This is a genomic window from Paenibacillus sp. FSL R5-192 (assembly GCF_000517845.1).
GTDB classification, from domain to species: Bacteria; Bacillota; Bacilli; order Paenibacillales; family Paenibacillaceae; genus Paenibacillus; species Paenibacillus amylolyticus.
Window position 1 is genome coordinate 288356 of record NZ_ASPR01000012.1, and the last position, 57671, is coordinate 346026.

At 47.9% G+C, this 57671-nt stretch carries 55 protein-coding genes and 1 riboswitch (1 of these 56 cut by a window edge); of the genes, 45 read left to right on the forward strand and 10 right to left on the reverse strand.

Annotated elements, in window-relative coordinates:
* Window positions 1–124 precede the first annotated feature (124 nt).
* Genes C161_RS07275 through C161_RS07320 form a run of 10 tightly spaced genes read left to right on the forward strand, consistent with a single transcriptional unit; the run spans window position 125 to window position 10786 of the window.
* A complete protein-coding gene (locus tag C161_RS07275; RefSeq protein WP_051449623.1) occupies window positions 125–1342 on the forward strand; it encodes a nucleotide-binding protein in 1218 nt (405 codons plus the stop codon).
* On the forward strand, window positions 1339–2643 hold the full coding sequence (locus tag C161_RS07280; protein WP_036669082.1) for a CpaF family protein: 1305 nt from the start codon (window positions 1339–1341) through the stop codon (window positions 2641–2643). Before C161_RS07275 ends, C161_RS07280 begins: the two co-directional genes overlap by 4 nt.
* Before the next feature lie 40 nt (window positions 2644–2683).
* Window positions 2684–3427 (forward strand): type II secretion system F family protein, encoded by a 744-nt coding sequence (locus C161_RS07285; protein WP_051449637.1) that lies wholly within the window; start codon window positions 2684–2686, stop codon window positions 3425–3427.
* Between the two features lie 12 nt (window positions 3428–3439).
* The gene (locus C161_RS07290; protein WP_051449624.1) at window positions 3440–4309 is read left to right on the forward strand and encodes a type II secretion system F family protein; all 870 of its coding nucleotides are present in this window, start codon (window positions 3440–3442) and stop codon (window positions 4307–4309) included.
* 11 nt (window positions 4310–4320) lie between these two features.
* Window positions 4321–4509, forward strand: coding sequence for a Flp1 family type IVb pilin (locus C161_RS07295; protein ID WP_036669085.1), 189 nt, complete (start codon window positions 4321–4323; stop codon window positions 4507–4509).
* Complete coding sequence (locus C161_RS07300) at window positions 4493–5167, forward strand: TadE/TadG family type IV pilus assembly protein (protein ID WP_036669088.1); 675 nt, start codon at window positions 4493–4495, stop codon at window positions 5165–5167. The genes C161_RS07295 and C161_RS07300 overlap by 17 nt, the downstream gene beginning before the upstream one ends.
* Entirely contained in the window at window positions 5148–7376 is a 2229-nt protein-coding gene (locus tag C161_RS07305; protein WP_235193756.1) for a hypothetical protein, read from the forward strand. Before C161_RS07300 ends, C161_RS07305 begins: the two co-directional genes overlap by 20 nt.
* A gap of 29 nt (window positions 7377–7405) precedes the next feature.
* Window positions 7406–8437 carry a hypothetical protein gene (locus tag C161_RS07310; RefSeq protein WP_051449638.1) on the forward strand — a complete coding sequence of 344 codons (1032 nt, stop codon included), beginning with the start codon at window positions 7406–7408 and terminating at the stop codon, window positions 8435–8437.
* A gap of 11 nt (window positions 8438–8448) precedes the next feature.
* A complete protein-coding gene (locus C161_RS07315) occupies window positions 8449–8964 on the forward strand; it encodes an A24 family peptidase (RefSeq protein ID WP_036669090.1) in 516 nt (171 codons plus the stop codon).
* 49 nt (window positions 8965–9013) lie between these two features.
* Window positions 9014–10786 (forward strand): DUF6382 domain-containing protein, encoded by a 1773-nt coding sequence (locus tag C161_RS07320; RefSeq protein ID WP_036669091.1) that lies wholly within the window; start codon window positions 9014–9016, stop codon window positions 10784–10786.
* Between the two features lie 12 nt (window positions 10787–10798).
* Here C161_RS07320 and C161_RS07325 read toward each other — a convergent pair whose 3' ends face one another.
* On the reverse strand, window positions 10799–11710 hold the full coding sequence (locus C161_RS07325) for a TIGR01777 family oxidoreductase (protein ID WP_036610794.1): 912 nt from the start codon (window positions 11708–11710) through the stop codon (window positions 10799–10801).
* Window positions 11711–11869: 159 nt separating this feature from the next.
* Window positions 11870–12337, reverse strand: coding sequence for a DUF2621 domain-containing protein (locus C161_RS07330; RefSeq protein ID WP_036669093.1), 468 nt, complete (start codon window positions 12335–12337; stop codon window positions 11870–11872).
* A gap of 170 nt (window positions 12338–12507) precedes the next feature.
* Here C161_RS07330 and C161_RS07335 point away from each other — a divergent pair, with 170 nt between their 5' ends.
* Complete coding sequence (locus C161_RS07335; RefSeq protein WP_036669096.1) at window positions 12508–13614, forward strand: deoxyribonuclease IV; 1107 nt, start codon at window positions 12508–12510, stop codon at window positions 13612–13614.
* 42 nt (window positions 13615–13656) lie between these two features.
* Window positions 13657–14550 carry a formyltetrahydrofolate deformylase gene (purU, locus tag C161_RS07340; protein WP_017689986.1) on the forward strand — a complete coding sequence of 298 codons (894 nt, stop codon included), beginning with the start codon at window positions 13657–13659 and terminating at the stop codon, window positions 14548–14550.
* Between the two features lie 74 nt (window positions 14551–14624).
* On the opposite strand, the gene C161_RS07345 is transcribed toward purU, so the two are convergent.
* Window positions 14625–15104, reverse strand: coding sequence for a hypothetical protein (locus C161_RS07345; protein ID WP_051449626.1), 480 nt, complete (start codon window positions 15102–15104; stop codon window positions 14625–14627).
* 437 nt (window positions 15105–15541) lie between these two features.
* On the opposite strand from C161_RS07345, the gene tkt reads away from it, so the two are divergent.
* The 5 genes from tkt (at window position 15542) to C161_RS07370 (ending at window position 21060) form a co-directional block, all read left to right on the forward strand.
* A complete protein-coding gene (tkt, locus tag C161_RS07350; RefSeq protein WP_036610788.1) occupies window positions 15542–17584 on the forward strand; it encodes a transketolase in 2043 nt (680 codons plus the stop codon).
* A gap of 149 nt (window positions 17585–17733) precedes the next feature.
* The gene (ppnP, locus tag C161_RS07355; protein ID WP_017689983.1) at window positions 17734–18051 is read left to right on the forward strand and encodes a pyrimidine/purine nucleoside phosphorylase; all 318 of its coding nucleotides are present in this window, start codon (window positions 17734–17736) and stop codon (window positions 18049–18051) included.
* Window positions 18052–18287: 236 nt separating this feature from the next.
* Window positions 18288–19643 carry a glucose-6-phosphate isomerase gene (locus C161_RS07360; protein ID WP_017689982.1) on the forward strand — a complete coding sequence of 452 codons (1356 nt, stop codon included), beginning with the start codon at window positions 18288–18290 and terminating at the stop codon, window positions 19641–19643.
* Window positions 19644–19819: 176 nt separating this feature from the next.
* Window positions 19820–20452, forward strand: coding sequence for a YigZ family protein (locus C161_RS07365; protein ID WP_036669098.1), 633 nt, complete (start codon window positions 19820–19822; stop codon window positions 20450–20452).
* Window positions 20453–20457: 5 nt separating this feature from the next.
* Window positions 20458–21060 (forward strand): TetR/AcrR family transcriptional regulator, encoded by a 603-nt coding sequence (locus C161_RS07370; RefSeq protein ID WP_036669101.1) that lies wholly within the window; start codon window positions 20458–20460, stop codon window positions 21058–21060.
* Between the two features lie 190 nt (window positions 21061–21250).
* On the opposite strand, the gene C161_RS07375 is transcribed toward C161_RS07370, so the two are convergent.
* Complete coding sequence (locus C161_RS07375) at window positions 21251–21652, reverse strand: secondary thiamine-phosphate synthase enzyme YjbQ (RefSeq protein WP_036669103.1); 402 nt, start codon at window positions 21650–21652, stop codon at window positions 21251–21253.
* Between the two features lie 494 nt (window positions 21653–22146).
* Here C161_RS07375 and cysT point away from each other — a divergent pair, with 494 nt between their 5' ends.
* The 11 genes from cysT (at window position 22147) to C161_RS07430 (ending at window position 31292) form a co-directional block, all read left to right on the forward strand.
* A complete protein-coding gene (cysT, locus tag C161_RS07380) occupies window positions 22147–22962 on the forward strand; it encodes a sulfate ABC transporter permease subunit CysT (protein WP_017689978.1) in 816 nt (271 codons plus the stop codon).
* A complete protein-coding gene (locus C161_RS07385) occupies window positions 22959–23756 on the forward strand; it encodes a sulfate ABC transporter permease subunit (protein WP_036669105.1) in 798 nt (265 codons plus the stop codon). The genes cysT and C161_RS07385 overlap by 4 nt, the downstream gene beginning before the upstream one ends.
* A gap of 1 nt (window position 23757) precedes the next feature.
* The gene (locus tag C161_RS07390; RefSeq protein WP_036610770.1) at window positions 23758–24822 is read left to right on the forward strand and encodes a sulfate/molybdate ABC transporter ATP-binding protein; all 1065 of its coding nucleotides are present in this window, start codon (window positions 23758–23760) and stop codon (window positions 24820–24822) included.
* A gap of 25 nt (window positions 24823–24847) precedes the next feature.
* Window positions 24848–25912 (forward strand): sulfate ABC transporter substrate-binding protein, encoded by a 1065-nt coding sequence (locus tag C161_RS07395; protein ID WP_036669106.1) that lies wholly within the window; start codon window positions 24848–24850, stop codon window positions 25910–25912.
* Between the two features lie 157 nt (window positions 25913–26069).
* Entirely contained in the window at window positions 26070–26516 is a 447-nt protein-coding gene (locus C161_RS07400) for a hypothetical protein (RefSeq protein ID WP_036669108.1), read from the forward strand.
* 285 nt (window positions 26517–26801) lie between these two features.
* Entirely contained in the window at window positions 26802–27608 is an 807-nt protein-coding gene (locus C161_RS07405) for an MBL fold metallo-hydrolase (protein ID WP_036669245.1), read from the forward strand.
* Window positions 27609–27726: 118 nt separating this feature from the next.
* Window positions 27727–28599: an RNA polymerase sigma factor gene (locus tag C161_RS07410; RefSeq protein WP_036669110.1), complete on the forward strand. Its 873-nt coding sequence runs from the start codon at window positions 27727–27729 to the stop codon at window positions 28597–28599.
* Window positions 28600–28617: 18 nt separating this feature from the next.
* A complete protein-coding gene (gene clpP / locus C161_RS07415) occupies window positions 28618–29199 on the forward strand; it encodes an ATP-dependent Clp endopeptidase proteolytic subunit ClpP (RefSeq protein ID WP_017689971.1) in 582 nt (193 codons plus the stop codon).
* 227 nt (window positions 29200–29426) lie between these two features.
* Window positions 29427–29801, forward strand: coding sequence for a GntR family transcriptional regulator (locus tag C161_RS07420; protein ID WP_036610760.1), 375 nt, complete (start codon window positions 29427–29429; stop codon window positions 29799–29801).
* A 5-nt stretch (window positions 29802–29806) separates the two neighbouring features.
* Entirely contained in the window at window positions 29807–30673 is an 867-nt protein-coding gene (locus C161_RS07425) for an ABC transporter ATP-binding protein (RefSeq protein WP_036669112.1), read from the forward strand.
* Window positions 30666–31292 carry an ABC-2 transporter permease gene (locus C161_RS07430; RefSeq protein ID WP_036669114.1) on the forward strand — a complete coding sequence of 209 codons (627 nt, stop codon included), beginning with the start codon at window positions 30666–30668 and terminating at the stop codon, window positions 31290–31292. Before C161_RS07425 ends, C161_RS07430 begins: the two co-directional genes overlap by 8 nt.
* A 141-nt stretch (window positions 31293–31433) precedes the next feature.
* Here the strand turns inward: C161_RS07430 and C161_RS07435 are convergent, their stop codons facing one another.
* A complete protein-coding gene (locus tag C161_RS07435) occupies window positions 31434–32855 on the reverse strand; it encodes an aminotransferase-like domain-containing protein (RefSeq protein WP_235193757.1) in 1422 nt (473 codons plus the stop codon).
* Between the two features lie 120 nt (window positions 32856–32975).
* On the opposite strand from C161_RS07435, the gene C161_RS07440 reads away from it, so the two are divergent.
* Window positions 32976–33914, forward strand: a complete 939-nt coding sequence (locus C161_RS07440) for a DMT family transporter (protein WP_036669117.1) — start codon at window positions 32976–32978, stop codon at window positions 33912–33914.
* 64 nt (window positions 33915–33978) lie between these two features.
* Here C161_RS07440 and C161_RS07445 read toward each other — a convergent pair whose 3' ends face one another.
* On the reverse strand, window positions 33979–34548 hold the full coding sequence (locus C161_RS07445; protein WP_036669119.1) for a TetR/AcrR family transcriptional regulator: 570 nt from the start codon (window positions 34546–34548) through the stop codon (window positions 33979–33981).
* Between the two features lie 156 nt (window positions 34549–34704).
* Here C161_RS07445 and C161_RS07450 point away from each other — a divergent pair, with 156 nt between their 5' ends.
* A complete protein-coding gene (locus C161_RS07450; RefSeq protein WP_036669121.1) occupies window positions 34705–36231 on the forward strand; it encodes an NAD(P)/FAD-dependent oxidoreductase in 1527 nt (508 codons plus the stop codon).
* Window positions 36232–36403: 172 nt separating this feature from the next.
* On the opposite strand, the gene C161_RS07455 is transcribed toward C161_RS07450, so the two are convergent.
* Together C161_RS07455 and C161_RS07460 are read right to left on the reverse strand one after the other, a co-directional pair.
* Entirely contained in the window at window positions 36404–37207 is an 804-nt protein-coding gene (locus C161_RS07455) for a Cof-type HAD-IIB family hydrolase (RefSeq protein WP_036610742.1), read from the reverse strand.
* Between the two features lie 288 nt (window positions 37208–37495).
* Complete coding sequence (locus C161_RS07460; protein ID WP_036610740.1) at window positions 37496–38500, reverse strand: lipoate--protein ligase; 1005 nt, start codon at window positions 38498–38500, stop codon at window positions 37496–37498.
* Window positions 38501–38689: 189 nt separating this feature from the next.
* On the opposite strand from C161_RS07460, the gene cobD reads away from it, so the two are divergent.
* From cobD to C161_RS07515, 11 genes are all read left to right on the forward strand, one after another.
* Window positions 38690–39841, forward strand: a complete 1152-nt coding sequence (gene cobD / locus C161_RS07465) for a threonine-phosphate decarboxylase CobD (RefSeq protein WP_051449627.1) — start codon at window positions 38690–38692, stop codon at window positions 39839–39841.
* Window positions 39838–40674 (forward strand): adenosylcobinamide amidohydrolase, encoded by an 837-nt coding sequence (locus C161_RS07470; RefSeq protein WP_036669123.1) that lies wholly within the window; start codon window positions 39838–39840, stop codon window positions 40672–40674. Before cobD ends, C161_RS07470 begins: the two co-directional genes overlap by 4 nt.
* Before the next feature lie 37 nt (window positions 40675–40711).
* The gene (cbiB, locus tag C161_RS07475; RefSeq protein WP_036669250.1) at window positions 40712–41692 is read left to right on the forward strand and encodes an adenosylcobinamide-phosphate synthase CbiB; all 981 of its coding nucleotides are present in this window, start codon (window positions 40712–40714) and stop codon (window positions 41690–41692) included.
* Window positions 41683–42360 (forward strand): histidine phosphatase family protein, encoded by a 678-nt coding sequence (locus C161_RS07480; RefSeq protein WP_051449628.1) that lies wholly within the window; start codon window positions 41683–41685, stop codon window positions 42358–42360. The genes cbiB and C161_RS07480 overlap by 10 nt, the downstream gene beginning before the upstream one ends.
* A 146-nt stretch (window positions 42361–42506) precedes the next feature.
* A riboswitch (cobalamin riboswitch) is annotated at window positions 42507–42655 on the forward strand.
* Between the two features lie 412 nt (window positions 42656–43067).
* A complete protein-coding gene (locus C161_RS07485) occupies window positions 43068–44066 on the forward strand; it encodes an ABC transporter substrate-binding protein (RefSeq protein ID WP_036669126.1) in 999 nt (332 codons plus the stop codon).
* Entirely contained in the window at window positions 44063–45109 is a 1047-nt protein-coding gene (locus tag C161_RS07490; RefSeq protein WP_036610733.1) for a FecCD family ABC transporter permease, read from the forward strand. The genes C161_RS07485 and C161_RS07490 overlap by 4 nt, the downstream gene beginning before the upstream one ends.
* A complete protein-coding gene (locus C161_RS07495) occupies window positions 45106–45918 on the forward strand; it encodes an ABC transporter ATP-binding protein (RefSeq protein WP_036669128.1) in 813 nt (270 codons plus the stop codon). Before C161_RS07490 ends, C161_RS07495 begins: the two co-directional genes overlap by 4 nt.
* A 45-nt stretch (window positions 45919–45963) precedes the next feature.
* Window positions 45964–47085, forward strand: coding sequence for a nicotinate-nucleotide--dimethylbenzimidazole phosphoribosyltransferase (gene cobT, locus C161_RS07500; RefSeq protein ID WP_051449629.1), 1122 nt, complete (start codon window positions 45964–45966; stop codon window positions 47083–47085).
* Window positions 47082–47642 carry a bifunctional adenosylcobinamide kinase/adenosylcobinamide-phosphate guanylyltransferase gene (cobU, locus tag C161_RS07505; protein WP_036669130.1) on the forward strand — a complete coding sequence of 187 codons (561 nt, stop codon included), beginning with the start codon at window positions 47082–47084 and terminating at the stop codon, window positions 47640–47642. Before cobT ends, cobU begins: the two co-directional genes overlap by 4 nt.
* Entirely contained in the window at window positions 47639–48529 is an 891-nt protein-coding gene (cobS, locus tag C161_RS07510; RefSeq protein ID WP_036669131.1) for an adenosylcobinamide-GDP ribazoletransferase, read from the forward strand. The genes cobU and cobS overlap by 4 nt, the downstream gene beginning before the upstream one ends.
* Window positions 48530–48598: 69 nt before the next feature.
* Window positions 48599–50200, forward strand: a complete 1602-nt coding sequence (locus C161_RS07515) for a cobyric acid synthase (RefSeq protein WP_051449630.1) — start codon at window positions 48599–48601, stop codon at window positions 50198–50200.
* Between the two features lie 126 nt (window positions 50201–50326).
* Here the strand turns inward: C161_RS07515 and C161_RS07520 are convergent, their stop codons facing one another.
* Window positions 50327–52027: a methyl-accepting chemotaxis protein gene (locus tag C161_RS07520; protein WP_036669134.1), complete on the reverse strand. Its 1701-nt coding sequence runs from the start codon at window positions 52025–52027 to the stop codon at window positions 50327–50329.
* 352 nt (window positions 52028–52379) lie between these two features.
* On the opposite strand from C161_RS07520, the gene C161_RS07525 reads away from it, so the two are divergent.
* The 3 genes from C161_RS07525 to C161_RS07535 all read left to right on the forward strand — a co-directional run bounded on the left by C161_RS07525 (window position 52380) and on the right by C161_RS07535 (window position 55391).
* Window positions 52380–53777 (forward strand): L-cystine transporter, encoded by a 1398-nt coding sequence (locus C161_RS07525; protein WP_036669135.1) that lies wholly within the window; start codon window positions 52380–52382, stop codon window positions 53775–53777.
* A 374-nt stretch (window positions 53778–54151) separates the two neighbouring features.
* Entirely contained in the window at window positions 54152–54835 is a 684-nt protein-coding gene (locus tag C161_RS07530; protein ID WP_036669137.1) for a queuosine precursor transporter, read from the forward strand.
* A gap of 202 nt (window positions 54836–55037) precedes the next feature.
* Window positions 55038–55391: a hypothetical protein gene (locus C161_RS07535; RefSeq protein ID WP_036669139.1), complete on the forward strand. Its 354-nt coding sequence runs from the start codon at window positions 55038–55040 to the stop codon at window positions 55389–55391.
* 290 nt (window positions 55392–55681) lie between these two features.
* Here C161_RS07535 and C161_RS07540 read toward each other — a convergent pair whose 3' ends face one another.
* Window positions 55682–56770: a M24 family metallopeptidase gene (locus C161_RS07540; RefSeq protein ID WP_036669140.1), complete on the reverse strand. Its 1089-nt coding sequence runs from the start codon at window positions 56768–56770 to the stop codon at window positions 55682–55684.
* Between the two features lie 262 nt (window positions 56771–57032).
* Between C161_RS07540 and C161_RS07545 the strand changes: the two genes are divergently transcribed.
* Window positions 57033–57671, forward strand: partial view of a PQQ-dependent sugar dehydrogenase gene (locus C161_RS07545; RefSeq protein ID WP_036669142.1) — the 5' portion only. 573 nt of this gene lie beyond the right edge of the window; the window shows 639 of its 1212 coding nt (coding positions 1–639); it begins with the start codon at window positions 57033–57035; the stop codon falls past the right edge of the window.

Genomic DNA, 57671 nt, shown 5'->3' on the forward strand with positions numbered 1-57671 from the left:
AAATTGTATGCTATATTATCCATACATTCATAGCACGTGACGGAAGCACCGTCCATATACTGCATATTCATGCGGTTATTGGACGGTGCTTTTTTGTGCTTTTTGACAAGGAGGGAAGGAAAAATTGATTGTACTGAAGGTTGCTCTGGTTTCAAAGGATAGAGATTACATTAGCGCTTGGCTTGATTATGTACAGGGAAATTCATCTGGTCTTCATGTGCGTTTCACGGCATTCTCCCAAGAGGATTCGTTCAGGGATCACATGAAAGAGCAAGAAGGTCGAGAATTACCGGATCTGGTTATTGCGGAACCGGAGTTTCTGAATGACTGGCTGAATAACGGGGGAGAAGTATCAGGTGTACCTTGGCTAATGCTTAGTGAAGGGATGGAGGAGGTGGATGAGGCCAAGCGGCTGATGAAATATCAACCCTTGCCTGCTTTGCTGGATGCTGTGATGCATGCTTGCCGGCAGCCACGCCGTAAGAAGGTTCACCATCCAGGGCAAGAGACTCTCTCCATCGGTGTAGTATCCGCTTCTGGTGGAAGTGGCAAAACGGCAGTGGCCTTGCATATGGCGAAGCAATTGGGACTTGCAGGATATGCTGTTCTTTATCTTAATCTGGAGACGCTGGACAGCACGCTCCCGTTTCTGGAAAAGGGACTAACTAGAAGTGGGCAGCGCCACCCGGATGCGGAGACGGGATTGTCCCGCTTGTTATACGATCTGAAGGTGGGCAGGAAGGAATCCGGTAAGCAGTTACAGGTACAATCGAAGGGCGTAGATGGATATGTGGTCCGGCATGAAGCGCTGAAATCCGATGTGTTCTGGCCATTATCAAATCGGAAAGAACTGTTGCAAATGACTCGTGAGGATACGTCGAATCTGCTTCGTTATTTAACGGATTGTGGACAGTATGACGTGTTGATTCTGGATGGGGATTCCGGTTGGGATGGGCGCAGTGAAGGGGTGCTGGATGCAGCAGATGCATTTGTCTGGTTGGTTGAGGATGATATATCTGCCATGCATCGATGGGGACAATGGTTACAGCATGCTGAGCGTACGAAGCCAGATCTATACGAAAGTATGTTGGATCGTTCACGCTTTGTGGTTAACAAATATCGGGACAATGTCGTCAATGCACTTCCACGCCCTGATCTGCATCTGGATGCAGTGTTACCCTATATCCCTTCTTGGAAGCAACTCAGTCAGGAGGAAGTCATGCTTAGTTCTCCGATCTTCCAACGTGAAGTGAAGAGATTATGTGCCATGCTGGTACAAGATGGCGAAGAAGAATTGAAGCAGACGGGACGAATTCAGAAGCAGGATCGGTGGGCGTTATGACGGATTCATCCAATAGAATACTGGATCGTGAAGAACAGTTTCAGATGATGCGAAGGGAAGTCAGGGCTGGCCTCGATCTAACCTCTTCCGCAGGAGATGATGAACTGTGGCAGGGAATAGAACGCAAAGTTCTTACTGACCCGAAGCTGGATGATCTGACCTCAGGAGAGCGTCACACGCTGGTACAGCGATTGTTTGACTCCTTTCGTGGATTGGATATTTTGCAGCCACTTGTGGATCATCCCGATATTACGGAAATTATGATCAATAGTCACAAGGAGATTTTTGTGGAGCAGGAAGGTGAAGTCAGCCAGATCACCCTTGAATTTGAGTCAAGGGAACGGCTCGAGGATATCATCCAGATGATTGTGTCCGGGGTAAACCGGATTGTGAATGAGTCTTCTCCAATCGTAGATGCCCGTTTAAAGGATGGTTCGCGGGTCAATATCGTGTTGCCTCCTATTGCCTTGAAAGGCCCCACGATGACGATTCGTAAATTTCCCAGTGAACCGATGAAGATGTCCGATCTGATTGAAAAGGGAGCCCTGCATGAAGAAGCGGCAGAATTATTGCAGCAGTTGGTAAGGAGCAAATACAACATCTTCATTGGAGGCGGGACCGGATCGGGAAAAACGACCTTTCTGAATGCATTATCCCAGTTTATCCCTGCCGATGAACGGATTATTACCATTGAGGATTCGGCTGAGCTACAGATAGTTACGGTACCAAATCTGGTATCACTGGAAACGCGGAATGCAAACACCGAAGGCAAGGGACAGATATCTATTCGGGATCTGATCAAATCTTCCTTACGGATGCGTCCGAACCGGATTGTGATTGGGGAAGTCAGGGGCGCAGAAGCGCTGGATATGTTACAGGCCATGAACACTGGCCATGATGGATCTTTGTCTACAGGGCACGCGAATACCATCTCGGACATGATTAGCAGACTCGAAACGATGGTGCTTAGCGGTGCCGATCTTCCTATTGCGGTTGTAAGGCAGCAGATTAGTTCAGCAATCGATATTTTTGTACATCTGTCCCGGCTACGAGATCGTTCACGGCGGGTGACAGAGATTAGTGAAGTGATTGGCATGCAGGACGGTGAGGTTATGCTGAATCCACTGTTTCGTTTCCAGGAACAAGAAGAGCGTGAAGGCAAAATTATTGGCGGGTTAGTGCAAGTTGGAAAGTTGAATCAGGTGGATAAAATTCAGATGGCTGGGCTCGGGGAATGGCTGGATGAATACATAGAACAATATAGTGTTGAATTAGATTCATCAGATAACAACGTGAATTAAAGCCATTGGAAGGTGATTACTGTTGGGTGAAGCCAGACAGATGTTGACGGATTACACCGTATATACGCTTTCCCGGAGACAACGAATGGTCTGTATGCTGATTAGCGGTCTGCTGTTTTTTGGCATCGGAATTCTGTTCTACCATCACTGGTTGGCTGGAGCGATCCTAGCTGCGGGTTGCATATGGGTACCAAAACATTGGACTAAAGTGCTGTTGGAACGAAAAAGAATGACACTCAGTTTACATTTTAAGCAAGCATTATATGCATTATCTTCGGCACTTGCCTCAGGAAAATCGGTGGAAAATGGATTCAAGGAATCCGTAGAGGATCTGCGGATGTTGAACCCGGAAGCGGATACCGATCTGATTCGTGAGTTCACGATATTGCGGACACGGATGGAGTATGGACAACCAATTGAAGAGGCACTACAGGATTTTTCGGATCGGGCGCAGATTGAAGATATTACGAACTTTGCAGATGTGTTCATTACGTGCAAACGGACTGGCGGGGATCTGGTTGAGGTTGTGCGTCGTACCTCTGCGGTGATTGGTGAGAAGCTGGATATTCAGCAGGATATTATGGTCGCGGTATCGCAGAAAAAGTTCGAATCAAAGGTGATGTTTGCCGCTCCATTTATTTTTCTGATATTCCTCAATCTGACCGCCAAGGACTTTATGGAGCCGTTATATAGCGGGATGGGTTACCTCATCTCTAGTGGAGCATTGGTAGTACTCGCCTGCTGTTATCTGTGGATTAATCGCATTATGGATATCAAAGTATAAGGAGCTGAAACGATGCTGCTTCCCGTTATAGTCGCAGGGATGCTCGGAGCGGGATGGCTGGTGCTGGATCGAACCCGGGGGCAGACCTACCGGCATCTGCGCAAGCTGGATATGGAAGGATTACGACTGAAAAAATTGCATGGTCCCTTCCTGTTTATATTGGACAAGTTCGAGATTGGACGCAGATTGCCAGTGCTCATGTTTCGAATGCAACATGCCATTCTGAAAATGTACGGCATACAGCACAGTGGAGAGAAAACGATGCTGTATTGCGCCGAGATGTTGACCTACACGTGGCTCATGCTGCTGGTGGGCTGCCTGTTATCACTCGTTGGAGATATGGGCATCGGAGGTATGGTGGGTGGGCTCGCGCTTGGTGCAGCGTTGCCTTTTGCGCTCTACAAAGACCTCAATACAAAGGTGCAGCGAAGAGACCAGGATATTCTTATGGAACTGCCTGAGCTACTGAACCGAATTGTACTGCTGGTTGGCGCAGGGGAAACCGTGCAACGTGCCATCGTTCACTGTGTGACAAGCCAGGGAGAACGGAATCATCCGTTGTACAACGAACTCAGAAAGACGGTGGGGGATTGGAATAATGGTTACTCTTTTCAACAATCATTTGAACAGTTCAGCCGTCGCTGCGGCGTACAGGAAGTGACGATTTTTACGACAACAGTGCTGCTGAATTTCCGACGTGGGGGAGGTGACTTTGTATTGGCGCTGCGGGATCTGTCACATGTGTTGTGGGAGAAACGCAAGGCTGTCAGTCGGGCGAAGGGAGAACAGGCTTCTTCCAAACTGGTGTTTCCAATGGTACTGATCTTTTTTACGATTGTGGTCATGATCGGGGCACCTGCTTTTATGATGATGAATATGTAGGAGGAATTGGGATGATGGAAGTGTTAAAAAACAAGGTAAGCGCATTTTGGAAAGAAGAGGACGGACTCGGCACGTTGGAACTGATTCTGATTATCGGGGTTATTATCATTATTGCTTTGATTTTTAAAAACCAAATTAAGACGTTGGTAGAGAGACTGTTAACTAATGTGAGTAATAAAAGTAATGAATTCTTCGAATAACAAGTTCAAAAAGGAAGAAGGGAGCTTCACCGTTGAAGCTTCCCTGATCTTCCCTGTTGTGCTGTTTATTCTTGTGTTATTGCTTTTTTTCACCATGTACATGTATCAAAAGACATTCTTGAATCAACATGCTTATGCAGCTTCGGAACGTGCAGCCTATAGCTGGGACAACAGCCACAAACAGGCGATGACGGGTGAATATGGTGTTGGAGAACATGACAATCTGTACTGGAGACTGACGGATGATCGTATGCTTGGAGCACTGTTTGGCTGGGCGGGAGCGGATAATCAGGTTAGCGTCTCTATACCTGGTGGTGAAGGTGGCAATCTCTCGGAACAGAAATTAGCACAAGCGGTGCAACATATGCCCTCAGCTATGAAAGGAACGATTGAGTATCAGAATTCTCTGATTCAGCGGAAAGTAACAACCAAGCTGGAACAAGTAATATCTTTGCCTCTTCCTTCTTTTTTGTTCGATTCAGGTAACCGTGTCCTCACTCAAGGATCGTCCGCAGTGGTTGAACCGGTTGAATTCATTCGAACGGTAGATTTAATCCGGTATTATGCAGCCAAGTTTAAAGGGAAAGGCGGTGCGGCGACCAGTACAGCGGCAGAAGCCGGACTGGTTGTGCAGCATTTTGGCAAAAGCAAAAAGTGAGAAAAGGAGGAGGGCGGAGCTGTTTAGAAAAAAAGACGGTGAGTCGGGGGCCGTAACCCTTTTTTTGATATTAATATTGGCTGGAGTCTATATGTTTGTAGCTATATTTATTGATTACGCTCGTATAGCGGCATTCAAAGTGCAGACCGAACGAATGACACATGCTGCAATGAGATCCGTCATGTCAGCCTATGACACATCACTCCGGGAGTATGGTTTATTCGGGTATGGGGACAGCAGTGGGGATGCAATTATGGCTAAAGTGTTGAATGATAGCGTAAAGCCTTCAGCTGTAAAAGATGGATTTCCCATTCTGGATATCCAGTGGGATACAACTTCGCTGAGCATGGAGCGTGAACTGGGCAGATACGATATATTTAATCGCCAGATTCAGGAGGATATGAAGTATCGGGCTCCGGTTGATTTTACCCTTGAAGTGATCAATCGGTTCAAACCGATATCAGACGAGATGAAGGAAGCCGCGCACACGGTAGACTTGCTGAAAAAATTACAGAAGTTATATGACAAACGTGAAGAATTACTGGATGAAGCCATTGCCAATCAGACAGAATCCGCGGAGAAACTGAAGAATCTTCCAAAGTTGATCATGGACCCGCCTTCACAGGCCATCTATGAAGAGATGCTGGAAGATACACCAGAGACAGCTGCCGAGGCAGCGGCACGTTATGCAGATTATCTGAACAAGAAACAGGCGGATGAGGGACTGCCATTCAGAGAGCAACAATACATATTGGAACTGGCTCGTTATCGGACTGGTGTTGGTAATGTGGTGACAGGCATCAGCATGATCATACAGCCCGCGTTACAGGCCCATCAAACAAAGCTGGAGGAAGCACAGTCCAAAATCGAAGAAGCGCGCAAAGTTAATGAGGAAATGAAACGTGTGATCGCGGAGGGGGAGAACCGTTCGCAGAATGCGAGCTATGACAACGTGGGCAACTCGAGTTTGCCTGGAACGAGTCCTGCATCTACTGGATCAGGCAGTGAAGCTAAAAGCACACGTTCTCTTGCTTCGGAGCTTGTGAGGGCAGATAGCCTATTTGATCAATTGAAGGCACGGGTTGTTTCCCAGAATTCGGACTTCTCTAACGTCAGAAGAGACAACATGGAATTGAATACACAGCTTCGCAGTGTCACGGCCATGAGCGGTGTTCCGATTAAACCGGCGGTCAGACAGGCAAGTCAGGTTACGGAACGATATATGGACACCTATGTACGTAGCGGTCCTGCCAATCTCATCCAACAGAGTAAACAGCAGCTGGAGAGTGGTCGTGGGTCGGATGCCCAGCGCAAAGCGAATGACAAAGAATCCAAAGGGAAATTGAAGGAAGTCAAACGAATCTTGTCGCAGATTCAGAATGGAAGTTCAGGGTCCATGGACGCTTTCAAACAGTTGGAGGAATATTACAACGCTAATATTTCTTTTAACGAGGCTAGTCGTGAGGAAGCCAAAAAGGCAGAGATTGCTGGAGATCCCTATGACTCTGGTGGCGATGCCATGAAGGGGATGGACAGTTTGTTTGGCGGAATGTCCGGTCTGATGGACAGTCTTGGCGACGAATTGTTTCAGAATGAATATGCTTTAGCCTATTTCAACTCCATGGATTTTGGCCAGTTATTTACCTGGACTGAAGGTAGTGGAGATGCTGGTGATGTTTTCAAACTGGAGAATCAGGAACTGGAGTATATCGTTTACGGGTTTCATAATCCTTCGGGTAACATCGCTGCGGCATATGCGGAGATATTTGGTATGCGGCTGGCTATTCGGACGGCAGAAGGGTTAATTGAGCACAGCAAGCTGGGGAATCCACTTCTGGTTTTATCGGCGGCAATCTTATATGGGATTACAAACGCCATCGCGGATATGGTGAAACTAGCAAAAGAGGGCAGTGTGAAATTGTCCAAGTATATCAAAGTCAAACTGACGTACAGGGACCATCTCCGATTGTTCCTATTGATGCATAGCAACAATGAACGCAAAATGTCCAGAATGCTGGCGCTAATTCGATTGAATACCGGTGTGAATCCAGATGAGAAACAGACGTATGCTTCGGGTAACATGCGTAGTAGCATCAAGTTGTGGTTTTTACCAGGGGTGGTTAGAAGCATAGGTGCAGTTATGGGTAGTGCGGACCAAGTTGAAGATGGACGATTTTTCATTGAGCGGAAGGCGGATTATTCCTATTGAATGATCAGGATCGTTTCGGTGGAGGGATTATGGATAAGCAGCAACATTATGAAAAAGAAAGCGCACAAAAGCAGATTCGTTTAACACGAATAATCAGATTGCAGCGTTTGAAGTCTCTCAAAAAGCAGATATGTTCTCCAAAAAAGGAACAGGGTAGCATGGTTCTGGAAGCTTCACTGGTGTTACCTGTCTTTATATTCTTTATCATGTTTCTCATCTTCATAGTGCAAATGACTCTAATCTCCACAGCGTTACAGAGCACGGCGGGTGAAGCGGTGAAGCAATTGTCAACGAAAATATATCCCGTTTCCCTTGCATTCACACCTTCTGATTCTGCTGGCGGAGAAGGTTCAGGAGGGGGTTGGAAGATACCAGAGTTATCACTGACGGAATGGGCAGAAGGTTATGCTTCTTCTCTACCCGAGCCTTTAAGTGATTGGGTACGTTCAGCGGCGGCCAGTGGTGAACAGCCACTACAGGAGATCAAAACATCCGTCTTGGAAACCGTACTTGATCCCACGGTAAAACCGCTGCTTCGACCTTTTATCGAGCCAACGCTGCTTAATATGGAACGTGTTCATGTGAATGGTATTTCGATACCAGATCTCAAAAACAAAACAAATCCATACTTCCGACTTGAACTGAGTTATGAATTGCCTATAAAAGTCCCCTTTCTCAGTAAACCACTTCGGATTCAGGCTGCTGCGGCAGAACGGGTATGGATTGGAGATACCGGAGAAGGATCAGATGGCAGCGCAGGAGACGGGGATACTGCGGGTTCAGCAACGGTATTGTCGAAGCCTGACCCGGCATACATAGGCAACAATGCAACGATCAAGGTGAAGGTAGAACCAGGAGCGACAGCCAACTTAACGATATTTTACAAGTCAGGTGAAAGTTCTGCGAAGCACATCGGCTGGGCCACCGCAGATGAGAATGGAATTATTGAATGGAATTGGTTTGTTGGTACTCGGACAACAGAAGGAACATGGAGTTTTGTTGTCGAGACAGGGGACGGTGCCAAGACGGAGACTACGTTTACCGTGGCCTCCAGAAAATAAGGAAGGGAATGATGGAGGTGGAGTGGTTTTATATTGCCTGTGGCATATACGTCATTGCAGCTTTTATTACAGATATTCGTTCAATGAAAATTCCAAATCGATTGACTTTACCCGTGACTGTTGCTGGCGTATTGGCCCATATCATATGGGGAGGTTGGGATGGTTTCTTGTTTTCAGCCGCTGGATTTGCAGCAGGTTTTGGCATTTTGTTTCTGATGTATGCGATTGGAGCCGTAGGGGCAGGAGATGTGAAATTGTTTGGTGGGATTGGCGCATGGACGGGACTTGCTTTTGGCATTCATGTCATTATTTACTCCGTTTTGTACGCGGGCGCAATTGGTCTAGTGATACTTCTATTCCGTAAAGATTCAGCGAAGAGAATTCGAGGCATGGCAGGTAGTCTTGCAGGTTTTTTTATGCTCGGTTCGCTCAAGCTGGTAAACAAAGAGAAGACATTGAAGTTTCCGTTTATGCTGGCGGTGTTACCTGGATTTATCACGGTCCTTGTCTCAGGACTTTTCCCTTAAAAAAAGGAATCGAGAAATTTGAGAATAACAATGGAAAGAGAGGATTGGCATGTATGGACTAACGAGAGATTTTATTCGTAACGGCGGAGCGTTCATGGTTTTGGAGAAAGCAGACGGGTTACGAATGGAGGAATTGAGCCGTGTACAGATGGGGATGTTGTCCTCCAATCAGATTCCGCGACTTCTTCCTGTTCATATTCGGGAAGTCGATCGAGATGTAACTTTGCAGTACGACATATCAGGGTACAAGATGTTGTCCCAGATGTTAAAGTCAAGAAAAATCAAATTGCGTGTTCTGTATGGTTTGTTGTTCCAACTAGCCGATGCCTTCACGGAATGCCGACAGTATATGTTGGAGCCCCGTAAATTATTGATCCAGGAAGAGTACTTGTTCATTAACGGTTCATTTGAACAGGGTGAGCTTGGGATGGTATATGTACCAATCATGGATACGGTTGAAGTTGATCCAACGCCTCAGCAATTTCGTGAGCTGGTGATCAGGCTGATGGCACATGTACAGGAACTGCAGGGAGAAGGTATTCAGCGTGTTCTGCAGTTATGTGACAACGAACGCTGGGATATCAGACAGTTGCGAGAGCTTCTGTTGGAATTATACGCTGACGAGCAAGAGAATGGAGGAGGCGCAGCATTTCTCTCGTCCAGAACTTCGGAAACACTCAATGATCCAAGAGGTGATTTTCATTCGTCGATTTCTGAGCGAGATAGCAGGCTAGCCACTGGTACTTCTCGGCCATATCAACTTGGTGCTCCCGTTCAAAATGCTCCTGTGGGGCCGCAACTAAATTTCCGTCAGCCGCAGAAAACAAGTGAATTCGAGGTTGAAGACATTCCGGTGAGATCTCGAACCTTTCCAGGCAGGCGCTCACCTGAGCAAGTTCCATTAGAGAGTTCAAACGATATGGATAAGAAAGGAAGTAACTCGTATGATTCGCTAGAGCATGTTGATATGGAAGTGGAGGAAAAGCCCGGATCTTCCAAAGTAACTTATATCATATTGGGCTGTATGGTTGCCATGGCATTGGTATGGAGATTTATTTACATGGAGCAACCGGGACAGACGCAGATGATCCTGTGTATGGTACTCAGCCTTGGCTTGCTTGGTGCAGCAGGATGGACGTGGAAGCGTAAGGGAAGCCCTCATAATGCCTCAGAGAATAAGCGGTCTTTTTCATTCAATTTAGGTAAGAACAAAGGTAAGCAGACGGATGATGAAGAGGAGCAATTTCAGGAGAGTTGGCGCTGGAATGCAGCTGAAAGGCCAGTGGAAAGCATAAACCAAACGGTTGCATCTGCCTCAGAAGGTGGTAGCGAGCATTCCCGTTTTCAAAATTTGCATATGGCATCTGAACACTCCGAACCACCGTTCGTTCAACGCCATGTGGAAACGGTAGCTTCAACTTCAGAGCTAATTCGACAGGATGCAGTTGCAGAGGCAACCGTGAATTTGCAGAATCTGAGTGGAAGTAATGTTACAGGGGCAGGCCCGGTGATGGCGTCTTATTATCTTGAACGAAGATCGGGAAGCAGTGACCAACATGAACGGATGGATGTGCAAGGAGCATCTTTTGTCATCGGAAGATCAGCAGACATGGTTCAGTGGGTGGACACAGCGACCGGGGTGTCCCGTGCTCATGTGGAATTGAGCCGGAACAAATCGGGCTATGTGATTAAGGATCTGGGTTCCGTCAATGGAACCATTCTTCAGGGCAATATTCTTGCTCCGTATAAGGAGTATCCATTGGCGGATGGAGATACATTTACACTTGCGGAGTCAGTCTACACTTATCGGTCGGTTGGATAAGACATAGTTCAATCAGTCAGATAAGCCGCGGTGCTTCAGATCTTCCAGTGCCTGGGTTAAGGTTGGGAAGGTGAACTGGAATCCGTGGTCGAGAGCTTTTTGCGGAATGACTCTCTGCCCTTGAAGCACGACAACGGATAGTTCTCCAACCAAGGTTTTAATCAGGAAGCTGGGTACGGGGAACCAGTGAGGGCGATGATACACTTTACCGACCGTACGACCGAATTCATCATTGGTAACAGGATTTGGTGAGGAAGCATTGACCGGACCTGACACTTGTTTATTTTGAATGCTAAAATCAATGAGTCTTACGATATCCATAATGTGAATCCAGCTGGTCCATTGCTTGCCACTGCCGATCTTGCCACCAACACCCAGCATATAAGGAAGTTTCATCAATGGAAAAGCACCTCTTTTATGTCCAAGCACCAGACTTACCCGGATTTTAACGAGTCTTACATTTTTGATTGCATCTGCAGCAACTTCCCATTGTTCCGAGACCCGGGACGGGAAATTCATTGATTTTTGCGGACTGCTCTCGTCAAAGGTTTCGTTAGGAGAGGTTCCATAGATGGCCATGGCAGAAGCCTGAACGACGACTTCCGGCTTTTGTTCCAGGGATTCTACCAATCGGGCTACCCGCGCTACGGTCGTGACTCTGGATTCAACAATCTCCAGCTTCGCCTTGGTTGTCCATCGTTGATTCAGCGTTTCTCCGGCAAGGTTAACGAGAGCGTCCATACCTTCCAACAAGTGAGGTTGTTCTTCGACTTGTTCCCACGATATATATGTAAGATTTTTACTTGGATTATGCAAGTCAGGCAGTTTTCGTGTAATAACTTTCACATGGTGCCCGGCTTGCAACCAGTAATCTACAAGTGCTCCTCCTACAAATCCGGTACCTCCACAAATGGCAATTTTCATATCAAACATCCTCTCTGTATTTTCACTGCGCTGATACATACCGTTGGATCGACAAACAGCCCCGTACGGTAAGCAATGCCTGTTGGGAAAAACTTACCTGACGGAGCATATCTGTATCTAATTAACCAAATCTATATGCCACTTAACTCATCTTTTATTTTATTTAATCAAATGTTGATAAGGGGAATAATCGATTTTGTTTTTCTCCAAAAATTTGACCAAAAACTTATTATCCCGCTTCGGTGTGGCAATAATGTATCCTTTGATGCAATGATCTCTCGATACTTCCGTGGCATTGTCTTCGACTGCAATCTTACCGATCTCTGCAGCAATGGAATGTTTGGCGATGTCACGAAATGGCCCGGGCACAGGCTCCACTAGTTGATCCAAAAAAGCTTTGGCTTCATCTGTCCATAAGTGACGGCTGGCTTCAACCCAATAATTCTGCCAATCCAGTTTGGACTTTCCGTCTGCTTTTGGTAGCACTTTCAAAAACTTGCGCATCATGAAAAATCCACCGATACACATGCTGCCTAGCAATAAAAAAGTCCAGAATGCGATCGTATTCATAAACCAATTGCTGGGGGAATAGCTGTTCAGTATTATCACGTAGGAGTCGAAAATCATTGCGGAGTCACCTCGGTTCATTGATTTTCACGGAAAGACGGATTCCGTCTACCCATGTTCCACATATTAGCTGTCAAAAATAGGCTCTATCCCGAATTATAGCGCATTTCTAGATTTATTTCGATAATCGCGTTAGAATAAGGGATAATTCAGAATAAGGGGGATCAATAATGCTGAAAATCGGCTCCCACGTGTCCTTTTCGGACAAGGGATTATTGAGTGCAACGAAGGAAGCGTCCTCGTACGGTTCCAGTTCGTTTATGATATATACGGGTGCACCACAGAATACACGTCGCAAGCCAATTGAGTCCATGTATATTGAAGAAGGCAAGGTTGCCATGCAAGAGGGTGGAATGGAAGATATCGTTGTCCATGCACCGTACATTGTTAATCTTGGCTCATACAAAGATAATACGTTTAGACTGGCTGTAGATTTCCTTCAGGAAGAGATTCGTCGGACACATGCTATTGGTGTGAAGAACATCGTATTACATCCCGGCGCATTTACAGACAAAGATGCCCACTATGGGATCGGACGGATCGCAGAAGGATTGAATGAAGTGCTGGAGGGTGTGAAAGACACGGATGTGAACATCGCTCTGGAGACCATGGCTGGCAAAGGTACGGAGATGGGTCGCAGTTTCGAAGAGATCGCTCAGATTATCGAGAAAGTAACATATAACGAGCGCCTGACTGTGTGTATGGATACATGTCACATTCATGATGCCGGATATGATATCGTTAATGATTTTGACGGTGTACTGGAACAATTCGATCGTACGGTAGGACTTGACCGCATTGCCGTAATGCATATTAATGATAGTAAGAATGCTGTGGGTGCGCACAAGGACCGTCATACACCAATTGGCTCTGGCTGGATCGGGTTTGAAGCGATTAACAGCATCGTCAACCATGAGAAGCTTCAAGGACGTCCATTTATTCTGGAGACACCTTGGATTGGTAAAGAGTCCAAGACACAGCGTCCAATGTATGAGGTTGAGATTGCGCTGCTTCGTGGGGATGTTGCCGGTCGATTTGGCCAGGAATTCCTGACTGAAGTAGAACAGTTGCAACACTTTTTCAAAGGTAAAGAGATTGAGTCTCGTTCGTATATTCTGGATGTGTGGACGTTGCTCAAAAATGATGCTAAAGCCAAAAAGGCAGATCCGCGCGAACCACTGGAACGCCTCTATGACATGGTGACTGAAGCTGCACTATTCCCGCATTTGAATGAAGAACAACTGAATCATCGCTTGATTGCATGGCTTGCGGGTTAATCCCGCAGGTCATGGCTTAATTGAAGGAGGAAGAATAACCCGATGGAGATCCACGCTAAACAAGTACGCCCTGATTCTAAAAACCGCGCCGATCGTGCGCGCATGCTTATTTCCTGTCCTGATGGTCCAGGAATTGTAGCTGCCGTATCTCATTTCCTACACCAGCATGGTGCAAACATTGTTCAGTCGGACCAGTATACAATGGACCCTGCTGGCGGCATGTTCTTTATGCGAATTGAGTTTGATCTTCCGCAATTGTTGGTCAATTTGCCGAAACTGGAAGCCGATTTTGCAGAAGTGGCAAGCCGTTTCCAAATGGAATGGACGTTATCTGCGGTTAGCCGCAAGAAGAAACTGGCTATCTTTGTATCCAAAGAAGATCACTGTCTGGTTGAATTGTTGTGGCAATGGCAGGCAGGCGACCTGGATGCAGATATTGCGCTTGTGGTCAGCAACCATCTGGACATGAAGGACTATGTAGAATCATTTGGCATTCCATATCATCATATCCCAGTTACAGCAGATACGAAAAAAGAAGCGGAACAGCGCCAACTGGACGTCATCGGCAACGATGTGGATGTGATTATTCTGGCTCGTTACATGCAGATTATCTCTCCGATGTTCATTGAGCATTACCGCAATCGAATCATTAATATTCACCATTCGTTCCTGCCAGCCTTCGTGGGTGGTAAACCGTATGCGCAGGCGTACAACCGCGGTGTCAAAATAATCGGTGCGACAGCGCACTATGTTACGGAAGAACTGGATGGCGGCCCGATTATTGAACAGGATGTGCAGCGTGTAAGCCACGGGGACGATGTAACCGAGCTGAAGCGTATTGGACGTACCATTGAGCGTGTTGTGCTCGCACGTGCCGTGAAATGGCATGTCGAAGACCGCGTGCTTGTTCACGAAAATAAAACCGTTGTATTTTAAGCTCACGCTTTAATACTGTGCAAGGTTGATTCGGAACCACGTAATAGACTAACAATAAAGCGACCCCAATTCGTTTACGAAGCGGGAGTCGCTTTTTTTGTTGTGTTGATATACTTTCCGCACAAGCCAAGCACAATACCAAACAGCAGATGTCCAACAATCCAGTAGAGGATGGCGGACACATCGTATAGGTCTGGCACACGTGATGACATTTGAGAGAGTGGGATATAGAGCAAGGACGAGACCGCACCAAGTAAAATTCCTTTGATCATAGGGCGGCCTGAATGCCTTACCCACCACAGATAGAAGATACCGATGACAACGGACACGATTAGATGCAGAGAAAATTCAATGAATTCGGGTAAGGTTGGCGGAAGACCAGGCACAAAATCAATATTCAGCAGCAGAGTATATACTTTTTCACCTGTGATGGCCTGAATCATTTTGAGGAAAAATCCCAGGACAACTCCCGAGAGAATTCCCGTTAAAATACCGGATATCCAGGGTAATGAGTGTTTTGCCGATGTTGATGGGTGAGCAGCAGGATCTGGCATGATCGAGACCTCCTATGATTGACGCGTGTACATCTGAAAAAAGTAAACCACAGCCCGAATTTTGTAATCCATATTAAGGAACATTATATGTGAATTGAGGATGAATATCTAAAAAATGCATGGTTTTCAGGTTAAAGGTTATACTTCATGCGATGGATTTGCGAGGCTCCTTAAGTCTGTTTTTGGAATTTAGTACCTTGTACAGTGCGATTTTTGCTTGATAGGCCAAGGATTATTCATCACAAACCACCAATTTTTCACGAACTTCTAAAAGAAGGTTATGGAAAAGCTTCACGCCAAGTGATACAATACAAAAGTGAATAAGTCAAAATGAAACACTCAAGCGGATTCACTTATTGTGAAATTCGGTTTGCTTGTATGATGAGAGGGATTCGCTTGCGCACCCGACTTATCTAAAGACATGAGGAGGACAAACCATGACTGACAAGAACGAAGCGATTCAAAAGGACGAGAACACTACAATCGACAACCTGTCGATTACTACCGTACGTACTTTGGCGATTGATGCAATTGAGAAGGCAAATTCCGGACATCCGGGTATGCCGATGGGCTCCGCTCCAATGGGGTACCAACTTTTTGCAAAAACGATGACTCATAACCCGGACCACCCAACTTGGGTTAACCGGGACCGTTTTGTCCTGTCTGCAGGACATGGCTCCATGTTGCTGTACAGCTTGCTGCACCTGAGCGGATATGATCTTCCAATGGAAGAACTGAAACAGTTCCGTCAATGGGGAAGCAAAACTCCGGGTCACCCGGAATTCGGACATACTGCAGGTGTTGATGCAACAACCGGCCCACTGGGTCAAGGTATTGCAATGGCTGTAGGTATGGCGATGGCTGAAGCTCAACTGGGCGCAACATACAATAAAGACAAATTCAACGTAGTTGACCACTACACTTACGCAATCTGTGGTGATGGCGACTTGATGGAAGGCGTATCTCATGAATCAGCTTCCCTGGCTGGACGTTTGCACCTGGGCAAACTGATCATGTTGTTCGACTCCAATGACATCACGTTGGATGGTAAATTGGATCTGTCTTCTTCCGAAAGCATCGCGAAGCGTTTTGAAGCTTATGGCTGGCAAGTGCTGCGCGTTGAAGATGGTAACGATCTGCCTGCAATCGAAAAAGCAATTCAGGAAGGTCAAGCAGATACACTGCGTCCTACACTGATCGAAGTTAAAACGGTTATTGGTTATGGTAGCCCGAACAAACAAGGTAAAGGCGGCCACGGCGGTACTCACGGATCTCCACTGGGTGCAGACGAAGCCAAATTGACTAAAGAGTATTACAAATGGGTTTACGAAGAAAACTTCCACGTACCAGCTGAAGTTCGCGATCACTTTGCACAAGTGAAAGATCGTGGTATCTCTGCTAACAAAGCTTGGGATGAGAAATTTGCCGAGTACAAAAAAGCTTTCCCTGAGCTGGCAGCTCAATTCGAAACAGCGATTAACGGCGACCTTCCAGAAGGTTGGGACCGTGATCTTCCTAAATATGCAGCAACAGACAAAGCTCTTTCCACTCGTGTAGCATCCGGTAACGCTCTGAACGGTCTGGCGCACAACGTGCCACAACTGACAGGTGGATCTGCTGACTTGGAAAGCTCCACAATGACTCACTTGAACAACCTGGAGAACTTCACACCTGAAGATTACTCCGGCCGTAACATCTACTTCGGTATCCGTGAATTCGGTATGGCTGGAGCAATGAACGGTATGGCACTGCACAGCGGTGTGAAAGTATTCGGAGGTACGTTCTTCGTATTTACCGATTACCTGCGTCCAGCTGTTCGTCTGGCTGCCCTGATGGGATTGCCTGTAACGTATGTTCTGACTCACGACAGTATCGCTGTTGGTGAAGACGGTCCTACGCACGAACCGATCGAGCAATTGGCATCCCTGCGTATCATTCCTAACCTGACGGTTATTCGTCCGGCTGATGGTAATGAAACTTCGGCTGCTTGGGCTTACGCGCTTGAGAACAAGAGCAACCCGGTTGCACTCGTACTCACTCGTCAAAACCTACCGATTCTGGAAGGAACAGTAGAAGGCTCCCGTGAGAACGTGAAACGTGGTGCTTATGTTGTCTCTGATGCAAAAGATGGCAAAGCGGTAGCACAAATTATCGCTACAGGTTCTGAAGTGCAATTGGCTGTTAAAGCTCAAGCAGCACTTGCAGAACAAGGCATCCAAGTTCGCGTAATCAGCATGCCAAGCTGGGATCTGTTCGAGAAACAAGACAAAGCTTATAAAGAGTCCGTTCTTCTTCCGGATGTTAAAGCTCGTCTTGCAATCGAAATGGCTTATCCAATGGGCTGGGAGAAATATGTTGGCGATCAAGGTGACATTCTCGGAATCAGCACATTTGGTGCTTCCGCGCCTGGCGACCGTGTTATCCAAGAATACGGCTTTACAGTGGATAACGTGGTTAGCCGCGTAAAAGCATTGCTGTAATAGCTTCATAAGCGCTGTTATGGTTGGGAGAGCATCATGCTGTCCTGATCCATGGCAGTAAGTTATTTCCGCAGAGATGGGCGGTGATTCGTTATCGCCCTGATCTGTTTTGCCTTTTGTTTTCATTAACTTCAGGGGAGCGGGTACGCATGTCACAATTCGATCAAGTCAGTGTAGTGAAAGAGGCCAACATTTATTATGATGGTCAGGTAACCAGCAGAACGGTTATTTTGGGGGATGGCAGCAAAGTGACTCTGGGCATCATGCTTCCAGGCAGTTATGAGTTCGGTACGGATTCCCGTGAAATTATGGAGATTCTGTCTGGAGATCTGAAAGTATTGCTTCCCGGAGAAGAAGAGTGGCAAGAGATTCAAGGTCAAGCTACGTTCCACGTGCCTGCCGAATCCAAATTTAAACTGGAGATACGCAGCGTTACTGACTACGTCTGCTCGTACCCGGCGGAATAACATAAGAAGGGTAAGCAGAACCGCAACCCGCGGATTCGGTTTACCCTTTTTGCTTCTTGAATTCTAACGACAAAGTTCGAGCTGCAAGCTTGTCAGCCCCGTGGATTTGAAGTATCCTTAAGGCAAGTTGTTTAGAATGGAATACGGACATAATATAAGAGGTTGTTCAAAAAGTCCGCTTTTGATTACAAAGTTTGAACACGCACTATAATCGAAATCAGGAGGTTTTTGAGATCATGGCAAAAAAAGTGACATTTGACTATAGCACGGCATTGCAATTTGTAAATCAGCACGAAGTGGATTATTTCGCAGAACCGATTCGTCTGGCTCACGAGCAGCTTCACAACGGAACAGGAACAGGCTCCGATTATCTGGGCTGGATTGATCTGCCAACGGCTTATGACAAAGAAGAGTTTGCTCGCATTCAAAAAGCGGCTGCCAAAATCCAAAGCGACTCCGAAGTACTCATCGTTATCGGTATCGGTGGATCATACCTGGGTGCACGTGCAGCGATCGAAATGCTGACTCACTCTTTCTATAACAATTTGCCAAAAGACAAACGCAAAACGCCTGAAATCTATTTTGCAGGAAACAATATCAGTTCCACATATGTAACTCATTTGCTGGATCTGGTTGAAGGTAAAGATTTCTCCGTTAACGTCATCTCCAAATCCGGTACAACAACAGAGCCAGCAATTGCTTTCCGTATCTTCCGTGCAGCACTGGAAGAGAAATATGGTAAAGAAGAAGCTCGCAAACGCATCTATGCTACAACAGACAAAGCGCGCGGTGCATTGAAAGAACTGGCAAATGCAGAAGGATACGAATCTTTCATTATCCCGGATGATGTAGGTGGACGTTACTCCGTTCTGACAGCTGTAGGTTTGCTGCCAATCGCAGCAGCTGGTATCAGCATCGAAGAAATGATGCAAGGTGCGGCTGACGCATCCAAAGAATACAGCAACCCGAACGTAGCTGAGAATGAAGCATATCAATATGCTGCTGTTCGTAACGCATTGTATCGCAAAGGCAAAGGCACTGAGATCCTTGTAAACTATGAGCCATCTCTGCACTTCGTATCCGAGTGGTGGAAACAACTGTTTGGAGAGAGTGAAGGTAAAGACTACAAAGGGATCTATCCTGCATCCGTTGATTTCTCTACAGACTTGCACTCCATGGGTCAATTCATCCAGGAAGGTAGCCGGAATATCTTCGAAACTGTTATCCAGGTTACTGAAGTTGCTGAGCATATCTCAATCAAATCCGATCCGGACGATCTGGATGGTTTGAACTTCCTTGAAGGAAAAACTATGGACTTTGTTAACAAAAAAGCGTTCCAAGGAACACTGCTTGCACATACGGATGGTCAAGTACCAAACCTGATTGTGAACATTCCAGATATGACTCCATATTCTTTCGGATATCTGGTATACTTCTTTGAAAAAGCATGCGGTATCAGTGGCTACCTGCTGGGCGTCAATCCATTTGACCAACCAGGCGTGGAAGCTTACAAGAAAAATATGTTCGCATTGCTGGGCAAACCAGGCTTTGAAGAAGAGAAAGCAGCGCTCGAAGCGAGACTTTCAGAATAATTCATCGGCCTGCTCATATAGTTGAATAAGGTAATGTAAATCTAACCGGGAATCACTGTTCGTGTAAGAGGCAGGGTTCTCGGATGTAGATAACCAGGGCAGTTCGTCCGCGTTCGCGCGGTGAACTGCTTTCTTGTAAAATGGACTCAGGAAAAGATCAGAAAGTTGGATTTAGGATGATTGAACGTTATCGCACGGTTCGAGGACCGGGCAATCTGGAAATTGTAATCAAGAAGTCGCGATTTATCGGTCATATTATGCCGGTCACGACAGAAGAAGAGGCTGTTGCCTTCATCGATGAGATCAAGAAAAAACATTGGAATGCAACTCATAACTGCTCTGCATACATGATTGGGGAGCGGGACGAGATCCAGAAGCAATCCGATGACGGTGAACCCAGCGGAACAGCAGGGAAACCCATTCTTGAAGTGATCAAAAATCAGAAATTAAAAAATGTGGCAATTGTGGTTACGCGATACTTCGGGGGAATTATGCTTGGAGCTGGCGGGTTAATTCGTGCTTATACGGATGGAGCTGTAGCAGCCATTGAAGCCGGAGAAGCCATTACCAACGTGCTACATCGTGAAGTGTTTGTTGAACTGGATTATACGTGGCTGGGTAAAGTGGAAAATGAGTTAAGAAGCCGGGAAGTCCGTACAGGTGAAACTGGATTCACCGATAAGGTTACGTTGACTTGTCTTCCGCCGGATAGTGAAACCGAGGCTTTTATAGCCTGGATCACGGATTTGACGCAAGGGCAATCCCGGATCACGGAGGGACAGCGGCTTTATTTTATTGAAGGGGAATAAAATATATGGCTAGAAGAGCAGTCGAACAGGAGTTGTCGAGGGAGCGGATACTGGAGGCGGCGAGGCACCTTTTTATTACCAAAGGATACCGCGCCATTTCGATGCGAAGCATCGGCCAGCATCTGGGCTATAGTCATGGGTCGCTGTATTATCACTTTAAGGAAAAGGCAGAGCTGTTCTATGCCATCGTGGTTGAAGATTTTAATCATCTAGGGCATTTGCTGCTGCAAGCCATGGTCAGGCCGGTTCGTGATGATGTGAGCAAGGTAGAGCACATTATGATGGAGTTTATTCGCTTTGGTCTGGAGAATCCATACCAATACGAAATTATGTTTATGATCAGGGACGAAGAACTGTTGTCTTATTGTCGTACCGAACAGGGACGTTGCTTCGAATTGTTTGCATCGATTATAAGACAGTATATGAATGAAGCGAACTGTACGGAAGAGGATATTCAAAGGGTACCGCGTACGCTATTTTTGGCTATGCACGGATTCATTTCTTATTACATTCAGGACCGTTTAACGTTTGTGGAGATTGAATCGTCTGCGCTGTCTCATGTCAAAGTGCTGTGCCGCAATCTGGGTCAGCAGCCTGGCGACCAATAATGGCGCTGTTGTTGCACCCCTACACTTCAGGGCGGTGATTTGTCATAACTTTAATTCTTTATAACGTTGTCTCGCGAAAGTTAGTAAACGCAGCAGACCAAGTCAGGCGGCTCCGACCCGGAATGAGGGTGGACCGCCTGTTTGTGTTTGCAAAAAATGAACGAGTTGGTGGCAGGCCTATTGGACCCAACTAACCTTCCATGATTTTGAGAAAATACTCCCGCTCACGTGGTCCATCGAATTCGCAAAAGTAAATGCCTTGCCAGCGGCCAAGCAGCAGCCTGCCTTCGTGAATAATTACCGTCTGTGACGGCCCTGTTGTGATCGATTTGAGGTGAGAGGCTGTATTACCTTCGGCATGTCGATACTCGGGATGCTCCCAAGGGTACACTTCGTCAAGGCGTAACAATACATCGTGTTTCACATCCGGGTCAGCATTTTCGTTGATGGCAATACCTGCCGTCGTATGTGGACAGTAGATGAGCACCGTCCCATTCTGCACCCCGCTACTCTGGACAACCTGCTTTACGTCCCATGTGATATCCTTCATTTCATCTCGTGTGGAAGTGGATATATTCTTCTTGTATAACATGTTAAATCACTCCTTAGGATCTCATTTCTTACCCTCGATTGTACCTTAACCACTACATACCAAACAAACCACATATGAAGACGGATATGTGAATCGCACAATAACGGAGAGGTCAGAAATAACCTGAAGAAGCGGAAGCTAAAAGCTTTCTGTAGGAAAGCTGCTTCGGAAGCATAAGCTTCGCCTTTATCACCGGATTTCCCCTTAAAAAAGGGGATGAAAGAAATCTCGGGATAACAGTGATCGGAAGGTTGTTCTGGCCGCGCAGTGTACAGTACGATTTTTATTAATCGTTCTCATATGAGGCCCAATTATATTCAATAAAAGCATTGACGATTAGCACTGCAAACTGGTAAAGTATCAGAAAAGCAAAACCAAGTAGACTAATGGGAATAATATTAAAGTAATATCATCCAACTTAGGAAAAATGTCGTATTAAAGCCAGGAAGACTGCCGACCGGAGCTAAAGCCGGAGGCTGGGAGGGAACGCAGCAATGAATACCGTTCTTCGTCATAAGGGATGGACTTGGGGATTCCGCAGTACCGTATTGTTATATTTTATCGTACTTATTGTACTTCCAATCATCGGTGTGTACGTCAATTCCTTCTCTGAAGGATGGAGCAACTTTGTTCAGAGCATTATGGACCCCATCGCGTGGAAAGCCGTACTGCTGACCATTCGGCTGGCCGTCATTGCCACGCTGATTAATGTGGTTTTGGGCACGATGATCGCCTGGGTGTTGACAAGGTATCGCTTTGTGGGCCGATCGTTTCTCAATAGTCTGGTTGATCTCCCGTTTGCACTGCCAACAGCGGTGGGCGGCTTGATGATTATGCTACTTTTGGGTCCGGTCAGTGCCATCGGGAAACTGGCAGAATCCATGGGATTTGAGATTGTATTTCACCAGCCCGCCATTGTTATCGCGATGACCTTTGTCACGTTTCCGTTTGTTATCCGTGCAGTGCAGCCTTTGCTGGAAGAAATCGATCCTTCCGAGGAAGAGGCCTCGTACACGATGGGGGCATCCAAGGCTCGCACGTTCATGCAGGTTATTTTGCCTTCCATGGCACCTGGCATGATCAGTGGGGGGATGTTGGCTTTCTCTAGAGGACTGGCTGAATTCGGGGCTGTTGTGCTGGTGGCTGGTAACATTCCGGGCAGAACACTGACTGCTTCCGTATTTATCTACGGGGAGATTGAAAGTGATAATCCAACGGGAGCCGCTGCGGTATCCGTGTTGCTCCTGACGCTCTCCTTCCTGATCCTCTGGCTGATCAATCTGGTGCAGATGCGGGGGAGAAGACGATGAGACGACTGTTAATCGGACTGACGTTTGTGGTATTTATTGTACTGCTGATCATCCCGCTTGGACGCATTTTTATTGGCGCATTTGAAGACGGGGCAGGTGGATTCCTGAAAGGGTTAATGCGTCCTGAGGCGTTACATGCCTTGATGATGACCGGACTGGTGGTTCTGGTGGTCACCCTGTTAAATACATTGTTTGGCATCATGATGGCTCTTTATCTGGTTCGTGCCGGATGGCTGAGTGAACGGATAAAAGGGCTGCTAAACAGCATTGTAGACCTGCCTTATGCCGTATCTCCTGTCATTGGCGGTTTGATGATTGTGTTGATGTTGGGACCTAACAGCATTATGGGTGCTTTTTTTGAAGGGATTGGATTCAATGTGGTCTATGCCTTCCCGGGTATGGTGATCGCAACGTTATTTGTTACCTTTCCACTGATGGTCAGAGAGGTTATGCCTGTCCTGCAGGAACTCGGTTCCCAGCAAGAGGAGGCCGCATCTACACTTGGCGCTTACGGCTGGAGAACGTTCTGGAGTGTGACATGGCCTTCGATCCGCTGGGCGGTAGTGTATGGTCTAGTCTTGACGGTTGCGCGCTCGCTTGGGGAATTCGGTGCAGTGCTGGTGGTATCCGGTAATATTATGAACAAAACGCAGACCGCAACAACCCTGGTGTACCAGGATGTTGAGAATTTTAATGTGGCTGCCGCAAATGGTGTGGCATTGGTGCTGGTCACCTTCTCCGTCGGGCTGCTGCTTATGATGGAATGGGCCAAGAAGCGAAAGGAAGTGCATTGATATGCATGTAGAAGTCCGTGATCTGAACAAACATTTCGGTGATTTTCATGCGGTAAAAGATGTCTCATTCGATATTGCCAAAGGCCATCTGATCGGTCTGCTTGGACCCAGCGGAGGCGGGAAAACGTCCATTCTACGGATGCTTGCGGGTCTGGAGAATCCGGGTTCTGGAGAGATTCGCTTTCATGGAAAAGTGGTGAACCATCTGCCTCCACAGGAGCGGGGCATCGGATTTGTATTCCAGAACTATGCCTTGTTCAAACATATGACGGTATTTGAGAATATCGCCTTTGGACTCAAGGTTAAGAAGACACCAAAAGCCCAGATTCGTGATCGGGTTATGGAACTTGTTGAACTGACCGGGTTAAAAGGTTTCGAACAGCGCTATCCACATCAGTTGTCTGGTGGGCAGCGTCAGCGTGTTGCTTTTGCCAGAGCACTCGCCCCGGAGCCCCAGCTATTATTGCTGGACGAACCGTTCGCGGCCATTGATGCCAAGATTCGTCAGGAACTGCGTTCATGGTTGCGTGAGCTAATCGAGCGAGTAGGAATCACTTCGATTTTTGTAACGCATGACCAGGATGAAGCGATTGAAGTGGCGGACGAAATTATGATTATCAGCCAAGGTCGTCTGGAACAGAAGGGCACACCTTGGGATATCTACAAAAACCCGCAGACACCGTTTGTGGCTACATTTATCGGGGAGTCTACGGTTGTGGAGGATGCCTCCCAGTTGAAAGGGTTCGAACATGCCGTCGAGGGTGAACATACCAAAGCGCTTATTCGACCGGAGTATATTGAGATCGGCTTGAAAAACGAGTTTACCATGTTGTCTGCAACGGAAAAAGGTACAGTCAAACATCTTCATTTCCGCGGCAGTGAATGGATGGTAGAGGTGGACGTACAGGGGCACAAATTAATTACCTATCGTTCCCTGGAGAAAACGACATTGGAGATTGGTCAACAGATTCGCGTCCTTGTACACCGTGCATACCTGTTCAATGACTCAAACAGTTGGGTGGTTGAGAACCGACTGAAGGAAGATCCGATGCCGGTGATGATTTAGATCAAGTGAAAGAAGGGGGCTGCCCATGCAGACGAGGAAGAAAAAAGCCATACTCTTATATGTTGCCCTCATGCTTCTGCTCGTCTGCATGACCGCTGGATGCAGCAAGCAGGAGGAGTCAAGCGAACAGAACGAGTCCGCTGGTAACGATTCATCCAATACGCTGGTGATTGGTGCCTATAGTGTAGCGAAAGATGCTGTAGGCGAATTGCTGCCCAAGTTCCAGGAGGAGTGGAAGGCGAAGACTGGACAGACAATTAACTTCCAGGAATCCTATGAAGCTTCGGGTACACAGGCAAGAGCCATCGTTGGTGGATTCGAGGCTGATGTGGCCTTGCTCGCGATGGAGAGTGATATCGAGAAGCTGGTCAAAGCCGATCTGGTTAGCTCCGATTGGAAACAGACCCCTAATGAGGGCATGATCACCCGTTCGATTGTTGTTCTGGGTACAAGAGCAGGCAACCCGCTCGGAATTCATGATTTTCAGGATTTAACCAAGCCGGGAGTGAAGGTGCTCTACCCTAATCCAAAGACATCCGGGGGCGCACAATGGGACATTAATGCCATCTACGGTGCCGGATTGAAACTGTCGGAGGAGCAAGAGGGGAAGAAAGATCCTGCCGCAGCCAAGGCTTTTCTCGAACAGGTACATCGTAACGTTGAATCATTGGACAAGAGTGGGCGTTCTTCGATGGCGGCATTCGAATATGGTGTGGGTGATGTCATCGTCACGTATGAAAATGAATTGCTTGCCCGGATCGCCAAAGGTGTAGATTATGACATCGTCATTCCAAAAAATACGATCCTGATTGAGAACCCGGCAGTTGTGGTGAATAAATATGCCGATAAACATGGAAATCGCGAACTGGCAGAAGCCTTTGTCGCATATCTGCGTACACCAGAAGCGCAGCGTATTTTTGCCAAGCATGGTTTTCGTTCAGTAGATCCGGATGTATTTGCTCAGACCGAGTCCACATTCCCAACGCCTGAAGGATTATTTGATATCAACTATCTGGGTGGATGGGACGAGGTACGCAGTACGTTGTACTCCAAACGCGGCGTGTGGTATCAGGTGCTCGCTGGATTATGAGTATTGCTGATGTAATCGAATAGGTAACCGAGCATGTGGATACTAAACCTTCATTTCAATGGAAGTAGAGATGAAGGTTTTTTACTGCCAAAAGGTTATAATAGAGGTATACTGAATCATGATTGTTACATAGTACTAGCAGGAAGGTGTGAGTTGGATGAGTGCAGAGATCAAATTATCCCAAAGTACAGCAATTCGACTGGAGCAGGCCCGCGGTAAGGGGATGCCTGAGGAAGAAATTTTAAAAGCTATTCAAGCGAAAGACGTTTCCGCTTTTGACGCCGTGTCTGAAGAGGAATACCGATATAACGAATTTTTCTCGTATGCGGATGAGCATGGTGAAAATCTGGAGGCAGCAGTGAAAGACGGCTACCGGATTACCTTTAACACGCGTGGTGGACTCGGAATCTGGTTGGAGAAAGCCTTCAAGGTACAGCCCGAGAAAGACTTCACAGTGGGTGAAGGAATCATCACCGGATTACAGTTGAAACCGGAGCAGGCAGAGGTGCTGGCGAAGCGGCTTGCATCGAACTGGGTCATTACAGATTCGAAGGATGTACCTGCGGGTCGGGAACTGACATTGAAGCTGCGAGCACTGGTATAATTCCAGCGATAGGTGGGTGTGACTCGAATTAATCAGTCGTGGCCTGTGTAAAAGGTAAGGCCTGATCTTCATGCGGATGACCCGCTTATACGGTTGCACCACATGCTGACGAAGCGTACGCTCCCGAATGGAGCGAAGCATGGAGATGAAGGTCTGACGGTGAACGGTCAGACCACAGACTGTCCCGAATTGCAGTGGAGAACTGCAGCGGGATGGTCTTTTTTTTTGCAAAAACAGAGGTTGACGATTACAATCTACATATCATTAATTCAGGGGGAATGCGGATTGAATCAGCTAACATTTCTGGGCACTGGCGATGCGATGGGCGTTCCACGTGTGTATTGTGAATGCGAAATATGTACAGAGGCAAGGCTTACGGGAGAGAATAAACGGAAACGCTCTTCTGTTCTGATTGACGGTGGTGGGGATGGTGAGGGTGAACAGTTCATGATTGACTGCGGACCAGACTGGAGATCACAGATGGAGGATCAGGGATTACGTATGGTGCATACGCTGCTCATCACTCATGCTCATTTTGACCATATTGGAGGATTGCCAGAATGGGCGGATGCATGCCGCTGGTTGGGGGTAAAGGGACGTTTGTATGCACCACGTGAAGTGATTGCCACCATTCAGGGACAGTTTCCTTGGTTGGGTCGTCATATGGACTTTCTGGAAACGGATGATGATATTGAACTAGGCGGCTGGAAGGTACATTCCTGGAAAGTATGCCATGGACATAACGGGTATTCTTACGCCTATCGATTGGATCAGGGTGGGTATAGCTGGGCGTATTGTTCAGACGCTATTGACCTGAAGGATGCCGAGAAAGAGCCATTGCACGGACTGGATATGCTGGTGCTTGGAACAAGCTTTGTGCATGAGCTTGCGGAATTTTCAACACGTTCCGTGTACGATATGCGTGAGGCGCAGGAGCTGCTGTGGGAACTGAAGCCGGGTCATACTTATTTTACACATATGTCTCATGACGTCGATGTACGGCAGAATTATAATCTGGATCAAGGTATTACGATTGCCCTTACCGGGATGAAGGTGCCGCTTGGAACATTAAAGCTGGAAACGAATGCGTAACTCAACTTAACTAGCGTAATAAAAATAAATTCAGAAGAGCGTATCCTTTACAAGGGGTTCTTCGTTTACATAGTGTAAGTCAAAATCAATCAGGAACCAGCAAAGGGGGGCCCCCAAGATGGCCTTTGTGAAGTCCGTGGATTGCAGAATCAACAGACCACATGATGATGGTAAACAAGATAAATTCGATATTGAATCTAATGGCAACGACAGAAAAAATCAATTGAACCCAAGCGTCCATACCGTGCTACCCGATCTGATGGGTTCGTTGTATGCGTATTGTCTATCTCTGACGAAATCAGTTCCAGACACGGAGGATCTGGTTCAGGAGACCTGTCTCAAAGTGTTGTCGTCGAGAGTGGTTGGAACTTCCGGGATGAATAAAGATATAAACTGGGAAGCTTATCTGATTCGTATTGCTCGCAACAGCTGGATTGATATCTTACGTCAGCGGGAGAGATTGGCTTATAAACTGGATAGCTTGAAGCCGCTCCTACACGAAATGGAGGAGGAAAGGCAATTCGAGGAATTGGAGTCTGCCGTACAACTTCTTGTAATTAAGCTACCACCGTGGCAGCGAGTGATATATGTATTACGTGAATTAATGGGTTATAGGGCGGCAGAGACTGCGGAAATGCTGGATACGACAGAAGGTGCTGTGAAAGCAGCGTTAAGTCGTGCACGCTCTGCCATAGCTGAAGTGAGGCACAGGTTGGAACAATCGGACGCTGAATTGCAGTATGAGGAAGGCGCAGTGGAGGACAATCGGGAGGAACTGCGCAGCTATCTGCTGGCATTTCGTAATGGGGATACAGCCCGAATCATTGATCTGTGCCTGAACCGGACCGATGATCCGATGGCTGTGGCGGGGACGATTTTGCAGCAGACTTTGCCGTCTCCATCCACGCAGCCAATGATGTACGGGTACTCCACTTCTGGCATGAACTCGATGTCGTATGGAGGAGGATACACGGTCAACATGGTTGCCTAAACCGAGGAGGCGACACACATGAATGTAGTACCCTATGTAGTGGAACAGACAGCTCGCGGAGAGCGGAGTTATGATATTTATTCACGTTTGCTCAAAGATCGGATCATTATGGTGTCTGGAGAAATTGAGGATCAGATGGCAAATGCCATCGTGGCCCAGTTATTGTTTTTGACTGCAGAGGACCCGGAAAAGGACATTCAGATGTACATCAACAGCCCTGGTGGGTCGGTGACCGCAGGATTTTCCATCTATGACACGATGCAATTTGTGAAGCCGGATATCTCCACGATCTGTACAGGGATGGCGGCAAGCTTTGGCACGATATTGCTGGTAGGTGGAACAAAAGGTAAACGTATGGCGCTGCCCAACAGTGAGATCATGATCCATCAGCCCCATGGCGGTACGCGAGGGCAGGCATCCGATATGCTGATTCATGCTAACCGCATCATTCAGCATCGTCAGCGCCTTAACAAGCTGTTAGCCGACCATACAGGACAGTCAATTGAGCGAATTGAGAAGGACTCGGATCGAGACTATTTCCTGACTGCTGCGGAAGCAGTCGAATATGGATTGGTGGATAAGGTCATATCCAGCTCATAACAGTAGCCCGTAAGGTCATGTGACCTTACGGGCTTGATTAATCAAGAGGACGAACAGGAAACTGACGTCCTCTTTTTGTCGTCCAGATTAGCTAGCCCGTGTCTATGGATCGAATCAGAATGAGAATAATGTGAAATAAATATTGACCATCGGTAGGTATAGTGTATATATTATATATATACACTATACCTACCGAAAACTACATAACATCAATGAGGTGAGGAAAGATTAACATTTTAATATCGAATGCTTCGAGCGATCCGATCTACATGCAGATTCTAACTCAGATCAGACAGAGCATCTTGAGCGGAGAATTGGTTGCTGGAGATAGTCTTCCCTCCATTCGGCAGCTCGCCAAGGATCTGCAAGTCAGTGTTATTACAACTAAACGTGTCTATGAAGAGCTGGAGAAGGAGAAACTGATCGATTCAGTTGTAGGCAAAGGGAGCTTTGTATCCGGAGCCAATCAGGACTTTATTCGAGAGCGGCGGATGAAACAATTGGAAGAGAAGATGCTCGAAGTGATTCGTGAGAGCAGAGAACTGGGCATGAGTTCACAGGATGTAATCCATCATCTTACATTGTTGGTTGAGGAGGAATAAGCATAATGAACGCTATCGAATTACGTAATGTAACCAAAACGTATCCCTTATTTAAAGTAGATAATGTATCTCTTGATGTGAAAAAAGGATATATCACTGGACTTATTGGTCCGAATGGGGCGGGAAAGAGTACTTTGATCAAAATGATCACGGGTCTGATCCAGCCCGATAAGGGGAGCCTCAAGACATTGGGCAGTGAGATGCCAAATCAGGAAGTTGATATCAAGCAACGCCTTGGCATTGTGTCAGATGAATGCTTTTATTATGAGCATCTAACGATCCGGGAGATGACACAAATGATCGCTCCTTTTTACACCAAATGGGATAATAAAGCGTTCAATGACTACTTGGATCAGTTCGAACTGTCCCCCAAAAAGAAAATCCAGGATCTGTCTAAAGGCATGAAGATTAAGTATTCTCTCGCCGTAGCTTTGTCGCATGAAGCGGATCTGCTGATTATGGATGAACCGACATCCGGGCTTGATCCTGTGTTTAGGCGGGAACTGCTTGATCTGCTTGCAGATATGATACAGGACGAAACAAGGTCTATTATTTTCTCAACGCATATTACGACGGATCTGGAACGTATTGCAGACTACATTACGTTTATTCATCAAGGGAAACTGGTGTTTAACGAGGCAAAAGATGATGTGCTGGAAAGGTATACGATTGTAAAAGGGGATATGGGTCTGCTTGATTCCGACATTCGGAAACATTTCATCGGAATACGCGAGACAGCCGTTGGTTTTGAAGCATTGTCGGATCATAAGGCAGAGGCCGAACAGTTATTTGGCAGGTTAGCTCTTTTACAAAGACCTACGTTAGAAGACCTCATTTATTTTACGGCGAAGGGAGGACGCAAATATGCTTAACTTGCTTCGTAAAGATTTCATTGTACTAAAAAGTTCACTGTGGACGATTGGGTTATACCTGGTGGTATTTAGTCTCGCCTTTATACCTAAGAGTGAAATGTCAATGTATTTTGTAGGCATCTACACAGCCTTTGGTTCGGTCATGCTGGCAACCATGATTGATATCAAGAACCATAATCATAATTTCCTGGTCACACTCCCAGTTAGCCGCAAACAGATTGTAAAAGCCAAGTACCTTTCTGCTATAATCTATACGTTATTCGGGGTACTCGCGTCGTTTGGGATTCACCAGCTTGTGAACCTGAATTATCCTGAACTGAACAAGCCGAATTATTCACTTAGGGATATTGTCATTGCCGTAGGCATGGTGCTTGTATTAGTTTCCATATACATGCCTCTTTTCTACGGACTTAGCAAAAAAGGTGCTGGTATCATCAATGCGATATTCATGGTCTGCATGATTATACTGGCGCAACCCGTTGCGTACCTCATGAGTATGGCCAACGAGAACGGTATGATTACCACAACGACAATGGCATTGGTATCCGTAGGCATTATAGGTTTGTTTTTGCTGTCCTATCTCATTACCATTCGCTTGTTTGCAAGAAAAGACCTTTAAGCACAGAGCGGGTTGCGGGTAAAGAGTATAGAACCCCAAAAGTAAAGTCGCCACAAGGCGACTTTTTTTGATATAGCAGGGTGAGAGGACAATTGCACTTGACATTCTTCGGAGTGACGTCAGTTCTAAGGAATCCAAACCTTACATTTCTTTCGCAAGCGTAATGAGCCTGCTCATGCCTTCTCGAATCTGCTGCTCATGTGCATAAGAGAAGGACAGGCGCAGCTTGCGACTGGCTGAATGATCCGAAGAATCAAATACCGTTCCGGGTACAAAGGCAACGGATTGTTCCATGCATCGGTGGAGCAGTCTCCCTGTATCCACACCCTCAGGAAGCTCTACCCAAAAGTTGAGTCCGCCCTCCGGCCGGGTCCACGTCCAGTCCGTTTCCAGCAGAGATTGTTCCATCACTTCCATCCGTAGCTGGATAGCGGTCCGTAGCTTGGATAGATGCTGATGCATGCGTTCTGACTGAAAATAACGGAGAAAAAGCTTCTGGTTCAGAAGGGGCGATCCGTTATCTGTCAGTGATTTTACAGCCTGTAGTCCTGGCATGAAACGCTGACGGCATATGATGGCTGCAATCCGTAGCCCGGGTGCAACATACTTGCTGTAACTGCGGATGTACAGAGTGTGTCCAGTAGTATCGTAAGTGAAAATGGGTGCAGGAGGTTTCTCCTTAAAATAGATATCATAGGTACTGTCGTCTTCGAGCAGAAAACAACCATACTGTTCTGCAAGTTCAGGTAACTGCTTACGCTGTTCTACTGGAACATTAAGGCCGGTTGGATTCTGAAAGGTCGGTGTCATATAAAAGAGGCGCGGCTTCTCACTCTTCATCAGATGTTCGATCTGCTCCAGATCATACCCGTCCGAGTGAATATCCGTAAAGATCAGACGAGCACCTTGTTTGCGGAAAATCTCCATTGCCGGTCCATACGTAGGCCTTTCCATTAACACCCGATCCCCGGGTTTGACCAGCGTCCGCGAGATGACATCAATCGCTTGCTGCGCCCCCGAAGTAATGAGTACTTCGTCTGCGGAGAGGTAGAAGCGTTCTTTTTTCGTTAGATGGCTTGCCAGCGCACTTCGCAATTCCAGATCTCCCTGAATCGTGGAATACGTTCCGAGCAAACGGGGATATTGATCCAGCAGATCACGCATTAGTTCACCCCAATAACGGTTGGGCAGCAAAGAGGGATCGATTAACGATTTGGAAAACTGGTATTCTGCTTCAAGGGACTGTACCCGTGCTAGTGAATCCCAATGCAGCCAGGCAGACACGGCGGGATCATCCGCCTGATCCGTTACTGAGAATGGAGTCGCTGGGCTGACATAATAGCCAGACTTGTCCTTCACATAAACACTCCCACGTTCCTTTAACTCCTGATAGGCTTTGAATACGGTCAGACGATGTACGCCGAGTAGCTCGGACAGGCTTCGTACAGATGGCAGTTTTTCATGTTCGGCCCACTCTCCCGCTTCTATACGTACAACGAGATAATGGATTACTTGCTCATATAATTTCAGGCTGTTATCTGTCATCATCATGGTTCTGCCCACCCGGCTCACACTCCTTTTGAACTCTATTGTAACAGCTAATGGGAGAAAACTGTTCTGTTTTGTTCATTCTGTTCTGTAGACCATGAGATATGATGGAGAACAGATAAAGGAGTGGTTATCATGGTGGGGATTGCATTTACGGTTATGTGTCTTATTTTCGGTACAACATTTCTGGCTATTAAAATTGGAGTAGAGGCAGGCATGCCGCCTTTTCTGTCAGCCGGATTGCGATTTTTAATCGCGGGAGCGCTGATGTTTGCATGGATGAGGATGAAGGGCAAAGTGAGCTGGTCGCTCCTGTTCCGCAAGGAGATGTTGTTAACGGGAGCGGGGCTGACCTTCGGCACATTTGCCACATTATATTGGGCTGAACAGCATGTGAGCTCGGGTGTGGGTGCCATTCTGTCAGCGACAGGGCCGCTGATGATTATGTTGATGCAGACGGCGCTGTTACGGCAAAAAACATCTGCCCGTATGATTGTGGGCTGCCTGATCGGGTTCACCGGTGTGGTACTGGTTGTGTTGCCAGGTGTATCGCTTGGTGCAGGTTCCCTGTTCATGTGGGGTTGTATCGCGGTACTAGTGGGGGAGGTCTGTTATTCAGCAGGTGCATTGTACTCCAAAAAGGTCATTCATCAGTTCAAGGAGGCTAGTCCTGTAGCGATTAATGCGGTGCAGATGATGTATGGGGGACTGCTGTTATCCCTGCTCTCGGTCGGAACGGAATCGTGGAATATGTCTGCTCTGGACTGGGTGCCTGCCGTCTCGTCGGTGATCTATTTGACTGTCATCGGCTCCATGGTGGGGCATAGTCTGTTCTATTGGATTATGTCGCGTACCAACCCGTTGTTCCCAGCAACATGGTTATACATTTCACCACCCATTGCCGTAGGGCTTGGTGCTGTTGTCTACGGTGAGCATGTCAGCTGGGTGACATGGATCGGAGTGGTGCTGGTCGTTTCAGGTCTGCTGGCGATGAATGAGAAGGTGAGCGGCTGGTTGAAGAAAGGAAAGCGTGCGAGGATGACAGTGCAGGCTTCCGAATCTGTTTTAAAATAGGTAAAGTTTGAAAGTATGCAGCTCAATCTCAAAATCAGCCCTTGATTTTAGGTTGAGCTGTTTGTTATTCCAACATGATGTTCTCGTTAACCAGTAGGTAGTAATATTCATCCATCTGTTCTGCCGTAACATTTTCTTCAAAATGTTGTATCCACCACGTCACAAGTAAACGAATCACCCCCGAGTGAAACTCGGCTACCAGTTCTATGGGAAGTGAAAATTGTTTACCTCTTCTCTTCAATTCCAGAAAATCTCGTCTGAATATCTCTCCGATATAATGTATGAAAAAGTTGTTAAACCCCTCATCTTTCTGCTGGTTCTGCACAATTGTCTCCAGTACATTTCCGAACAGAATTTTAGATACGCTTTGCAAAGGCTGCTGTAGCCGATCTTCTACATTCATGTGTAAATAATCCCGAAGGACCCAAGTTAGGGTGGTGGACAGCAGAGCAAATTTATCCTTGAAATGTTTGTAAAACGTTGTTCGGTGAACCATAGCTTTGTCACATAATTCATTAATTGTGATGTTGCTGAATAGCTGACCTTTCTCACATAACAGATCGAGAAGCGCCATTGTTAACAATTTATGAGTTCGGGTAACTCTTAAATCCACCTTTTTACCAACCATTTTCATCTACATCATTTCCTTATTGTAGTTTAGCTATATAGTATCCTGATATTGATTCTTACTTGATACTAGATTCCAAGTGTATATTGGTATTATAAGTAATTTCTTGATAGAGCTACAAGTGTAGATAAAATATGATGGATTAGAGAGGATGAAGTGGCGATGCCCGATATGAAAAAAGCTGTGGTAATTGGGGCAGGTATTGCAGGGTTAATCACTGCAAGGATGTTATCTGATCATTATGATGAGGTATGTATCATTGAGCGAGATGAATTGCCTTCTGAGCCGGCGAATCGGCAGGGTGTGCCTCAATCCTTTCATCCACATCGTGTATTACCGCGCGGCGGACTCATTCTGGAACATTACTTTCCCGGATACAATGACGAATTGGTCGCGCTTGGTGCCATTCCTTCACATGAAGAGAAGTTTATGATTGCCAATCGCTACGGTACATTAGTCAATAAGGCGAATGCTGATTCCTCATTCAAAATTGCATCGAGCAGCAGAGCCCTGCTGGAATGGGTATTGCGTCAGCGAGTCCAGAACATAGATCATATAAGCTTCTTAACGAGCACGGAAGTTACTGGGTTAATGGTATCAGAAGATCAGCGTTTGATTACAGGCGTGTATACCAAAGAAAGAGGTCGGGATAACCGGGAAGCAATGCTTGCAGCAGATATGGTTATTGATGCCGCGGGGCGTTCTTCCAAATTGATCAGATGGCTTGATAAGATCGGGTTGTCCGTGCCTGAGCCGGAAGTGCTGAAGGTGTCGCTTGGTTACAGCACCCGCTATTATAAGATACCATCCTCTATCCAAAATGACTGGGGCACGGTGATAACAGAGTCCGATCCTGTGCAAGGAATTCGTGCAGGCATGTTGTGGCGCATTGAAAATGATATCGCTGGACTATTACTGTTCAACGCAGGAGGAGATGAATATCCTCCAACCCATCCGGATGAGTTTCAAGAGCAAATCAAACATCTGTTTGCTTCGGATGAAATCGTAGCATTGGCAGACCAGCTGGAGCCTTTTCAAGGGCCTCGGGGATACCGTATTTCCGAGTCTGTCCGTCAACATTTTGAACTGATGGAGAATTGGCCCTCCGGATTACTCGTCCTTGGCGATGCATTTTGCAGCTTCGATCCGATCCATGGCCAAGGCATGACGGTTGCTGCAATTGAAGCCGAGACCATAGGGAAATGCTTGGATGAGCAGCGAATGCATCCTGAGCCACAGTTTGAGCGCCAAGTGTTGCTCCGTATGCAGCAGGCCATTGAACCGGCCTGGTGGCTTAGTTCTGTGGCCGATCTGCGTTGGAAAGGGGTCGAACATGTTGGGCCTTCCCGAATGAAAGGAGTTACTTTTGCTCAGAAGTATATAAACTTGTTTACTAAGCAGGCGATGAAAAAGGCGAGTCAGGAAAATAATAAACATCTCTTTTTTACCCAGTTCCTGATGAATGCTCTAATCCTTCCTCCAAGTGAATACTTTAAAGGTGAAATCCTGAACATGATCCTGAACGACAATGGTTCCAAAGAAGAAATGGAGTTAAGAGCAGAGCTTGGTGTCCAAGATCCGGAGCTGTTTCAGCAAAGAATAGATGAGATCATTCCGTCATTTCAACTGGAATTTGATGGGCAAATCAAGAAACTGCTGGAGTCTTTCCAGCATGCCATGAGCAAGTAAAACAATAAATCGTGGTGTGTGAAAGTCAGCGCATTGTTGCTCTCAAAACATAAAAAATAACAGAGAAATATACCTAATATAATCGCTAAATAGGATAATGAACATATTTTTAAAATCAAAAAAACAGCCCTGTACGGCGAAATTCGCCGACTGGGCTGTTCGTTGATCTTATTTACTCTGCGTTCAGCACAAACTTCTCGATAACTTCTTTCACGCCGTCTTCGTTATTACTTGCCGTAATGTAATCCGCCAGCTCTTTCAGGGCAGGGATGGCATTTCCCATCGCTACACCAAGACCAGCAACTTCGAGCATCTCATGGTCGTTCCAGGAGTCGCCGATGGCAATACACTCGCTGAGCTGGTGACCGAAATGGTCAGCCAGGAAGGTCAGGGCGTGGCCTTTAGTTCCTTCGTTGTGCATGATCTCCAGGAAGTAAGGTTTGGACTTTGTGATATGGACTTGAGGTCCGAGCAATTCACGCAAGTCAACGGCAACCTTATCCAAGTAGTCTGGCTCATCGATAATAAGCAACTTTGGTGTTTTTTGTTCGATGACTTTGATGAAATCAGATTCGATATAATATTGGGTGCCGTTTAATTTGGCATAATCACGCAGCTTGTCGTTTTCCTCACGGGCATACAACTTGTCGTCAATGTATGTTTGAAGGTGGAGATTGTTCTCCAGGCAGTAATCATACAATTTGCGGGAAGCTTCCTGTGGAACGTAGCGCTCATAAAGTACTTTTTCGTCCAGCAGGTTTTTCACCAATGCGCCTTGATACGTGATAATCGGAACGTTAAGTCCGGTTTGACGAGCCAGCGCTTGTGCGGAAGCATAAGCACGTCCAGTCGCCAGCGTTACAGTTACACCATGGGCAACTGCTTGTTCCAGTGCTGTCTGTGTAGCAGGGGTTACTTCTTTGTTGTCGTTGATCAGTGTGTCATCAATATCGATTGCAATCAATTTGTAGCTCATCTGTGTTTCTCTCCTTTTTTATCTGTATCTATTTGTATCTATACCCGACTTAATCTATATCAGTTCAACTAAACGTTTTACACGATAACGGAGAGGACAGAAAAAACCTGAAGAAGCGGAGCGTTCGCCTGAAAGCTTTCTGAAAGAAAGCTACATCGGAAGCATAAGCTATCCCCGGATTTTCCCTTTGAAGAAGGGAATCAAAAAAATCTGGGGATAACAGCGATCGGAAGGTTATTCTGTCATCGGAGTGGCAGGTGTAAACATTCTTGGGTTGAACTTATATACCTACTCTTCCAGGAAAACAAGGCCAATAAAGTCTTCCAGCTCAAGGTTGCCGAAGTAATGTTTTACATCCAGGCCCTCAAGTGCAGTACGCACCTCGGTTTCCTCATACCTCTTGCCGCGTAGCATATTTTCGATATCCGCCACATCGCCTACACCGAAGAAGTCGCCAAAGATTTTGATATCTTCGATGCGTCCATCCTTGATGTTCATGCGCAGATCGATGATGCCAACAGGGAATTTGCGAGTGTGCTTCACATTACTTTCCGGAGACAAGCCATAGTTCCAGTCCCAATTATTATAACGCTCAGCGGAAATTTCCTTAATTTTGTCCCAGTCCTTGTCAGTCAGCTTGTATTGCGGGACGTCTTGTGGCTCCATTCTGAAAATGTGACGTAACAGCTCATCGCGGAACTGCTCAATCGTCAGGTTGGTGTCAATCAGATCCCGTATGTTGGCGACCCGGCTGCGCACGGATTTGGTGCTCTTAGATTTGAATTTTTCGGGATTGACGTTCAGGGAAGCCTGAACATGCTCCAGATTCAGATCAAACATCAATGTGCCATGACTGAACATACGCCCACGTGTGGAGAACTGGGCATTGCCCGAAATTTTCTTTTCGCCCACTTGCAGATCATTACGCCCGGTCAACTCGGCATTTACACCAAGCTCGTGCAAAGCTTCAACCACTGGCTGGGTAAACTTGCGGAAGTTATGGAAGGATTGACCGTCATCCGCTGTAATAAAACTGAAATTCAGGTTGCCCAGATCGTGATATACCGCTCCGCCTCCCGAAAGACGACGAACCACCTGCACACCGTTATCCTGAACGTACTCGATATTAATTTCTTCAATCGTATTTTGATGTTTTCCGATGATGATCGACGGACGGTTGATGTAGAACAGCAGATAGCTGTCATCCTCCATCGGCAGATGTTTCAGAATGTACTCCTCAATCGCAAGGTTTACAGAAGGATCTGTAATGCCCTGGTTGTCTACAAACAGCATGGTCATTCCTCCATTAATGTATGTGAGGGATTGCTAGTCCCTTATGTAGTGAACCTTGTATATCAAAAGGAACCGAAATTCCTCTTCTATTGTAAACGAATTATGGTTGGGACACAAAGAAAACAGGATTGACCCACACCTCCCGTGCCATCCATAATAAAAAGGACATACAGAAAGGATGACGGAAGAATGACCGGTTATATCGAAGTGTTCGGACATGGCGGGGACGTGGAGACGGCTGCGTCACGATTTGGGAGGGAAGCCGCTGATTTTCTGGATTTCAGTGCCAACATTAATCCACTCGGTCCACCCAGAGGGGTGCTGGAGGCTATACAGCAAGGATTGCAGTCGGTGATTCGGTATCCCGATCCGGCGCATCGCGGATTCAAAGCACTGCTGAGCGAGCGTCTTGGTGTGATGCAGGAGCTGATTTCCGTGGGCAACGGCGCAGCCGAAAGCATGGCGCTCATTCTGCTGGGGCTTGCCCCGCGCAAGGTGGGTACGGTGGAACCGGGATTTTCGGAGTACCGGTCGTTGGCACGACAATTCGGTGCCGAGGTTGTGCATACGGAGGGAAGAGAAGAACTGGCGTGGCGAGCGGAACCCGAGGACATCGAGCCGCTCATGGAAAAGGTAGACCTGCTCTTCCTCGGCCAGCCCAACAATCCAAACGGTGTACAATATCCACTTGAGGTATTACAAAGGCTTGCCCGCAAAGCGGAAGAAACGGGAACCGTACTTGTCATTGACGAGGCCTTTATGGATTTTATTCCGGTAGACCGGCGTCAGTCCCTGGCAGCACAACTGAATGACTATCCTAATGTGATCATCATTCGCTCGATGACAAAGTTTTATGCCATACCGGGCTTGCGTCTCGGATATGCTCTGGGCCGTGCCGAATACATTCAGGCGATGACAAAGAAACAGGTGACCTGGAGTGTCAACGGTCTGGCGCTCATGGCAGGGGAAGCCTGTCTGCGCAGTGGAGAACGGTACGAACAGGAGACCATGTCACAGATCACGCGGGAACGGGGGCGTCTCATCGAAGGTCTGAAGGCGTACGGATGTGCGGTGACACCGGGAGAGGCGAACTTTATTTTGGCACGTGTGCCGGCCCCTTGGACAGCGGCATCAATGCAAGAGGAGCTGGGCCGAAGGGGCATTCTGATTCGCAGCTGTGCCATGTATCCGGGGCTTGACAAAGGGCATGTACGTTTCGCGGTCAAGGATGCAGATGCCAATGCTACATTACTCGAAGTGCTGGGCAGCGTGCTGGAAACCAAGGGATATCCGAATGTTGATCAGATGAAAGATGAGGAACAGGGAGGGAAGCGGCAATGACACTCCCGTTTTATAACTACTTTACGAATGGAGAAACAGAAGAGAATGAATATGCTTCCTCTTCCTGGCCGGGACTGAAGATATCCGCACATGAACGACATATCAAAGCTCAGAGCCCAAGGTCTGCCCAAGCGCTGTCGAGTGCGGTATATGGCGGCGGGATGCTTGAACTGGATCGCATATTTAACATCTATGTGGACAGGCATTACCGCTGTGATGATCCGCCGCGTGATATCGAACAAGCGCTGAATGAATGGCATGAGCCACGCGATCAATGTGCCGGATTATTGACGGCCGTAAGGCTGGAGCATACCTCCATTCAGGAATATACAAGTGATGAATTTGGCCTTCTGTGCTGCACCACTGCGGGTGTATCAAATGCCGCACGAGCGGGGTCGGAGAGAACGGTATTTGATACGGCGGGAAATAAGACGATGTCTTCCAGCAGGGAGCGCTCTGCTCCTCCAGCACGGAATCTAACGATGCCATCCTATGTCCCGGGTACAATTAACATCATGCTCTGGTTGAATGGACGCATGACCAGCGGGGCGATGGTGAATGCAGTACAGACGGCGGTGGAAGCCAAAGCGGCCGCGCTGGCGGATGCGAATGTTCTGGATTCGGAGAACGGGTTGCCCGCCACCGGTACTACAACCGATGCCATTGTGTTGGCGGTACGTCAGGCAGTGGAGGAACCTCAGCCGATGATCACTTATGCCGGGACAGCGACTACGGCAGGGGCAGCGATTGGTAGATTGGTATACGACACGGTGACGGAAAGCCTTCGGGCCGGGTTGTATGGAAAGAGAGGGTCAGGCACAAATGTCTTTTGAGCTGGAGCATCTATGGACCTGGCCGTTCTGGACAGGCATGGCGGGAGCATGGATTATTATACTGGCGTACCTGTTGGACCGATGTATCGGAGATCCACGCTGGATCCCCCATCCGGTGATTGGCATGGGTAAAGGCATCTCGGCGTTGGAGCGAGTCATTCGCTCACGTGTGCGCACAGATTCGGGGCTGAAGAGAGCCGGGCTGTTGTTCCCGATGGTGATCGCGGGGGGTTCTTTTGCCATCACTTGGGGACTCATATATATGCTTGGGCGGATCCACCCTATCATTGCAGCGGCAGCTGAAGTGGTGCTCATTGCAACAACCATTGCTTCAAAAGGGCTGAAGGATGCAGGTATGGAAGTGTATCGTCATCTGAAGCAGCAGGATTGGCCGGCGGCCAGACGTTCACTGGGCATGATTGTTGGACGTGATACGGCGCATCTGGATGAACCCGAGGTTGTGCGGGGAACGGTAGAGACGGTTGCCGAAAATATCGTGGATGCCATTGTATCGCCGTTATTCTATGCGCTCATTGGAGGCGCTCCGCTTGCTATGGCTTATCGCGCCGTCAACACGCTGGATTCCATGGTTGGATATAAAAATGACAAGTATCTACATCTTGGCTGGGCCTCGGCCCGTCTGGATGATGTGGCAAACTGGGTACCTGCCCGGCTGACCGCGGTTCTGTTAATCGTGGGTGCCTGGGTCATGAAGATGGACGCCAAAGGAGCAGCACGCATGGTTGCACGGGATGCAAGACTACATCCAAGTCCGAATAGCGGTTTTCCCGAATCTGCGGTGGCTGGAGCACTGGGCATCCGGCTTGGCGGACATAACGTGTATCACGGAGTTGCTTCGTTTCGTGCCTACATGGGTGAAGCCACACGGCCGATGGAAGCCGAGGATATTGTGCAAACGTCACGTTTGATGTTCTGGTCGGCAGGGGCTTTTGTGGTACTATGCGTGTTCATAACGCTCGGGGTGTGGCTAGCAGGAGGGACGCTGTTATGGTCATAAATGCAGGCAATGAAGTACATACGAATCAGGCTGGGCCGCTGAAACGAAACATTCTGTGGGTCCGTCACGGGACAACGTTGTGGAATGTGGAAAAAAGATACCTAGGGCATACCGACATCGGTCTGCTGCCAAATGCCAAAGAAGAATTGGCTCCGCTTCATGAACAATTGAGCGGTGTTTTGTGGAACGAGGTTTATTGCAGTGATCTGCTTCGCTGTCGGCAGACGCTGGAACAGATTCTTCCTGATGCCATCGGACAGGTGAAGTTCGACTCGCGTCTGCGCGAGAATGATTTTGGAGAGTGGGAAGGGCTGACGTATGAGCAGCTCAAGGATAACCCTGTATACCGAAACTGGATTGATGCGCCGCAGGAGGTCACTCCGCCCGGGGGGGAATCGTGGCAGGAGTTTACCGGACGGTTGGATTCCTTCCTCCAAGAGATGTTGTTGGAGGATCGTCCTTCGATGCACGTTGATGAGGGGCAAGTGCCAACCATGGTTGTGGTTACGCATGGTGGTGTCATCCGGTATGCCTTGTCCCGTCTGATTGCAGGGCTGGGGTTCTGGGATACACATGTTGTCCCGGGACAGGCGATTCAGGTTCAGCTTGATCAACAGGGGAATCAGTGGTTTGGCAGCAGAGTGACTTTTCCGCCGATCGGGTTGTAAGGATGTACAATATACCCTATAATCACAACAGAAGTGTGACTTCAGCATGGATACAGATACGCTGCAGGTGTGAAGCCTGAACGAGTATGTAGCATGCAGAAATTACACGACAATGGTTTACCATATCAGCGACCAAGGGTCCCGCGTGTGAAGGCTGTTTTCATGGCAAATTAGTATGAGTCATGAACACACAAGGGTGAAATGGGGAAGCCGGTGCAAATCCGGCACGGTCCCGCCACTGTAAAACAGGATGATTCCTGTAAGTCAGGTTACCTGCCCTGGACGTACAAACCGGTGTTCCTTCGAGGAAAGGACAGCGTTTCGGGCTATTCTATGCGCATGGACAACCCTTGGTTGAACATGTACAGATCGCCATATGCGAGACGTCATCCCTGATCCTGGACGTATGGATTGGGGATTTTTTATTGTTCATGTAAGATGAACCGAGACCAATTTTACACGAGGTCACTCCGATTGCAGTACCATCTTCCGATCGCTGTTATCCCCAGATTTTTTGATTCCCTTTTTTGAAAGGGAAAATCCGGTGATAAAGGCGAACACTTCGTTTCTTCAGATTGGTTCTGCACTCTCCGTTAGCGTGTAAATATTGCAGTTCAAACCTTACACAGGAACACCAAGGCATGGGGAGTAAGAGTTTGAGCACGATGCAAGAAAATAGTACAAATAGAGAAGGGGAGAATAACAGAATGAATTTCAAGAATTGGAAAAACGTAGCGTCCCTGCTAAGTGCAGCGGCACTCGCACTGGCTTTGGCCGGATGTGGCAATGCAACAACAAACGAGGGCACAGGTACTTCACAGCAACCGGCACAGGAGCAGTCCCAAGGCCAGGCGCAGACGGACCTCAAAACACAATATCCACTTACCGTTACGGATGCAACGGGTGAATCGTTCACCTTTGAAAAGGCACCAGCCAAAATCGTATCCGTGTCTCCAGCTGAGACGGAATCCCTGTTTGCCCTTGGATTGGACGATCAGATCGTTGGTGTATCCGACTATGACGATTATCCGGAAGCGGCAACAACCAAAGCTAAAATGGGCGGTATCACCAAGCCCAATGAAGAGTCCATCATTGCCGCTGAAGCCGACATCGTGTTCACAGGTATCTCGATGAGCGAAGATGCGGTGAAGAAGCTGCGCGAACTGGGTATTACCATTTTCAAAACGGACCCTAAATCCATCGATGATGTGATGAACAATATTGAAACATTCGGTAAAATCACGGATCATCAGGAAAAAGCACAAGAAATCATCACCCAGATGAAACAGGACGTGATGGATGTAACCGAAGCGGTGAAGGCAGTTAAACCGGAAGAGAAGAAAAAAGTATACGTTGAATTCTCCCCAGGCTGGACTGTGGGTAAAGGCGAATTCATGGATGAACTCATCACTGTAGCCGGTGGTAGCAATATTGCTTCGGACAAAGAGGGCTGGTATGAAATTAATGAAGAGAACGTGATTGCCTCCAACCCGGATGTGATCCTGTATGCCAACGATGTAATTGACGAAAACTCCAAAACACTGGATCAGATCATCAAGGCGCGCAGCGGCTGGGATCAAATTACCGCTGTGAAAAATGACGCGGTTATTGGCCTGGATGCCAACCTGCTGAGTCGTCCGGGTCCACGTGTAACTCAAGGGTTGAAAGAAGTAGCCAAAGCGATCTACCCTGACTTGTTCCAATGAGTAAAAAGCTGATCCTGTTCGGAACGACGGGCATGGTGCTGCTGGTGCTCACCGTGCTCATCTGCACGGGCATTGGTTCAGTAGCGTTGCCGATCCGGGATATTGCAGGCATCCTGATTCACAAAATTCCCTGGGTGGGCGATTGGATTACACCGGATTGGAATAAGGCAGCCGAACAGATTATCTGGAAAGTCAGATTCCCACGTGTACTGCTTGCCGTGCTCGTGGGCGCATCGTTGGCGATTGCCGGTACGGGATTCCAGGGGGTTCTTCGGAACCCGCTGGCAGACCCGTTCACCCTGGGCGTATCATCCGGTGCTTCGGTGGGTGCAGCCTTTCTGATTTTCTTCGGATTGCAGTATGCACTGATCGGAATCTGGACGTTGCCACTGGTGGCGTTTTTGACGGGTGTAATCACGTTGTGGTTTGTTATGGCACTGGCTCGTGAAGGGCGTAAAATACCTACACACAGCCTCATTCTGGCTGGTGTGGTCATGCAAAGTTTCCTGGGCGCAGTTGTTTCCTTCCTGTCGACCATGTCGAAACAGACGATTAATGAAATTATATACTGGACGATGGGAAGTCTGGCTCTGCGTGGGTGGTCGTATACGGCCATCCTTTTCCCGTATTTTTTGTTAGGGTTGGTCTTTCTCTGGAGCCGTGCACGCTCGTTGAATGTACTTGCACTGGGAGAACGTCAAGCCGCACATATCGGGATCGGAGTGGACAGGCTCAAGCTGTCGGTGCTGGCAGTTGGCACACTGCTGACCGCAGGTGCTGTCTCGGTATCGGGTGTCATCGGATTCGTTGGATTGGTGATCCCGCATATGTTAAGACTGCTGGTGGGACCGGATTACCGACTGCTGGTACCTTTGTCTGCCATTGGTGGAGCGATCTTCATGGTGTGGGCAGATACCATCGCAAGGTCGTTGCTGGCGCCAACTGAAATTCCGCTCGGTGTTGTCACCGCCTTTGTTGGTGCGCCGTTCTTTGCTTACCTGCTGAACCGGAACAAAAAGTTGCAGAAGGGGATGATGCCATGAATTCCAGTACCAGTTCCAACTCGACTTCACTTATCTCCATTAAGGGAGCAGGGAAGTCATATGGCAATCATCAGGCACTGCACAATGTAGACTGGCATGTTGGCGAAGGTGACTGGTGGGGAGTTGTCGGACCAAACGGCAGTGGCAAGTCCACCCTGATCCAGCTTATTGCCGGAACGGAACAGTTAAACGAAGGTCAGATTCGTATCGATGGTCGAGACATCGGCTCTTACAGCCGTAAGGACCTATCGCGCATGATCGCTGTATTGCAGCAGGATGGCTTACCAGCCATCTCCTATCCCGTGCGAGACGTGGTGGAGATGGGGCGATATCCATACCAGAACTGGCTGGGGCGGGAAGTGGGCGATGGGGCACTTGTAGTGGACAGGGTGCTTGAAGACCTTGGATTGACAGAGCTGGCGGACAGACCGCTGGATGCACTCAGCGGCGGGCAACGGCAGCGGGTCGCACTAGCCAAAGTTATGGCTCAGGAGCCGAGGTTACTGCTGCTGGACGAGCCGACCACGTTTCTGGATATTAAATATCAATTGCAATTCATGGAATTGTTATCGGCATGGCGACAGAGAAATAACATTACGATTGTGGCTGTGCTGCATGATCTGAATCTGGCCGCGTTATTTTGCGATCACATTCTGGCGCTGCGTGAGGGCATGGCGGTTGGAAAGGGTACACCTCATACGTTGATCAACGATGAGAATATCAAGGATATATTTCGCGTCAAACCCGCGATTGTCTCTCATCCCGACCATGCCATACCTCAACTGCTGCTGCGGCGGGACATCGATTAAATGAAGCGGGGCAACCCATATTTTGATGAAGGAAGTGCTGGTTGTATGAATAATGAACAGGTGTTGGAGCATTTAACAAGTAAGATTACTGCTCCTGACCAGGAAGTGGCGGCAGAAACCTCTGCGCATGTGGATTCGTTGACGAAGCCACCGGGAAGCCTGGGCAAATTGGAAGAGCTGGTGATCCGCCTAGCAGGCATGACTGGCAATGCACGTCCGCGTTTTGATCACAGGGCGGTCATTGTCATGGCCGCGGATCACGGTGTAGTGGAAGAGGGCATCAGTGCTTTTCCTGCTGAAGTGACCCCGCAGATGGTCCTGAATTTCCTCGCTGGAGGTGCGGCAGTGAATGTGCTTGCCCGTCACGCCGGAGCTGGTGTGATCTGTGTGGATATCGGTGTGAATGCCGATCTTGAACATCCGGACCTGCTTTCCCGTAAAATTCGCAAAGGCACGGCCAACATGGCCCGAGGGGCAGCGATGACCCGGGATGAGGCAGTTCGGGCTATCCTTGCAGGAGCCGAAGTTGTAGCGGCAGAGGTGGCGAAGGGAACACAGCTGTTTGTCACCGGGGAGATGGGAATTGGCAACACTACTGCAAGTGCTGCGGTAATGAGCGCGTTAACCGGAGTTGCACCAGCTGCCGCCGTGGGGCGAGGAACCGGCATTGATGATGCAGGCTTGCAGCGCAAGGCTGCTGTAGTCAGCCGGGCGCTTAGCGTAAACGCACCAAATCTGGAAGATGCACTGGATGTTCTGTGCAAGGTGGGTGGACTGGAGATTGCCGGACTCACAGGGGTTATTCTCGCAGCAGCTGCTCATCGTTGCCCTGTCGTTGTAGACGGGTTCATCTCTACCGCGGCAGCGCTGGTGGCGAGACAACTTGCACCTCTGAGCACAGCCTATATGATCGCTTCTCATACGTCCCACGAAAATGGACATGGAGCGCTGCTGCGTGAACTGGACCTGAAAGCGATGCTGGATCTGGACATGCGTCTGGGTGAAGGCACAGGCGGCGTGCTCAGTCTTCATCTGATTGACGCAGCCTGTCTCATTCTAAATGAGATGGCAACCTTTGCAAGCGCGGGTGTCTCGGATGGAACAAGCCCTGCTCCAGATTCCGCTGCGTCGGTTGATTCATCCCTGCAAGGAGAGAGTTCACGATGAGTGTACTGGTGACAGGCGGCGCACGCAGTGGCAAAAGCTCCTTTGCCGAGCGTCTCTGCATGCAGCGTTCCTCGGAGGCGTGGTATGTGGCGACAGCTCAGGCGTACGATGATGAAATGCGTGAGCGTATCGCGAGGCATCAGCATCAGCGCGAGGCATCAGGGTATCTGTGGCACACGATGGAAGAGCCGATACATCTACCTGCTTTGATAAGCCGCATGGGTGAAGGGCATACAGGGACTTCTGCACCCACCATTCTGGTGGATTGCCTGACGCTGTGGCTGACAAATGTTTTGTTAGCGCATGAGCATGACGAGAAGCAGGTGTTACAGGCACATTTAGACGCGTTGGTCGAAGCGATTCGAACCTATCCCGGTTTGCTTGTTTTGGTTACAAATGAAGTGGGAGATGGGATCGTACCGGAATATGCCCTTGGCAGGAAATATCGGGATTTGGCCGGTGTACTGAATCAGCGTATTGCGGCGATATGCGGTGAAGTGTTTCTGGTGACCGTAGGCATTGCGATTGAACTAAAAAGCAAGGAGTACCGCTTATGAAGGATGGCACGCCTGCTCCTCAGCGCAAACATGCGGCGGCAGCCGCTTTTCAATTTTTGTCCCGTTTCCCTGTCAAAATGCAAATCGATTTTGTCCCGCCGTTGCTGCGGGAAAGTGTTGTCTTTTATCCGCTGGTCGGTGCTGCAATCGGTCTGTGTGTCTGGCTCGCGGGAGCCTTAAGCGGTGCAGTGCTTCCGGCCCTTCCGGCTGCCGTCCTGACCTTGACGTTATGGGTATGGCTTACCGGAGGGCTCCATCTTGACGGATGGATGGATACGGCGGATGGCTTGCTCAGTTATCGTACCCGTGAACGGATGCTGGAGATTATGAAGGACAGCCGTGTCGGGGCAATGGGCGTGATCGCCTGCGTGTTGCTTCTGATGATGAAGGCTGCGCTGATCGCTGATTTTATTGCCCGGGGCCACTGGGTGTACGGTGCGTTGCTGATCCTGCCCATGATCTGGAGCCGCTGGTTCATGGTGTATGCGATGTCGGCCTGGCCGAATGCGCGCGAAGATGATGGACTTGCTGTATTGTTTAAAGGTCTCGGGGAGCGGAAGGAGGTCCAGCGTGCACGAAGTTCAGCTGTGGGCCTGACCTTGGTCGCAGGGGCACTTACGTTTGCCGCGGTGTGGCTTTTCAAGCCGGATATGGGGATTGCAGATGCGATGGTGAGTGGTCTGGGAACACTGCCATGGTGGCTATACCCGGTGGCGGCAGTTATTATACTGCCTGTGGCGTGTTATTATATCGGCCGATTCGTGGCTGCCCGGATCAGTGAACGGCTCGGCGGTTTAACCGGGGATACGTATGGTGCCATGAATGAGCTGCTGGAGGCGGCTTTGTTGACCGTGCTGAGTGTGCTTCAAGGACTGTTCTGGCTGTAACTTTTGAAATATGAAGCAGTATGGAAAGTGTTACGCATGAGGTTGGGAGTAAGGTGATCTGGATATAACATGGAGACAGGGGGAGAGAGCGTGGAAGATAGGCCATCACAACCAGCGGCGGTACTGATGCTGCAAGGAACGGCTTCCGATGTGGGCAAAAGTGTCATCACAACGGCATTGTGCCGGATTTTTAAGCAGGATGGCTTCAAGCCTGCTCCGTTCAAGTCACAGAATATGGCACTGAATTCCTATGTGACGGAAGATGGCAAGGAGATTGGTCGGGCTCAGGGGGCACAAGCTGAAGCCTGTGGTATTGAGGCGACAACCGACATGAACCCGATCCTGATTAAGCCCGTACGGGACATGCATTCGCAGATCGTGGTACATGGTGTACCTTTTGCCCAGATGAGTGCATCGGACTACCGTCAGCATTTCCTGCCTGAAGCAAAGCAGACGGTGATGGATGCGCTGAATCGGTTGCGGGATACCTATGATGTGGTGCTGATGGAAGGAGCGGGCAGTCCGGCCGAGATCAATCTGAAGGACCGAGATATCGTCAACATGAATCTGGCAGGCTGGGCCGATGCGCCGGTGATTCTGATCTCCGATATTGATCGGGGCGGAGTGTTTGCTTCCATTGTAGGTACGCTGGAGTTGCTGGAACCCCATGAAGTGGTGCGAGTCAAAGGGTTCATTATCAACAAGTTCCGCGGTGATCTGTCCCTGTTGCAGCCGGGACTCGACTGGCTCGAAGAACGGACAGGCATTCCAGTATTAGGTGTATTGCCTTACATAAGAGATATTCAGATTGAAGCAGAGGATTCGGTGGTACTGGACTCCATGCGTCATGGGAAATCCGGCAAAACCGAGCTGGATCTGGTGGTGATCCGATATCCGCGAATTTCCAACTTTACAGACTTTGACGCACTTTCCCGTGAACCGGATGTGAATGTACGGTACGTGACCTCGCCAGAGGAATTGGGCAGTCCGGATGCCATTCTTCTACCGGGTACAAAGGATACCATAGGTGACCTGGCATTTCTGCGTGAGTCTGGGCTGGAGCAGGCGATTGCCAGTCAGACCGAGCGTGAGCATGTTCAGCTGGTAGGAATATGTGGCGGATACCAGATGCTGGGACGTCATCTGAAGGACCCGTTTGCTGTGGAGGCGAATCAGATCCAGGAAGCAAAAGGACTTGGCTGGCTCCCGCTATCGACAACATTTCTTCAGGAAAAGCAGACCGTCAGAGCTTCCGGACGGGTGCAGCCTGATCACCCGCTTCGTCTGTATGGTGAGCGAGATGTAGCAGATGCTTCATTACCCATTAACGGATATGAGATTCATATGGGCGTTACGGAGTGCCACGAGCCTGAACGTGTAACCGCGTTGTTTGAAATCTCACATCCAGGAGATCAACCTTTCCAAGAAGGCTGGGGCTCAGTAGATGGCAGGGTGTGGGGAACCTACCTGCATGGTTTGTTTGAAAGTGATCAATTCCGACGTTCTTGGCTGAATGCCTTGCGTGCAGGAAAGGGACTGGCTCCACTTCAGGAGACGTATAGTGCGCATGAGCGTAAGGAGATGGAGTTCGATCGGGTAGCTGAATCGTTGCGTTCGGCATTGGATATGAAGCGTGTGTACGAGATTATGGGTGTTCAGGCACCTGAGTGAAACAACAATACCCCCATGTCCGACAAACCGTTCTCTAGAAACGGAATGTTAGCGACATGGGGGTATTGTATATCCTATGATTAAATGAGGTTTAAAACAGGTGATGATAGGTTAATGGTTAACCTGTTAGTTTATTTTGAAATTTTTCATAGCGGATTGCAGCTCTACAGCTTGTTCATGCAGGTGACGAACTGTATTCGAATGTGAATCCATCTCGCTGAGCTGCAGATCTGCTGTTGAAGCAATCTGTAACATGCTCTCACGGGATTTGGTCGTAATCTGTGCCGTTTCTTCAACGGATGCACTCACTTCTTCAGCACCAGCAGATACTTGTTGTGTAGAAGCCGAGACTGTCTGAATGGTCAGATTCACGTTCTGAATCAATTCATTCAGTTGCTGGAAGGCTGAGCCTGCTTGTTGAACGACCGTTGTGCCTGAACCAATCTCCTGGGTTACACGGTTCATGGCATCAACCGAACGTTCAGCATCTTCACGAATGGTACCCAGATAATCCGATATTTCTTCCGTGGCTGTCTTGGATTGCTCGGCAAGTTTGCGAACTTCTCCAGCAACAACAGCGAATCCGCGGCCATGCTCTCCGGCACGTGCTGCTTCGATGGAGGCATTGAGTGACAGCATGTTAATCTGTTTGGTGATCTCAAAAATGGAAGCAACAATGGTGCCGATGGCTACCGAACGTTCATTCATAGTTTCCACATAACGCAACGATTCGCTTGCTGTCTGGCCTACACGCTCCATCTGCTCAATGGCATTCTGAGCCAGTCGGTTACCGTTAACTGCCTCGTTGGCTGCTTCACCAATCTGGTCAGACACTTCAGCGGAAGAAGAAGCAATATGCATGATACCTTGCGTAATTTCTTCCATAGCTCTGGCGTTCTCGGATGCGCTTGACGCAATGCTGATGCTGCCTTTTTCTGCATCTTCTGCAGAGCGGCTGGAGTTTCGAACCATACCGGACATCGATTCAACCCGCTGAAGCAGGTCATTGGAGCCTGATACAACTTCATTGGACGTGGACAAGGCACGGCTAATCATTTCTTTCAGGTTATGCGTCATCGTCTGGAAGCTTGCGGCAAGTTGGGCAATTTCATCTTTACCTTTGATCTCTAGTTCAGCGGTTAGATCACCCTGGGATATTTGTTTACTATGTTGGACGAGCTTGATGATTGGTTTGGTAACTCTTTTGATCATACTAGTGGAGATAAGCCAGCCGAGCACAAACACTAATGCTGTAATCCCAAGACACAACCAGAAAATCTGAGTAATCTTGTCTTGAATGAACTGGGCATCCATGCTCACAGCCATAATCATGTTACTTCCTGCAATGGGGATAAAGGCTGCTTTATGTACACCAAAGGAATCGGAGTAGACCTCACTGATTACCATTTCTTTGTTCTCAATAGCTGCATTCATTGCAGGTTCTACACTAATCTCATCCTGGGCTTTCATGTTTGAGGAAGAGTTTGCCACAACCACTTTGGCTGAGCCATCTTGAATAGCAACAACGTAAGCTGCATCCAGATTATGTTCTTTTGCTTTATCTGCCAGGTACGATTCCACGGTCATGGCAGCACCTTCAGAACCGGCTCCGCCACTCTGTACCTGCAGGATTTTGGATGCTGAAGTATTCTTGTATATATCCTGAATGGACGTGTTTAGGACTTTGTCAAACTGCGGTAGCACGTAGCTTTGAATAATATTCATCGATACGGCGTAAAAACTAATACTGAACAACAGGGAAGCAACCAGCAGAACGAGGAACAAAGTGCCTCTGATTTTACCGGCAACGGTGCGATTACGAAACATATGATCATCCTTTCACGTCAAGTTCATTAACATTGTCGCTTTTCCGTAATCCTAAGACCTATCTACCAATGAAGAAAGACCTAAATTGAACATTGAGAAAACTTGGGAATAAGCGGATATACCTATATTACAAAATTAACCGGAGGTTGAATAGAACAATTTTCACGATTTAGTGTATTTTTTTCAGAAATAGATGAATCTGTTACATGCATATTACATAATATCAATTAATACCTACCAGAATAGTTTGTTATATGTTATATTGTAAAATGTCTTTGTCGGAAGTACAAAAGATAGAAGAGAAAACTGGATATGTTCCGGTTACACACATGCCTGAGGAGGATTTAAAGAAATGGATACTTTTCTAGTCATATTGAATGTAGTGGTTATACTTGCCTTACTTGGCGTCCTCTACTGGATGCAGAAAAAGCATATCTCCTTTACGAAACGCGTATTTGCGGGTCTGGGACTGGGGGTTGTTTACGGGGTTATTCTCCAATTGGTGTACACATCAGGTTCTGATGTAGTTACGAAATCAGTCGATTGGTTCAATCTGGTCGGTTCAGGATATGTTCGTTTGTTACAAATGGTCGTGATCCCATTGATCATGGTGTCGATCATTTCTGCCATTATGAATCTGAAGGGCAAACAAAATCTCGGCAAGATGAGTGTTTCCATTATTGCCATTCTGTTGATCACCACAGCGATTGCCGCAGGTGTCAGCATTGTAACGAGCCTTGGCTTTAACCTGACTTCCATTGAGATTCAAGGAGGAGACCGGGAGAATGCGCAGATTCAGAAGGTGGAGGAACGGCTTGTTGATGTGAAGGATCAGACCATCCCGCAGCAAGTGCTGGAATTCATTCCTTCGAATCCATTTGCAGATATGACAGGAGAACGTCGTACATCCACACTGGCGGTGGTTATCTTCTCCGCGTTTATCGGTGTAGCCGTTCTTGGACTGGATCGCAAAAAACCTCAGCAGGCGGAGACGTTCCGCGGTATGGTTAATGCGGTATATGCGGTGGTTATGCGAATTGTTACACTGGTGCTGAGGCTTACGCCTTACGGGATTTTAGCACTGATTACAAAGGTAACGGCGACAACCAATGCGGAAGAGATATTAAAGCTCATCAAATTCGTCATTGCGTCCTACGTGGCCCTCATCGTGATGTTTATTATTCATCTGATCATTATCTCGCTGTCCGGCTTCAACCCGGTTACGTATTTAAAGAAGGTGCTACCAACACTGGTATTTGCCTTTACATCCCGTTCAAGTGCAGCGGCGATCCCGCTGAATGTGGAGACACAGACGAAGAAACTCGGCGTATCGGACGGCATTGCGAACCTGTCTGCAAGCTTTGGGGCTACGATTGGGCAAAACGGCTGCGCCGGGATCTATCCGGCCATGCTGGCGGTGATGATTGCTCCGACGGTCGGCATCGACCCGCTGAGCTGGGACTTCATTGTGACTCTGATCCTCGTAGTCATGATCAGTTCGTTTGGTGTGGCTGGCGTTGGCGGCGGGGCAACCTTCGCTTCCCTAATCGTATTGTCCACCATGAATCTGCCTGTGGCTCTGGTTGGACTGCTCATTTCCGTGGAGCCGCTGATCGACATGGGTCGTACAGCGCTTAACGTGAACGGGTCGATGACATCAGGACTCGTGACGAGCAGAATTTTGAAGGAAAACGATCGGGACACGTTTAACGATCAGAGCCGTGAGCTGGATTCTGCGGCTCAGGCTTAATACAAAATGGATTAGATAGAAGCTCACATTAAGATAACTAGAGCCGTCTACAAATCAAGTAAGAAAAGCCGTCCTTCGGTGGAATCCGGAGGGCGGTTTTTTTGCGGCAATCAAACTATGCTGTGCACAGTGGTGAAGGGGTCTTCTTTTTCTATACATGGTGCAAGGGGAATAGAGGTAGGAAAAACTAGTATGGTCGAGAGGGAAGCGGGAGGAATATAGAAGGGGTCGTAGTCACTCAGGCACGCTTGGAGTTATTTAGTTCTGTTCATGGGACGAGAAATGTGATAGAGTATTCATGTTTTGGCCCTGAGCCAAACCGCGGTTCGTAACCATCCCGCGTAATCAAAACTAGGAAGGCAGTGTATGTATTTATGTTTAACTTAGGGTGGGGAGCAGTTTTTGTTCTCGTAACTTATGGATTTTTCCTGTTGTGTTACCGCTTGTTCGGTAAAAAAGGTCTCTATGCCTGGATTGGTGTGGCTACGGTTATAGCCAACATTCAGGTGACCAAAACGATAGATATCATGGGAATTGTGCTGACGCTTGGTAACACGATGTATGTCAGCATGTACCTGACCAGTGACCTTCTTAATGAGAAATATGGACCAGGTGAGGCACGCAAAGCCGTATGGTTCGGGTTTTTCACGCTCATCATGACAACGGTTCTGATGCAGATGGTGTTGTTCTTTGAACCGGCACCAACGGACTTTGCACAGGAATCTATGGCGAAGCTGTTTGGACTGCTGCCACGTTTGGCACTCGGAAGTCTGACGGCATACTTCATAAGCCAGTTCCTGGATGTTCGATTGTACTCTTGGCTGCGCAAGGTGGCCCCAGGGCGCAATCAGTTGTGGATACGCACCAACGGTAGTTCGATCATCAGTTCATTTGTGGATACACTGGTGTTCTGCACGATCGCGTTTGCGTTCATCTACCCTTGGGATGTTTGGCTGGAAATCTTCCTGACTACGTATGTTATCAAATTTGTATTAACTGCGGTCGGAACGCCATTTCTGTATGCTGCACGTAGCTTTAAGTTTAAGGATGAAGCTTAGACAATATTCAAAGAGTATCACTTAAAAAAAACCTCTGCGCGGTCAATTGTAATTCGGACTCTGCAAGGGTTTTTTTCATAGAAAAGACCCGAAACAAGAAAAATCCTTTTTACATTTTTATGAAAAAGTTATAATATAAACGACCTGTCGTTATGAGCGTGTATCAATAGGAATGATCATTTCATACAAAGGGGAATCGCACATGTACTCTACACTGCGTTATACACTGGAAAGCAATGGCACAACCTACGAGAATGATAACATTAATGCTTCGTTATTGGTGGAGTTGATCTCCAATCTGGAATTGCAGGAATTCGTAGTACTTCAACCTTCGGAGCTGGTGGAGGGAAGTATGTATATGCAGGCTGCTGCGCTTGAGGAACCAGGGCAGATGGTGGCGGAGATTCGTTTGCAGGAAGGCGAGGACGGTTTCCGACATTACAGCTGCAGAACAACAGATACGACTGGGATTATTCAATGGTTTCTGGATTACTGGGGGAAGCAACAGCTGCCACAGCTGGAGTCTTGGCAGGATATTACGCATGAGTTTGACTAATGGTAAATGAGTGAGCAGGAATAAAATTACGTAGAATGCAGACGGAGTAATTTAGGATATGCTTTGTATTAATTAAAATCCCGCAACCCATGATATTCATGGATTTGCGGGATTTTTGTGTTCGCGTGTGTACTTGCTACTTTTTCTGTATACAGGCCTGAGGCGTACGCGAAAAGAGTATATTATTTTGAAGATACAGTTCAGCACAGTTTCGTGCAGTTTAGTTCATGATGCATAATATCGGCTGAGCATTGATGTATATGGGCTGTTTTGACATAGATCCAATTGGATTAGTCGCTAAGGATTTGCAGTTCTTTTGGATATGTCGTCAGAACTTCGATACCCGTCTCGGTCACAATTACATCATCTTCGATACGGACGCCGCCTGCTGCGGTATAGATGCCCGGTTCAATCGTGAATACGGTACCTTCATTCAGGATGTCCATATTCTCTCCATGGAGAGAAGGATACTCATGTACGTCGATACCCAATCCATGGCCTACTCTATGCATAAAGCGCTCGCCGTATCCCGCTTCTTCCGTGACCTGGCGTGCTGCACGATCCACTTCGGCGCAGGTGATGCCTGGTTTCACGATTTGGATAGCAGCTTCGTTCGCTGCGAGTACAGTGTTATAGATGGTTTTGAGTTCAGGTGAGATGTCACCAAAGGCGAATGTACGTGTGATATCCGAGGCATATCCTCCAGCATACACACCCATATCAAACATCAACAGGTCACCATGTTGCAGTTTCCGTTCACCGGGTGTACCGTGTGGCAGACCTGTTTTGGGTCCCGTGAGCACCATGGTATCAAAGGAAGGGCCGTCGGCACCCAGCTTTTTCATCTGATACTCCATCTCGGCGACAAGTTCGATCTCGGTTACACCTGTGCGAACATGAGAGAGTCCTTGACGCAATGTTTCTTCAATCAGATAAATGGCGTGGCGAATGCGGGCTACCTCATCCGGTGTTTTTTTCACACGTAATGTGCGAAGCAGGGGGCCAACATCTTCAAAGCTGGCAGCACCTAGCGCGGCGGTCAGCTGCTCATAACGTGCGACCGTCACGTATTCTTTCTCGAGACCAACTCGGCCCAAGCGCCCCTGATAACGATCAAACAAAGCGTATGGATTATCCGTATCCGTGTGAGTGGCAATGTTGGATACCGAAGAAGCGGCTGCGGCAGCTTCAGCATCGAGCGCAGGTACAATCAACAGGGGCTCTTCGCCGCGTGCGAGAACCAGACCTAGGAAGCGTTCATGCGGATTGCTCGCAAATCCAGTTAAATAGTAGATATGTTTTGGATCTGTGATCAGCATGGCGTCCAATCCTTGCCCGGACAGATTGGCTTCAAGACGAGATAAAGGGTTTTGATTCATAAGTGTAGTTGTCCACCTTTCCATTCATACTATCCTTCTATTATAAAAGATTATGATGGAATTCCAAACCGCAGTGATTTCATGTCCTCGAAATCCCTTGAATTCTCGGTTTAAGTGGTTGGTATGAAGGGTAATACAGGGCGAAACCGCTTTACAGATGAATAATAACACCACAACTATAGCGAACAATAAGTTAACAATACGTTGAAGCTTGGCTTATTTATTTTATACAGAAGAACGAAATACGAAGGGAGATGTAATCATGAATAATCGAGTAACCGTTCCGCTGTATGCTTCATTATTAAGTGTGGCACTGTTAACCGCGTCATGTTCTTCAGGCGAACCTTCTACGGGAGGAACAGAGCAGACGTCTCAGGGACAGGGAACAGGTCAGGGACAGACGGCCAACGGAGGCAATACCGGTGCAAGTGGAAATGAGAGTGGAGCGCAGGGAGAGACGGTTATTCCGTATCAGGCTTCCGTACTGGTTGAAGGATTGAATGCACCATGGGAGATTGTGAGTGTGCCTGATGGTCGGATGTTTGTAACGGAACGCCCTGGTGCGATTCGGGCCATTGAGGATGGAAAACTAGCCCCTGAACCACTGATTGAATTCTCAGCCCCATTTAATGAAGAAGGTGAGGGAGGTCTGTTGGGTCTTGCAGCTGATCCGGACTTCGAGGATAACGGTTATTTGTATGCATACCACTCCTACCTGGAAGGCGACGACATTGCGAATCGAGTGTTACGTCTCAAGGTGAATGATGGCAAAGCGGTCATAGATCAAGAGTTGCTTGGTAACATTCCAGGCGGAACAAATCATAACGGTGGGCGGATCAAAATTGGCCCGGACAAGTTGCTCTATATCACGACAGGTGAACGTTATGAACCGGAATTGTCA

Bases quoted from the DNA above. Each gene is read 5' to 3' on its own strand.
- C161_RS07450 (WP_036669121.1), top strand. From the start codon at position 34,705: ATGCCCGATATGAAAAAAGCTGTGGTAATTGGGGCAGGTATTGCAGGG.
- C161_RS07295 (WP_036669085.1), top strand. From the start codon at position 4,321: ATGATGGAAGTGTTAAAAAACAAGGTAAGCGCATTTTGGAAAGAAGAG.
- C161_RS07315 (WP_036669090.1), top strand. From the start codon at position 8,449: ATGGAGGTGGAGTGGTTTTATATTGCCTGTGGCATATACGTCATTGCA.
- C161_RS07455 (WP_036610742.1), bottom strand. From the start codon at position 37,207: ATGAGCTACAAATTGATTGCAATCGATATTGATGACACACTGATCAAC.
- C161_RS07425 (WP_036669112.1), top strand. From the start codon at position 29,807: ATGAACGCTATCGAATTACGTAATGTAACCAAAACGTATCCCTTATTT.
- C161_RS07375 (WP_036669103.1), bottom strand. From the start codon at position 21,652: ATGTTATACAAGAAGAATATATCCACTTCCACACGAGATGAAATGAAG.
- cobD (WP_051449627.1), top strand. From the start codon at position 38,690: ATGACCGGTTATATCGAAGTGTTCGGACATGGCGGGGACGTGGAGACG.
- C161_RS07485 (WP_036669126.1), top strand. From the start codon at position 43,068: ATGAATTTCAAGAATTGGAAAAACGTAGCGTCCCTGCTAAGTGCAGCG.
- C161_RS07290 (WP_051449624.1), top strand. From the start codon at position 3,440: ATGCTGCTTCCCGTTATAGTCGCAGGGATGCTCGGAGCGGGATGGCTG.
- C161_RS07400 (WP_036669108.1), top strand. From the start codon at position 26,070: ATGAGTGCAGAGATCAAATTATCCCAAAGTACAGCAATTCGACTGGAG.
- C161_RS07490 (WP_036610733.1), top strand. From the start codon at position 44,063: ATGAGTAAAAAGCTGATCCTGTTCGGAACGACGGGCATGGTGCTGCTG.
- C161_RS07345 (WP_051449626.1), bottom strand. From the start codon at position 15,104: ATGCCAGATCCTGCTGCTCACCCATCAACATCGGCAAAACACTCATTA.
- C161_RS07280 (WP_036669082.1), top strand. From the start codon at position 1,339: ATGACGGATTCATCCAATAGAATACTGGATCGTGAAGAACAGTTTCAG.
- C161_RS07395 (WP_036669106.1), top strand. From the start codon at position 24,848: ATGCAGACGAGGAAGAAAAAAGCCATACTCTTATATGTTGCCCTCATG.
- C161_RS07540 (WP_036669140.1), bottom strand. From the start codon at position 56,770: ATGAATCAAAACCCTTTATCTCGTCTTGAAGCCAATCTGTCCGGGCAA.
- clpP (WP_017689971.1), top strand. From the start codon at position 28,618: ATGAATGTAGTACCCTATGTAGTGGAACAGACAGCTCGCGGAGAGCGG.
- C161_RS07370 (WP_036669101.1), top strand. From the start codon at position 20,458: ATGGCTAGAAGAGCAGTCGAACAGGAGTTGTCGAGGGAGCGGATACTG.
- cobU (WP_036669130.1), top strand. From the start codon at position 47,082: ATGAGTGTACTGGTGACAGGCGGCGCACGCAGTGGCAAAAGCTCCTTT.
- C161_RS07470 (WP_036669123.1), top strand. From the start codon at position 39,838: ATGACACTCCCGTTTTATAACTACTTTACGAATGGAGAAACAGAAGAG.
- C161_RS07525 (WP_036669135.1), top strand. From the start codon at position 52,380: ATGGATACTTTTCTAGTCATATTGAATGTAGTGGTTATACTTGCCTTA.
- cysT (WP_017689978.1), top strand. From the start codon at position 22,147: ATGAATACCGTTCTTCGTCATAAGGGATGGACTTGGGGATTCCGCAGT.
- C161_RS07515 (WP_051449630.1), top strand. From the start codon at position 48,599: ATGGAGACAGGGGGAGAGAGCGTGGAAGATAGGCCATCACAACCAGCG.
- C161_RS07430 (WP_036669114.1), top strand. From the start codon at position 30,666: ATGCTTAACTTGCTTCGTAAAGATTTCATTGTACTAAAAAGTTCACTG.
- C161_RS07325 (WP_036610794.1), bottom strand. From the start codon at position 11,710: ATGAAAATTGCCATTTGTGGAGGTACCGGATTTGTAGGAGGAGCACTT.
- C161_RS07440 (WP_036669117.1), top strand. From the start codon at position 32,976: ATGGTGGGGATTGCATTTACGGTTATGTGTCTTATTTTCGGTACAACA.
- C161_RS07285 (WP_051449637.1), top strand. From the start codon at position 2,684: ATGTTGACGGATTACACCGTATATACGCTTTCCCGGAGACAACGAATG.
- C161_RS07460 (WP_036610740.1), bottom strand. From the start codon at position 38,500: ATGCTGTTTGTAGACAACCAGGGCATTACAGATCCTTCTGTAAACCTT.
- C161_RS07410 (WP_036669110.1), top strand. From the start codon at position 27,727: ATGGCCTTTGTGAAGTCCGTGGATTGCAGAATCAACAGACCACATGAT.
- C161_RS07520 (WP_036669134.1), bottom strand. From the start codon at position 52,027: ATGTTTCGTAATCGCACCGTTGCCGGTAAAATCAGAGGCACTTTGTTC.
- C161_RS07390 (WP_036610770.1), top strand. From the start codon at position 23,758: ATGCATGTAGAAGTCCGTGATCTGAACAAACATTTCGGTGATTTTCAT.
- cobT (WP_051449629.1), top strand. From the start codon at position 45,964: ATGAATAATGAACAGGTGTTGGAGCATTTAACAAGTAAGATTACTGCT.
- C161_RS07300 (WP_036669088.1), top strand. From the start codon at position 4,493: ATGAATTCTTCGAATAACAAGTTCAAAAAGGAAGAAGGGAGCTTCACC.
- ppnP (WP_017689983.1), top strand. From the start codon at position 17,734: ATGTCACAATTCGATCAAGTCAGTGTAGTGAAAGAGGCCAACATTTAT.
- C161_RS07495 (WP_036669128.1), top strand. From the start codon at position 45,106: ATGAATTCCAGTACCAGTTCCAACTCGACTTCACTTATCTCCATTAAG.
- tkt (WP_036610788.1), top strand. From the start codon at position 15,542: ATGACTGACAAGAACGAAGCGATTCAAAAGGACGAGAACACTACAATC.
- C161_RS07530 (WP_036669137.1), top strand. From the start codon at position 54,152: ATGTTTAACTTAGGGTGGGGAGCAGTTTTTGTTCTCGTAACTTATGGA.
- C161_RS07330 (WP_036669093.1), bottom strand. From the start codon at position 12,337: ATGATTTTCGACTCCTACGTGATAATACTGAACAGCTATTCCCCCAGC.
- purU (WP_017689986.1), top strand. From the start codon at position 13,657: ATGGAGATCCACGCTAAACAAGTACGCCCTGATTCTAAAAACCGCGCC.
- C161_RS07480 (WP_051449628.1), top strand. From the start codon at position 41,683: ATGGTCATAAATGCAGGCAATGAAGTACATACGAATCAGGCTGGGCCG.
- C161_RS07385 (WP_036669105.1), top strand. From the start codon at position 22,959: ATGAGACGACTGTTAATCGGACTGACGTTTGTGGTATTTATTGTACTG.
- cobS (WP_036669131.1), top strand. From the start codon at position 47,639: ATGAAGGATGGCACGCCTGCTCCTCAGCGCAAACATGCGGCGGCAGCC.
- C161_RS07535 (WP_036669139.1), top strand. From the start codon at position 55,038: ATGTACTCTACACTGCGTTATACACTGGAAAGCAATGGCACAACCTAC.
- C161_RS07310 (WP_051449638.1), top strand. From the start codon at position 7,406: ATGGATAAGCAGCAACATTATGAAAAAGAAAGCGCACAAAAGCAGATT.
- C161_RS07360 (WP_017689982.1), top strand. From the start codon at position 18,288: ATGGCAAAAAAAGTGACATTTGACTATAGCACGGCATTGCAATTTGTA.
- C161_RS07365 (WP_036669098.1), top strand. From the start codon at position 19,820: ATGATTGAACGTTATCGCACGGTTCGAGGACCGGGCAATCTGGAAATT.
- C161_RS07335 (WP_036669096.1), top strand. From the start codon at position 12,508: ATGCTGAAAATCGGCTCCCACGTGTCCTTTTCGGACAAGGGATTATTG.
- C161_RS07320 (WP_036669091.1), top strand. From the start codon at position 9,014: ATGTATGGACTAACGAGAGATTTTATTCGTAACGGCGGAGCGTTCATG.
- C161_RS07445 (WP_036669119.1), bottom strand. From the start codon at position 34,548: ATGAAAATGGTTGGTAAAAAGGTGGATTTAAGAGTTACCCGAACTCAT.
- cbiB (WP_036669250.1), top strand. From the start codon at position 40,712: ATGGCGGGAGCATGGATTATTATACTGGCGTACCTGTTGGACCGATGT.